The organism is Caedibacter taeniospiralis (assembly GCF_002803295.2).
GTDB lineage: Bacteria > Pseudomonadota > Gammaproteobacteria > Francisellales > Francisellaceae > Caedibacter > Caedibacter taeniospiralis.
In genome coordinates this window covers 1-45456 of sequence record NZ_PGGB02000010.1, presented here as the reverse complement: position 1 = coordinate 45456, position 45456 = coordinate 1, and the positions used below count along the sequence as shown (strand labels likewise).

The window sequence follows — 45456 nt, the reverse complement described above, 5'->3', positions numbered from 1 at the left end:
AACATGTCTGGTTTTATCGACGTAAATATAGTCACCTGTGATGATTTTCTCTAAACCAGAAATACCAATGGGAAGTTTTTGCATACGATCGATTCAGGCAATTTAAGATGGCAAAAGTATACCAGTTTGCTAAGACCAAAACTACTCGAGTCATTAGGCACCAGGGCTATTTTTTGAAAATAGGCGGGAACATGGTCATGACCAATGGGCTTGGACAGAATGTCCGCCCAGTTTTGCAAAGGTATGCAATACGCCATCATGGGCAAAGATATTATTGTCAGCACCGAAAATAGGCTTAGACAAAATTTCCGCCCAAACAAAAGAGACACGGTCATTCCCGCGAAGGCGGGAATCCAGCTTTCAAATAACCCTAACGACTTCGCGCAGGGTAACGGTGGGCGGAAAGATAGTCAGAGCCGAAAAATAGTAGTTAAAACACAATGTAAGTAGGGGCGAAATATTTTTCACCCCTACTAAGAAATTTAGCATGCTTTGAGATACAATTAGCCATCATTCAGCCACTGTAGTATGGAATGTAGTTTTATGAAATTTCAAATTAACCCTTCAATTTTGTCGGCGAATTTAGCCTATTTGGCTGATGATGTCAGAAAAGTGCTAAAAGCGGGTGCAAATAACATTCACTTTGATGTGATGGATAATCATTATGTGCCTAACCTTACCTTCGGTGCAATGCTGTTAAAAGCATTACGCAAGGATGGCATCAACACAGGTATGGATGTGCACTTAATGGTGGAGCCCGTGGATGCAATGATTGAGCAGTTTGCCGAAGCTGGGGCGAGCAGTATTGTGTTTCATCCTGAGGCGTCAAAACATGTCGATAGGAGTCTAAGTCTCATTAAATCCTATGGAATTCAAGCAGGTTTGGTACTTAATCCAGCAACCCCAGTGAGTGTATGTGAACATGTTGTTGATAAACTTGATCGCGTGTTGATAATGGGCGTCAATCCAGGCTTCGGTGGGCAAAGTTTTATTCCTGCGATGTATGGCAAAATCCGTGAAGTTTCTCAGTGGATCAAGCATCACAAAGAGGGCATTTTACTCGAAGTTGATGGTGGTGTTAACGTCGATAATATTGAACCAATTGCCAAGTGTGGAGCACGTGCTTTTGTCTCGGGCTCCGCAATTTTTGGTGCACAGGATTACCAGGTCATTATTGATCAGATGCGTGAAAAGCTCTTAGCTTGCTAAGGGGTGATTAAATAACTGAATAAAAAATTTATTTCTGTCGTCAAAATTTTCATTGACCCCCCAAATAATTGGCTCTAATATTCGCTTTTCCTGTCACTCTAAACTTAAGGCATGATCCCTATGACGGAAGTAAAAACACTGAGAAAAGACCTTAAATTACGTCATCTTGAGTTGATATCTTTAGGTGGAATTATTGGATCGGCCTTTTTTCTGGGAACAGGTTATATCATAGCTCAAGGAGGACCTGCCGTTTTAATCTCTTACGCCTTAGGAGGCTTAATTGTTTTCTTAGTGATGCTTTGCCTGTGTGAGTTGACGGTGGCAATGCCAAGCTCAAGTTCCTTTATCCAGTATGCCAACGACTATATTTCACCAACCTGGGCATGTGGCACGGGATGGTCCTATTGGTTAAACTGGGTCGCTTATATTCCTGCGGAGTGTACGGCAGCGGGTATGATCATGCACTATATTATACCCAGCGTTCCTGCTTTCACCTGGGCAATGCTCTTTGGTTTACTGATTACCCTCATCAATATTTCTAGGGTGCGCATTTTTGGTGAGATGGAGTTTTGGCTTGCGATTGTCAAAATTGCGGCAATTGTGATGTTTAGCGTACTGGCTATTTTTATCTTTTTCGGACTCTATAAAAGCGGTGGAAAAGTGCCAACGATTGGGACTGAATACCTTTTGGCTGATGGTGGCTTTTTCCCACATGGCAAGCTGGTGGTGATGAGCTTAATGGTAATATTGCTGGTGAATTTTCAGGGTTCAGAAATCGTGTGTCTTGCGGCAGCTGAGTCGACGGACACCGATGTGGCAATCCCTAGAGCCTCGCGAAATATTGCCATTCGCATTGTGTTACTTTATTTGATTCCCGTTTTGTTGTTGGTGTTAATCTTCCCCTGGAACAAAATGGACAGTGACACGTCAGTGTTTGTTTTAGCGCTACAGCAGTATGGTTTTCACTGGGTTGCAGGGGTCTTTACTTTTGTCATCTTAACTGCTGCTTTTTCCTGTGCAAATAGTGGTATGTATGCCACAGTGCGTGCGCTTTATGGGTTATCCAAACAAAAGATGGCGCCTAAAATATTCTCGCGACTAAATCGCCATCAGGTGCCGATGCCTGCGGCTATATTTACACTGGTTTGCATTTGGATATTTTTAATTTTGTCTTATTTCTTTTCCTCAAGTACGGCATTTTCTTACCTTTTGAGCATTTCAGGGTTTACTGGAGCCGTGTGTTGGATTTCTATTTGCTGGTCGCAGTACAATTTCAGAAAATACTGTAAGAAGAATAGGATTGAACCTAAGGGTAAGTTTATAACACCTTTCTATCCACTTGTGCCATTGCTGGGGATATGGCTGCAAGTTGCCTGTCTTTTGTTGCTGTTTTTCAACGAAGAACTAAGACCTGCTTTTTATTTTGGTGTGCCCGCGGTGCTATTGCCAATGGCAATTTATTGGCTTTATAAAAAGTCCAAAAACCCCATATCCTGTGCGAGATAGCTGGTGTAACTGTTTTTTTATTTTTTTGATAGAAAATTTTATTTACAGTGACCAAAGTTGCTGTTACTTTATGCGGGATTTTGGGCTACTTCCCAGATCGCTTTAAAGGTTTTGACAAAATCACAATAGGTGAAGATATTGTCAATACCGCTTTAAAAAAACAAATGCAATTATACGCCAGAATGCACATTGGTGTGTTTGTACGCTTAGAGGCATTGCAAGCGCAATCTTGCGATGTAGCCCCGTTAATATGGCAACCTGGACTTTAACGTCAAGTGTAAGGTGCCTTTCATAGAAGGAGAATTTCTATGGAAAACAATGTATTTTCATTTAATGCGCGTAACACTTTCCAACCCTACTTTAGCTATGACCATGATCAACAGTTATGTGTTCATTACGGGCAAAGTTTTACTCAGTCAATGCCTTTGGCGAAGATTGTAGATGAGGTAGCAAAACAAGGCGGCAATAAACCATGTGTGCTTAATTTTAAACACATTACCCAAGATAGAATGTTATGTCTGTATCAAAGCTTTGCTAAAGCAATTGAGGACTATCGCTATCAAGGAGCGTATCAATTAGCCTATCCGATTAAAGTAAATCCCAATGCCAGTGTTATGCGTGCACTCAAAGAATGTGCCGATCGACATGATTTAGTGTTTAATTTTGAAGTTGGTAGTAAATCAGAACTTTTGAGCGTGTTATCTCTGACAGCGCCACGCAATAGAATTATTTGCAATGGTTTTAAAGATAAAGCATTTTATCAACTGGCAAACCTGGCTGCAAAACTTGGCTTTGAGGTGATTATGGTACTTGAGCACATTGATGAGCTTCAAGTGATTAAGGAATTAAGCCAGGAAGCAGAAATTTATGTTGGTCTGGGATTTAGAACTAAACCATTTCATGATGATCTACACAGTGTAAAATTTGGCTTAAGTTTAAGAGATATTTATGATGCTAGCGGCGCACTCAAAGACTTGGCGCTAGCAGATCGGGTTGTTCTGCTACACGGTCATATTGGCTCACAGCTTAAGAGTCTACATCAGGTAGAAAGGCACATAAATATGATGGTTTGCCTGTATGGTAATTTGCTAAATGATTGCCCCAACTTGACTATGATTGACTTAGGGGGCGGATTGGGTATTGATTATGAGGAAACAGAGAATCCAAGATTCCAGCTATCCTATTATGCTGAAACGATTATCAAAAGCTTTAGCTATCATCTGGATTTATTGAAGTTACCTCATCCTGTGATCATGACAGAATCAGGGCGCGCAGTGACGGCTATGTCAAGTGTGCTCATTGTATCGCCGTTATATCAAACAGCAGAACGGAATATCACCGTGCAAACCAGTTATGACGAGTCATTGCAGGCTTGCTGGTTAAATGGGGAAATTAATTTGGCAGATTTGGTGGAAAGCACGAGTGTGAGCTATCTGGATGATCAAAAATCTTATAAATTATGGCTTAATTTCTCCCTGTTCCAATCACTGCCAGATCATTGGGGAATTGGTCAGCATTTCCCCTTATTGCCTGTCACCCATTATTCAGAAGAGAAAACTATTGATTGTCAGTTGTTTGATATTTCCTGCGATGCCGATGGGGTTTTCAAAGACAAGACAGGGGATGATTACGTGCGCATCCCATGCACTGAAATCAATGATCTGGCATTTATGTTTGTTGGCGCTTACCAGGATATGCTCAGTAGCAAACATAATATTATCGGACGTACAACGGCGGTTGAAATCGATCTTAGCACGGAGGATGATTGTGTAATCAGCGTTGAGCAGGCAGAAGACTATCACGCACTGTTATGCCACTATGGGCATAATCCGTTACAATTAATGTCGCAATTTCAGCGCTTAGCAGAATTTCATCTGGATGAGTCTTTGACAGCAGATGAACAGGGCTTGTTTTATGCTATGTTAAGTGGCAATCCTTATTTACAAATAGAAAGCACCCCTTGCAGTCAGTCGCTGCTGTTGAATCGCCGGGCAATTAAGCTTTTATGAAAGTAATTGTTTGGCTTTCGACTCATTTATTTGGATAAACGTAGGGGCGTATTGAATACGCCTCTTCTGAGTGACATACAATCAACGACAATTTTTTTATGGTATTTATTTTTGATTTGAACAATTAGCCGATAGATAATAGTGATCGATATAACTTTCCAAATCACAACAATCGCTTTCTTCAAGCGCCTGTTGTGTAACGAGAGATTGGGCGGTCTGATGGCTAAAGCCTGTGTAGCTGTCTTTGCTAAGCTCGACCTTCTGTAAGCCTTGTGTATTTTCGCGTGACAATTCAAGCACTGTTTGCGCATAATCTTTGCCAGCATGATCAATAAGTTGAGCTGAAAGCGTCTTGCCTGGATCGGTCAGTTTTTCAAATTGTTGCATTACCGCTTGAAAGTATTTATCTCCCATGGATTGGGCAGTATGGGCAATAAGCTCAAGCTGAAGAACCCCAAAATCTTTCAGTGATATATCCTTGCCTTGATTATCCTTAAGTTGAAGCCGAGGCTTGCGACCATGGGTCACAACTTTAGCAAAGTTTGCTTTATTTCGCATAATTTCACTTTGTTGATATTGCTTCTTAGGTTGCAACAAACAGGTGAGTAATAAGGCCTCAATAAAATGGGCGGTCGTCTCATCTATGCCTAAAGGATCAAAGGGGTTCACATCAACAACGCGCACCTCCAAGTAGGCAACTCCTCGATTTAACAAGGCGCAAGCAGGACGCTCGCAGCGTTTGGTAATTTGTTTTGGACGAATACTGCTGTAGTACTCATTCTCGATTTGTAGAATGCTGGTGCTAAGCTGTTGCCGTGAGCCGTTATCAGCATATAAGCCAATTTTTTCAAATGGCGGATAAGTGGTTTTGGTGGCGTTGATAAGATCATAAACATAGTCTTTAAGGCTTGCGTAAGAGATGTATAGATCTTTTTGCGCGGGACTTTGATATCCAAGACCACTCATGCGTAAACTGGTGGCATATTCAGCAATATAGAAATCATCATTAAGTGTTTTAAGATACTCAGGTGTTTGTTTAACTGAAGTTTTTGCGCAAATGGGTGAGCTTCCAAATAAGTAGGGGATGAGCCACATGAAGTCGAAATAGTGATTGATCGCCGAGAAATAAAGTGCATCTGAGCTAAGATTCTTTTCCTGGTTTAGTCTATTTATCAATTCGACATCATAAGAAAAATTATAATGTACCCCTGAAATTGCCTGCATGATTTTGCCATAGCGTTGTGCTAATCCCCTACGGTAGACCTCTTTCATTTTACCAGAGTTAGAGGTTCCGAAATGGGCAACCTTAATTTCATCTTCTGTTGCAGTTAACGGCATGCTGGTAGCAAGTAACAGCTCGTCTTTAGCAAGGTTTTGGCTGCAAAATCCTAAGATGTGAGTTAAACGTGAGAACGTGCTCGAAATATCATAGAACGGTTCAGTGATCAGTTCTACGAGACCTTCGGAAAAATCCACCGTGATATTGCTATTGGTAAGCTTTGAGCCAAGCGCTAAAGGATGATCAGATGTGGCAGGACGCCCTGAGTGTAAGATGCGCAAGCTTTCGCGTTCAATGCCGCGCTTATGTTGGTAATGCTGTAAATCGAAAGTCATCGTGCCATTGATTAAATGTGGGGTCCTCGCAGTTTACGAGAAAAGGTTGCTGCTGACCAGCAGGATTACAAATGAATCTTAGCCTCGCTTCATAATGTTGAAGAATTCTTCATTGGTTTGGGTTTTCTTTAAGCGTTCGGTGAGGAACTCCATGGCTTGTGTGTCTTCCATTTCATGTAGAATCTTACGCAAGATCCAGAGTTTTTGCAGCTCTTCCTGGGTGGTCAGTAATTCTTCGCGGCGCGTTCCAGAACGTGCAAAACTAATCGCAGGATAGACGCGTTTTTCAGCAATTTTGCGATCCAAATGAAGCTCCATATTACCCGTGCCTTTAAATTCTTCAAAGATCACCTCATCCATTTTGGATCCAGTTTCAACCAATGCGGTAGCGATAATAGTTAGACTACCACCTTCGGCGGTGTTACGTGCTGCCCCAAAGAAACGCTTTGGCTTTTGTAAGGCATTGGCTTCAACGCCTCCTGATAATACACGACCTGAAGCGGGGGAGACGGTGTTGTAAGCACGTGCCAGACGTGTAATCGAGTCTAATAGAATAACGACATCCTGTTTATGCTCAACCAGGCGTTTTGCCTTTTCAATCACAATTTCAGCCAACTGCACGTGGCGCGCAGCAGGTTCATCAAAGGTGCTGGCAACCACCTCACCACGAACAGAGCGCTGCATTTCAGTTACCTCTTCAGGGCGCTCATCAATCAAAAGGACAATCAGATAGCATTCAGGGTATTTTTTGGCGATTGAGGATGCAATATTTTGCATCATAATCGTTTTACCCGTTTTTGGAGGAGCGACGATCAGACCGCGTTGACCCTTGCCAAAAGGAGCTGCCAAGTCGATAATGCGGGCGGTAATATCTTCGCTTGAACCATTACCAAGCTCCATTGATAAACGCTCTTTAGCATATTCGGGAGTTAAGTTTTCAAATAATACTTTGGTGCGAGCAAGCTCTGGTGAGTCGAAGTTTACACTGTCGATATGCTTTACCGCGAAGTAGCGTTCATTGTCTTTAGGGGGGCGAATTTTACCGATGATGCTGTCTCCCGTGCGCAAATTAAGCTTGCGAATGAAAGTAGGGGAGACGTAAATATCATCAGGGGATGCAAAATAAGAGGTGTCAGATGAGCGCAAAAAACCATAGCCATCCTGTAAGACTTCAAGCACGCCGTCACCATAAATATCTTCGCCCTTATCGGCGTGTTCTTTTAAGATATTGAAAATGATTTCTTGTTTACGGGCACGCCCCGTGGCTTCAAGACCAAGTGAGTGCGAAAGCTCCATTAATTCAGGGATGGATCGGTTTTTTAAATCGGTTAAATTCATTGAAAATTCTCACGAATGTTGAAGAAGGGGAACCCCTTCGGGTTGGACAAAATGATTATTAATTAAATATGCTTATCAAGGATTTGGATAAGCTGAGATTTTTGCACGGCCCCTACTTTGGTTTCGACGTTTTCACCATCTTTAAATACCATTAAGGTTGGAATACCTCGCACCCCGAATTTAGCAGGGATTTCTGGATTATCGTCAACGTTAATTTTAACGACCTTAAGCTTTTGACCATAGTGTTCAGCCACTTGATCTAAAACAGGGGCAATCATCTTGCAAGGTCCGCACCATGGCGCCCAAAAATCTACAAGCACGGGTTGTGTGCTATCAAGGACGGCTGATTTAAATTCACTATCAGTGATGTTAATACATTGAGACATAATTAAATTCCTTCAGGGTCTATTAAAAGCAAAACTGGTCGCGATTCTAGCAGAAAAGCAGGATAAGGGGAACGTAAATCCCCGCGAAATTTTAATTTGAATTTGAAACAAGATGATTACATGATTTACGAGTGGTATAGCTGATATAAAGTGTCTAATTATTGAGGAGATATTTTGAATAAAAATAGCCACTGCAATGCGATATAGGTGCTTGCAACTTTATATTTTTTGGCTTTTAAATCTTCATAAGCCTTCGCGAAGGGGATTTTCAAAATTTTAATATCTTCAATGTCATTCATTATTCCGCCATAGTCACCAAATTGATCTGCATCGGCTTCCGCAGCATATAGATGAAGTACTTCCGCATATCCCCCAGGGCTTGGATAATACTTATAAATAAATTCCAGATTTTGAATGTCCAAACAGATTCCTGCCTCTTCCTTTGCTTCTCGAATACATGTTTCAGCTGCCGACTCATTTGGCTCAATTCTGCCTGCTACGGGCTCAATTAACCAATGATCGCCGTCCTCATCGGCAAGTGCCCCAATTCGGCACTGTTCGATGAGAATGACTGTTTTCTTCTTTAAATCGTATAAAAATAACACGCAACCTTGTTGTCCCTGGCACAGTAGCTCTCTTTCAATCACGGGACTGTTTCCTCCTTGATACAGGCTGTGTTTGCACTTTATTTGGTTAACCTTAAAAAAACCGTCATAGACCCTAATGTTTGAAATAATCTGAATTTTCATAAAAAACAATATGATTAGTTGCATAAGTTTAATATTATAGGGCTGGCATCAAAAAAAAATAGCTTCAGACTACTTAATTTGGCAAGTTTTATACCGTATGAAAAAGGACTTACAGGCAGCTGAGGCTTAGGTGGAAGATGAAAAATCAAGCATTAAGGTAGTTAGTATGTCAAACACAGCTGCGCGTTTAAGTAGAAAAGTTCTGGCAATTGTTTTAGCTGGCGGAGAGGGGAATAGATTAAAAGATTTAACAAAATGGCGGGCGAAGCCAGCTGTCCCATTTGGGGGGAAATATCGGATTATTGATTTTGCTTTATCTAACTGCATTAACTCAGATATACGTAAAGTGTTGGTATTGACACAATATAAGTCGCATTCGCTTATCAGGCACCTGCAAAGAGCGTGGGGGTTTTTACGTTATGAAGCAGGTGAGTTTGTAGAGATTCTGCCTGCTCAGCAAAGAGTGAACAAAGACTGGTATAAAGGTACCGCTGATGCACTTTATCAAAACATAGATATTATTGAAAGACGTTATACTGAATATATCCTCATTTTAGGCGGGTACCATATTTATAAAATGGATTATGAAAAAATGGTTCAGGCACATGTTGACTCAAATTCTGATATTACCGTCGGATGTATCGAAGTCCCACTAAAGGATGCAACCGCTTTTGGAGTGATGTCTGTGGATGAAAAGGGCTGTATTACTCAATTTATTGAGAAACCTGCTGATCCTCAAGCCCTTCCTGGCAAACCTGATATGGCTTTGGCATCCATGGGGATTTATGTTTTTTCCAAGCAATACTTAATTGATAAACTAATTGAAGATAATAATACCCCCACTTCCTCAAGGGATTTTGGCAAGGATATTATTCCTTCGAGTATTGGTAATTCAAAAATTTCAGCCTATCCATTTATCAATGAGCAAAATGGGAAACCAGCCTATTGGAGAGATGTAGGCACGGTCGAATCCTACTGGAAAACGAATATGGAACTTTGCTCTGTTGAACCTGAGCTAAATCTATACGATTATGATTGGCCGATATGGACATATCAGTCACAGTTGCCGCCTGCTAAATTTATTTTTGATGAAGAAAATCGCCGAGGGGTAGCGATTGATTCTTTGATTTCTTCAGGGTGTATTTTGTCTGGCTCAAAGGTGAAGCGCTCGGTCGTTTTTAGCGGGTGCAAGTTGCGTAGTTGCTCTTTTATTAAGGACAGTGTCATCCTCCCAAATGTTGAAATTGGACGATATTGCCGTATCACCAAAGCGGTTATTGATAAAGGTGTTAAAATCCCAGATGGTACTGTTATTGGGGAAAATCACGAAGAAGACGCCAAACGTTTCTTTGTTGATGACCATGGAATTACACTTGTCACAGCTGAAATGCTTGACCAGGGTGTTGAAAAGGGAGCACCAAATGTGGTTAATCAGCACGTTGTTTATGAAGTTTAAGGTTAAGACTAATGGCACTAAGTTAAGTAACAACTACCCCGTCTGACCACTTTGGAGTGGTCAGACGGGGTAGTCCTAAAAACAGCTTAACTTAGCGCCATTACTCTCTATCGTGGTCGTAAAATTGACATTTCTGCTTTGGAAAATAATTAACATGAAAGATAATAAGTTAAAGCTGGTTTTATGTTGGCATATGCACCAGCCACATTACAAAGATGGTTTGGATGGTGAATATCATTTACCGTGGGTGTATTTGCATGCCATAAAAGATTATACGGATATGGCTGCTTTTTTAGAGGAAAATCCAGATAGCCAGGTAGTGGTCAATTACACCCCTGTGCTGCTTGAACAGTTGGAAGAATATGCAGCTATGATGCGCCAGTGGCTAAAAACTGGAAAAGCAATGAATGATCCTTTGTTGAATCTGGTTTCTGGCGCCACGCCTATTCCAGATACTGCTGAGCAAAAATCTGGCATCATTGCCGTGTGTAGAAGGGCCAATGCTCCAACTATGATTGAAACGTTGCCAGATTTTAAAGCGCTACACGAAATTGCAAATTATTATTTAACACAAAACAGTCCGTCAAACCGAATCCATGAGTATCTCAATGGTCAGTTTTATATCGATATGCTCATTTGGTATCACATTGCATGGACTGGATCCAGTTTGCGAAAAACTGACGATAGAATTAAGCAATTAATGCGTAAGGGAAGGAATTTTTCAGCGGCAGATCAGCGTTTACTGGTTGAAATTATGGTCGATAGTATTGAACAAATTATCCCACGTTATAAACAATTGCAGGATCAAGGACAAATCGAAATATCAATGACTCCCTATGGTCATCCCATCTTTCCGCTGTTAATTGATTTTCGTGCTATGCAAGACTCACAACCTGACGCTCCTTTGCCTAAGTATGAAAAATATCCAGGAGGTTACGAACGTTCAAGCTGGCACATGGCGCACGGTATAGAAATTTTTAAGCAGCACTTTGATTGTGCTCCACGAGGAGTCTGGCTATCTGAGGGGGCGCTTAGCAGTGATGCTTTAAATTTACTTGATACTTTTAATATTCAATGGACCGCGACGGGTGAAAGTGTTTGGCGTAATTCCTGCAAAATTTCACACATAGAACCTGAGAGTGTGTCAAGTAAACAACTACTTTTCCAGCCCGTGAGTATTCAGGGAAAGGTTTGTCGCATTTTTTTTCGAGACGATGGGTTGTCCGATTTAATTGGTTTTCAGTATAAAAACTGGGATCCTGAAAATGCCGTCGATCATTTTATTCAGAACCTGGAAAATATTCGTACACAATTTGGAGATAGTGCATGCGAACATGTTGTTCCAGTGATTTTAGATGGTGAAAATGCCTGGGAGTATTATCCTGATAATGGCAGTCACCTTTTTACCCCTGTTATACAAAAAACTCTCAAATCATCCACACATAGCGATGACAACTTTCTCTGATGCACTGAAGCAATCACTTTCCGTGTTGGAGCTATCTCGCCTAAACGCAGGCAGCTGGGTTTATGGCTCCTTCTCGACATGGATTGGCTTGAAAGAGAAAAATCATGCCTGGGATTTATTGGTTGAAGCTAAATATGCTTATGACCAGGTTATTGCATCAGGCAAATTAGCGACAGAACAGATTAAACAGGTCACTAAGCAGCTCGCGATTTGTGAGGGTTCAGATTGGTTCTGGTGGTTTGGAGATTATAATCCATCTGAGAGTGTAAAGGACTTTGACAAACTATATCGACAGCATCTTAAAAAATTATATTACCTGCTCAACCTTGAACCATCTGCTCAACTGGAAATCCCGATTTCTCAAGGCAGCAAGGCTGCAGAAGGTTCAGGAACCATGCGATGTAATGCGTAAACTGGGCGCATTCGCGATTTATGGGTAAATCAGTTGTAGTTTAACTTGAACTGAATGCTATATTTATGTACAAATATCTTACAGACTCTGAAATATAAGTTTGACATTAACTCAAACCAAGAAATGTCAATGGGAAGTTTTTTCATGAGATTCAATCAAGCCATTCAAAATGACAAGAGTATAACAGCTTACCAAATTGAAAACTACACCGTTAAAAGCTGTTTTGCCAGAGGTGCTGGAAGCGCATATTGCATGAGGTTTGCCGCTAAGACCCAATGTGCATTTTCCACAACAGGTTTCTGTTGCAGCTGATAAACCTTAATAGCGTAATACAGCTCAAAATGCGTAAAAACATGCTTTTGTTCTTCACACAGCATATGGCTGTATTCCCCGATATCTAAGGAACTTTCAGGCAAAACATATAACCCACCCCAAATCCCGCTATCTGGTTTTTTTATCAGCAAAATTTCATCTTCATATTGATAAAGGTGAAACATGGATGATTTTATCTTCTTGATTGCTTTGACTTTTTTGAGTGGATATTTTTCCACACTGCGGTTTAGAAAGCCAAGACAGGTTTGCTGCAAGGGGCACAAATCGCACTTTGGTTTTGTACGCGTACAAAGCATGGCTCCCAAGTCCATTTGTGCTTGTGTATAGGCTTGCGTATTTTCTTTTGGCATCAGCTTATGCGCTAATTGCCATAGCTTTTTTTCAACCTTCGCTTCAGTCAACACTTCATCAATGGCAAAAAGTCGCGAGAATACCCGTTTAACATTGCCATCTAAAATAGGCGTCGCTTGATTAAACGCAATGGATAAAATCGCATGTGCAGTTGATTGACCAATGCCTGGCAATGTCAATAATTCATCAATCTTATCTGGCAAATTCCCATGATGTTTTTCCCAGATAAGCTTCGCTGCCTTATGTAAATTCCTAGCGCGCGCATAGTAACCTAACCCTGCCCATGCCTGCATTACCTGATCCTGATCAGCGTAAGCTAAAGATTCAATTTGAGGAAACCTCGCAATAAAATTTAAAAAATAGGGAATAACCGTCTTAACTTGCGTTTGTTGCAGCATAATTTCAGATAGCCACACAAAATAGGGATTAAACTCACCCTGCCATGGAAGGTTGTGCCGTCCATGAGTTGTATACCAATTAAATATGGCTTCTTGATAATCACGGATATCGAAGTGGATGGCAATATCACTCATATTTTACCAGCGAGTCAATATGGATATTTTTAGGCATTCTATCTCGACCTTTTAGTCCCTTAAGCTCAATCACAAACAGTGACCCCAAGACCGTTGCACCTGCTTTTTTCACCAGCTCAACACAGGCGTTTGCAGTTCCTCCTGTTGCCAGCAAATCATCGACCAACAGTACCTGATCATTGGCATGAAAAGCATCCTGATGCACCTCTAAGTGATCCATCCCATATTCCAGTTCGTATTCACAATCATAAACCGCTCGTGGCAACTTACCTCGCTTTCTAATAGGGACAAAACCGATACCTAAATGCTTGGCCAGTGCCACACCAAAAATAAACCCTCGGCTTTCAGGACCTGCAATCACCGTGGGTTTAAGTTTAAGCTGTTTAATACGCTTAGCCATCAGTTTTGCGGTGAGAGTCAAGCCAGCAGGGTCTGCCAGCAATGGGGTAACATCACGAAATAAAATTCCTGGCTTTGGAAAATCAGGTACCGCAACAATTAGTGATTCAAGCTTTTTAATACTCATTTACACAGAAAAACACCCAAGAAAAATTTCGTTTATGGTAGCATGGCGTCAGTAAACTTGTCATTCAAAATTGCCTTCGCTATACTCCACCCCAATTTTAAACTTTGGTTAAGACATGACGACTACTATTAAGCTTATCGTTGGACTTGGTAACATTGGCAGTCAATACCAGGACACACGCCATAATGCAGGAGAATGGTTTCTCCAAGGTGTTGCGGAAAAATATCATCTAGCGTTAGTAGCAGATCATAAATTCCATGGTGCCACAGCACAAACTCAAATGGGAACTGATAAACTCTGGCTTTTATATCCTCACACCTATGTGAATAAAAGTGGCTTAGCCGTTGCTAAGCTTGCGCAATTTTACAAACTCACACCAGATGAGATCCTGGTTGCGCACGATGAGCTGGATTTGCCTTGCGGGCAGGTGCGCCTCAAAAAGGGTGGTGGACACGGCGGACATAATGGCTTAAGAGATATTGATGCCTCTTTAGGTACACGTGATTATTATCGCCTTCGCATCGGCATTGATCACCCAGGAGATCGCCATAAAGTCGTGGGTTATGTATTAGGAAAACCATCGATCGAAGATAAAATTGCCATTGATCATGGCATTAAGCGTGCGCTTTGTTATCTGGACGATATAATACGGGGCAATCATCAAAGCGTGATGAATGAGCTTCATCAGAAATAAATACAAACAATATTTCATAAGGGTTTTATTATGGGTTTTAAATGTGGCATTGTTGGACTTCCTAACGTTGGAAAATCAACCCTATTTAATGCGTTGACAAAAGCAGGTATTCAGGCAGAAAATTACCCTTTTTGCACCATTGAGCCTAATGTTGGCATGGTATCAGTTCCTGATCCACGTTTAGATCAGCTCTCAGCAATCGTAAAACCACAACGAGTTTTACCTGCCACCATGGAGTTTGTTGATATTGCAGGTCTTGTTGCTGGAGCCTCTAAGGGCGAGGGATTAGGCAATAAGTTTTTAGCCAATATTCGTGAAACAGAAGCCATTGCCCATGTTGTCCGCTGCTTTCACAATAGCGATATTGTCCACGTCGCTGGCAAAGTTGATCCCATCGATGACATCCAAACCATTAACACTGAACTTCTTTTGGCCGATATTGAAAGCGTTGACAAAATTATTCAGCGTGTGCAAAAACTGGCTAAAAGTGCCAACAAAGAAGCCAAGCTGCAACTGGATCTTTACCAAAATTTAAAGACACATTTAGAGTCTGAAAAACCAGCTCGTAGTTTTCCGTTTAATGAGGATGAGCTCACATGGATCAAACAAACGCCACTACTAACTCACAAACCAACTCTTTATATCGCTAATGTCGATGAGTCAGGCTTTGAAAACAACCCTCTACTTGATAAAGTTATTGAGTTTGCTAAACAGGATAACGCTGATGTAGTCGCTGTCTGTGCTGCAATTGAGTCTGAAATTACTGAGCTTGAGGATAATGAAAAAATGGAATTTCTTTCCGATCTTGGTTTAGATGAACCTGGACTTAATCGTGTTATTCGCGCGGGCTACAAGCTTTTACAATTGCAAACCTATTTCACCGCGGGCGTCAAAGAGGTCCGCGCCTGGACAATTCCTGTAGGAGCCACGGCACCGCAAGCAGCAGGAAAAATTCACACAGATTTTGAACGCGGATTTATTCGCGCCGAAGTCATAGGCTTCCATGACTATATTCAATATAACGGAGAAAAGGGTGCCAAAGACGCAGGCAAAGCACGCCTTGAGGGCAAAGAATACATTGTGCATGACGGAGATGTAATTCATTTTAGATTTAATGTCTAATCCAATCCTGACTAATACGCCATTCTTCAAATAGATCAGGGTTTTACCTGAATTTCCGCCCATTTTAGAAGGGCGTATGCAATACGCCCCTACGCAATACGCCATCATGGGCGAAGATATAGTGTGCGACAAAACCCGATTTAGTGTAATTTCTCTTTTCTCAACTCGTAAAAAAAGTTACGCTTTTTACACCTACTTCTTAGATAACAATGCAATGATGACGAATATCAGAACGCTTCTTAAACAAACACTTTCTTACGGAATTATCACCCTGGCAGTTTTAACTTTATGTTATGTTTACCTGGACCGCCCTCTGGCGATTACGGCTTATCATGAGCTTCAGTATACAGCTGTCGTTAAACTCGCAAATTTTATCTCCACTGTTTTTGATCCTGATCACTGGCTTGTGCTATTTGTTATTCTATCGATTGTGTGTATCTGGCAAAAGTGGCGCCAGAAGCTAAACCCCCGCTTAGCTATCTGGGCGCTGAGTTTATTTCTTGCTCTTGGGGTGGCAACGGTTATTAAAGTCACCCTGGCACGCTATCGTCCTGAGCTCTTTCTGCAAGAAGGACTCTATGGTTTTCACTGGTTTTCACACAAGCGCTTATTTAACAGTTTTCCTTCAGGGCATGCTACACTGGCTTTTGCTGGATTACTGGGACTTACCGAGCTTATACAGAATAAGAAAATAACCATCCTGTGTATCGCTCTTGCGCTTGTCATTACCATTAGCCGAATATTAAGTACAGAGCATTATCTTGGTGATGTTTTGGGTGGTGTTTACATCGGTGTTTTTAGTTACCTGTGGGCAAACGCACTTGAGATGCAATTAAGTGACAAAAGCTCCAGAAAGGTTTAACTATCTTCACCCGCATGCATAGAAATTGGCTTAGAACAAATCTTCACCCAAACAAAATGGGCGCTGTTATTCCCGCGAAGGCGGAAGTCCAGCTTTGAAATGACTCCTGCAATCTCGCACAGGGTAGCGATGGGCGGGAATATGGTCCATGACCTAGAAATTCGACCTCTCCCACAAGGGGGAGGGGTGATGATGACTAACTATTAAGTGGCTTTAAAACAGCGTAGTTTTTTAAGATGTTGCTATGAAAACTTTGAGGAATTCGTGCCCAATCCAGAACTTGCACCAGGATGGGAATATTTGAAGTTTGTATTGCGTCTTTAAATGCCTGCAACATTAGCGCGTTCAAGGGAGCGAGATTTTTCGTCCTAATTACAAGATCCAAATCACTGCCATCGTGTGCTGAGCCGTCAACGCGACTGCCATAGACCCAAATCTCACAAGGCGTTTTGAGCGTTTTCACTGCAAGCGCTATCAGTAACTCTCTATCTTTATCCCTAAGAAGCATTTTGTGCCCTAAGCATTTTAATTAAACGTTTCACATCTTCGATAAACATGGGGATAAGTGGCAAAGTTTCCTCTGCTAAATCAAAGCCGTAATCATGCGCCGTGAGATTTCGGTTATCTCGATAGTTTAACCAGCGTTCAATTTCATCTGTACTTAATAGCCCATAGTTACCTGTGTATCTAAAAATATCTTTAAAAGTCAACTGATCCACAGCCTTTTTTGAGTGAAAGTAAGGAACCAGGGCTTTCTTCAATAACTTTCCGCACTGTTCAAGCAGTATTTCAAACTCTTTGATAATTGCCGAGAGATACAGATCATAGTGAACGCCTTCTGACTCGCTTTCCCCTAACAGGCGATAGGCTTCGATCAAAGTTGCATTGCATTTTTCTATAAATTGTACATCCAGCATCTTATTTACTCACGCAAGCTCGCATTGGCATGGGTTTTCAGCGAAGTGAGAATCTTTGCCATGACTTCACTCATCACTTCATCCGTCAAGGTTTTTGTGTTGTCCTGGAAAGTCAAATTCAACGCAATACTCTTTTTATTTTCAGGTAAATTATCACCTTGATAAACATCAAAAAGATCGACTTGATTCAATTGCTGCACATCGGCTTTGTTGACAGCATCAACCAAGCTTTGCGCGGTGGTATGGCGATCAACAGTCACAGCAATGTCTCTGGAAACCGATGGATATTTAGAAATTGCCATAAATTTCGCGATATGTTTGTTAGAGATTTTACTCGTCTGCAATTCAAACACAATCGGCGCTTTTCCTTTAATCTGCAACACGCTCATGACATTAGGATGCAGCGCGCCGATTACGCCCACCTTCTCTCCACTTTGATATATGTAGGCAGATTGTCCTGGATGCAGCCAGTCAATGTCTTCACACGGGATATAATGAATGGCATGTTTATTCAATTGCAATAAGGCTTCAACATCCGCCTTCACCGAATAAAAGTCACTGATCGACTTCTCCTGCCAGTTAAGAGGGTTAATACTGCCATAGGCAAGACCTGCAAAATGGGAATACTCATGCGCCAATTTTTCAGCAGGTTGAAAACACACCCCCTCCTCAAAAATACGAATACGTGACTGCTGGCGATTTAAATTGGTTTTAAATGTGCTGACTAAACTCGGAATTAAACCTTGACGCATAATAGACATATCCTGCGAAATCGGGTTTTGCAAAGAAAGTCCAGCCATGCCAAAAAACAGCTCATCAAGCTTAGGATCGATAAAACTATAGTTGATCACTTCATGGTAGCCACGATTTACCAGCGTGCTTTTAAGTGTCGCTAATGCGATCGTCTGCTCAGAGACATGCTGTGGCATCAATGACATTTGAGGTAGATTCATGGGTAAATTTTGATAGCCATAGATGCGCCCCACCTCTTCAATCAAATCTTCTTCGATTATCATATCAAAGCGATAACTGGGGGCGCTCACCTGCCAGATCACATCGCCATTGGCAGTCACTCGAGTAAGGCTCATCTTAAGTGCAGTAAGCACTGCTTCTACAAAGTCTGCTGAAAAGTTCATGCCTAAAATAGAATTTAACTTACTTAAACGAAGCGGTATCTCAAGCGCAATTTCATCATAATGATCAGCACAAACAATCTCACCAAGCTCACCACCTGCAATTTCAACGACTAATGCTGCTGCATAATCAATCGCATATTGACAGAGTTTGGGATCAACACCACGTTCAAATCTGTGTGACGAATCCGTATGTAAACCGTATTGACGAGCTTTGCCTGCAATGGCAACTGGCGCAAAATAGGCACTTTCCAAAAAAATATTGCGGGTTTCAGTAGTAACAGCCGAATTAAGCCCCCCTATAACTCCAGCAATTGCCAGAGCATGATGCGCATCAGCAATCACCAGCGTACCTGGTTTAAGCGTTATTTCGGTTTCATCAAGCAGGGTGATTTTTTCGTTGTCTTTTGCCATACGCGCATAAATACTGCTGCCCACTTTATCTGCATCAAAGGCGTGCATAGGTTGTCCTAATTCAAGCAATACATAATTAGTAATATCAACGATCGCTGAAATGGATCTCAGCCCTGAACGACGTAAACGTTCTTTCATCCACAGCGGGGTTTGCACTTTGGCATTGATGTTATAAATCGTTTGTCCAAAGTATCGTGGGCAGTTTTCAGGTGTTTCACTGATAACTTGTTTATCCGCTTTTTTAGTTGCTGTTAGCTTAATTTCTGTCAATGGCAAAAGTTTGGCTTCGGTCAATGCTGAAACTTCTCTGGCGATACCATATACACTTGAACAATCCGCGCGATTTGGCGTTAAATCTACTTCAATCACATGATCATCCAGCTGAAGATAGTCGCGAATATCCTCACCAACTCGAGCATCCTGAGGCAAATCCATCAGCCCCTCATTTTCTTCGCTAAGTCCTAACTCCTTTTGTGAGCACATCATGCCATAGGATTCCTGAGCTCGAAGGGTGCTTTTTTTAATTTTAAAGTCATAAGGTAAAGAGGCACCAATTTTGGCAACAGGTGCTTTCATTCCAGAGTACACATTGGGTGCACCACAGACGATCGTCAATAACTCGTCGTCACCGACATCCACTTGACATATATTCAATTTATCCGCATCAGGATGTTTATCAATTTTCTTGATTTCACCGACGACAACCCCGTTAAATTCAGGCGCCACTGCCTCAATTGAATCAACCTCTAAACCTGCTGCTGTTAATTTTTCGCTTAATACATCAATATCAAGTGTTTGATCCAGATAACTTTCCAACCAACGATGACTAAATTTCATTTGTTATTACCCTGTGTTTATTCCAATGGCGCTACCTTAAGCAGTCACTACCCCGCCTCGCAAGCTCGGCACCCCTTCACGAGTGAAGGGGAATTGTGGCATATGTGTAATTCCCCTTCGTTAGCGAAGGGGTGGCAGCCGCAGGCTGACGGGGTAGTTTCTCATTAAGACTGCTTAAGGTAGTGCCATTGGTGTTTATTCAATTCGCAAAAGTCCATAACTTTGGTTATTAAAATTGTTTCAAGAATCTTAAATCATTCTCAAAAAACAAACGCAAATCATTAATGCCATAGCGTAACATGGTCAAACGCTCAACACCCATTCCAAAGGCAAAGCCTCGATATTTTTCACTATCGATGCCGCCCGCCTTTAAGACATTGGGATGCACCATCCCGCAACCTAAAACCTCGAGCCATCCCGTTTGTTTGCACACTCGACAGCCGTGCCCCTCACACATCACACATTCCATATCCGCCTCAGCTGATGGTTCGGTAAAAGGAAAATAGGAGGGGCGAAAGCGCATTTTTAAATCTTTTTCAAAAAAAGCGTTTAGAAAGGCATTTAGCAAGCCTTTTAAATCCGCAAATGATGCCCTCTCATCAATCCACAAACCCTCGACCTGATGAAACATTGGGGTGTGCGTCATATCTGAATCACAACGATACACGCGTCCTGGCGCAATCATGCGAATCGGAGGCTCCTGTTTTTCCATTGTTCTTATCTGCACACCTGAGGTGTGCGTTCTTAAGACTGTATTTGGATTAAAGTAGAAGGTATCGTGCATGGCGCGTGCTGGATGATGATCAGGAATATTAAGTGCTGCAAAATTATGATAATCATCTTCCACTTCAGGTCCATGCTCAATGGCAAAACCCATCTTGCCAAAGAAAGTTTCAATGCGCTGCATACTGGTTGATATAGGGTGAAGCGTGCCTTGCGTTTGACCGATGGCAGATAGCGTGACATCTATTTTTTCCGCAGCAAGTTTGTGTGCAAGCTCGATGGCGCTTAGTACTTCTAAGCGCGCATTAATCGCCATCTGCAATTTGTTTTTTGCCTCATTAATGGCTTGTCCAAACTTTGGTTTCTCTTCGTTGGAGATACTGCCTAACTGCTTCATAATCTCAGTCAGTTCCCCTTTCTTACCCAAATACTGAACCCGAATATGGTCTAAATCCTGTCTGTTTTTTGTGTTTTCTACTTCGGATAATGCCTTTAAGCAGATTTCATCGACGATTTGCATGAATGTTACTCGCATTAAATAATGTCGGTCATTATATACCAACCCCAGACCAGTTTGCAGTATTTCTTTGGTTTGCCAGGAGTCTTGCCACAGGCGAAAAACTTCTTCGGTACTCGCTAATTACCCCATGTTTTTCAAGCATTTCCAAGTGCAATTTAGTGGGATAGCCTTTGTGTTTGGCAAACTGATACTGTGGGTATCTCTTATCAAGCGCCATCATTTGCCGATATCTATACACTTTTGCCAGGATGGATGCGGCACTGATTTCCTCAATTTTGCTATCTCCTTGAATGATCGCTTCACCCTCAAACGACCAGATTGGCAGATGATTTCCATCAACAAGGACGCGATCAAACGCCACTTCAAGTTGAGCTACCGCACGGTGCATGGCTAAAAGGCTTGCCTGCAAAATATTATATTGATCAATTTCACCGGCTGAGCATTCCGCAATCGCGTAGGCTTTGGCTTTTAGCGTGATTTCTTCGTATAAAAACTCACGTTTTTTCTCAGTTAATTTCTTTGAATCCGCGAGTCCCACAATGGGGTTTTCTGGATCCAGAATAACTGCAGCAGCGACGACTGAGCCCACAAGGGGTCCGCGTCCTGCTTCATCCACACCGACAATAATCATTGATTTTCCTTTGTGATCTGACTTAAAAAGCCTTGTAGAATATTGACTTCCTTTGATTCTAACTGAGTCCGCTGAAACATCCGCTTAAGCCTGTTCATCACATGCTCTGACCTGTCTGGATTTAAAAACCCCACCTCAAACATTTTATCCTCAAGCATCCTATACAAATTTTGAATTTCTTCAATTGAAGCTTTTTCATGCACTCGATTCTGTCTGGGCAGCATCAGTCCTGCTTCATATGCCTGGAAATGTTTAAAGAGCTCATAGCTTACAATCTGCACGGCTTGCGCCAGATTCAATGAAGTGTAGGATTCATTGCTTGGGATATATGCGTGATAATGACACATCAAAAGCTCATCGTTAAAAAGTCCCGTACGCTCACGACCAAATAATATGGCCACAGTCAAACCTTGATTGGCATACCGAAGGGCTTCTTTACTTGCGTTTTCAACACTTAACATCGGTAAACTCATGCGTCTTACTCTTGCGCTGGTGCCAATGACTAAATCCACCCCATTTAAAGCCTCTATCAGGGTTGGCACAATGTTGGCATTTTTAACAATCTCAGCTGCATGCGCGGCCGTTGCCAAAGCGTCTTCATCAGGCACATGTTTTGGATTGACTAAATAAAGTTCGGTTAGCGCCATATTTAACATGGCTCGTGCACTAGAGCCAATATTGCCAGGGTGCGACGTTTCAACGAGCACCATTCGGATTTTATTTAACATCTTAAATAGAAACTATCACCTTATATGTAAATGGGGTATTATACACAACTAATTTTTTAGTCGAGCAAAAAGCAGAAGGTATTTCAATGCATCCAATGATGAATGTTGCAGTTAAGGCGGCGCGTAAAGCGGGGCGTATGATTTTAAACGCAAATGAAAACATGCAAACTGTGAAAATTGAGACCAAGTCCCCTAATAATTACGTTACCAATATTGATATCGAGGTTGAAAAAACAATCGTTGATACATTAGAGCGTGCTTTTCCTGATCAATATTACATTACCGAAGAAGCAGGGGAATTTGGCAATGAAGATAGTGATCATACCTGGATTATTGACCCCATTGATGGGACAAATAACTTTATTCACGGCATTCCGCACCATTGTGTGTCTATTGCCATGCAGTTTCGTGGCAAAACAGAACTTGCTGTTATTTACAACCCATACCTGGATCAGCTTTTTACCGCAACTAAAGGCTCAGGGGCACAGTTAAACGGTCAGCGTATTCGTGTTGCTAATCGCAAGGAGTTTACGGGTTGCCTGTTTTCAGGCGCGCTAAAGTTTAGTAAGAAAGTATTTGCTCACACTTACCCAGAAGCCGTGCTTGATCTGCATAAGGAAATATCAGGACTGCGTTATTCAGGCTCTTTGGCTCTTGATATGTGTTATGTTGCCGCAGGATTTCTGGATGCTGTCTGGACATCTCGAGATGCTAAAATCTGGGATACCGCAGGGGCTGCCCTTGTGATTAAAGAAGCAGGTGGTATGCTTTGTGGCTTAGATGGTGGCGTTAATTTTCTTGAAGATGGTCGGTTAATCGGCGGCAATCCAAGAATTGTTTCCAAACTCACTAAGTTTTTAGCACCTCACCTGATCCCTTCTGAGCAAGGCTAACTTTTTCTAACAATCTGAAGTTACGTACTTTTACTGATTTTTTAACTACCCCGCCTGACCACTCCAGTAGTGGTCAGGCAAGCGAGGTGGGGGTAGTGCAGCAAAAGTGCGTAACTCCAGTAATAATGGATAATAACTCATGGAAAATCCACGCGCTATTGCTTGCCATATCATTCATCAGATCATGCAAAACAAAGACTCTTTGGCACATCTTGATACTCGCTTAAACGCCTATTCCTTAAGTGAGCAAAATCGCCGCTTAGTCTATGCCATATGTTATGGAGTTTTTCGCCATTTTTTCTATCTTAACCACCTTTTTGATCAATGGGCAAAAGGGAAAACCAAAGCACAGGTGCGTGTGCTGGCACTCATTGGAATATACCAGATTCTCTTTATGCGCAAGCCAATACATGCCGCGATTAATGAAACCGTTAATGCCTGTAATGAACTTAACCTTGGTAACACGAGAACATTTATTAATGCGCTTTTACGTAAGATTGCACATGAGCAGAACTTACCTGACATCGAGAGTTTCCAGGAGTTACCCGACTGGTTGTATGGAAAGTTAAAGAAGCACTACCCACTTGAGATCAATGCAATTACGCAAAATAGTAATCGTCAGCCTCCTATTTTTTTACGCTTGAATCAACAGAGAAGCCAGACTGAACTTAGTGGTGCTTTTAAACAAAAAAATATCCAGTATAGACTCACGGAGGTACCTTATTGCATTTGCTTGGCTGAAACACAAAACATCAGTGAGCTTCCGTTTTTTGCTGCAGGGTGCTTTAGTGTCCAGGATGCCTCAGCGCAGCTTGCGGCTCATATTTTACAGCCAAAACCCTCCGAAAAAATCCTTGACGCCTGTGCGGCTCCTGGTGGTAAAAGCACGCATTTATTGGAGCTTTGCCCTGAGATTGAGCTTAGCATTATGGATAATAATGCTAAGCGCTTTGAGCGCATCAAAGAAAACCTTATTCGTCTGAAACTGGATAAACTCAATATTCATTTGCTTATTCAAGATGCTACGGGGCAGTTAGACCCAGAACTTCAATTTGATAAGATTTTACTGGATGCGCCTTGTAGTGCTACGGGAGTGATACGCCGCAATCCTGATATTAAGGTATTACGCACTCCTGAAGAAGTAAAAGAAATTGCCAACCTTCAAGGACGAATACTTGACAATTTAGCCTCTCAGTTAAAACCAGATGGATTGTTACTGTACGCAACCTGTTCTATCTTGCCCGAAGAGAACGAAAAACAGATCACACAATTTCTAGATGCCCATCCATATTTTCAGGCACTTGATATTCCATTACTTGCAAAAACGATCAAGCAAAAATATGGTTACCAGATCCTGCCACAACCAAATGGCGGTGATGGTTTTTATTATTGCCTGTTACAAAAAACAGGTAAAATTTGAGTGAAAACCATTAGCATCTGAGTGAGTTTTTAGCTACGATAAAGTGAGTTTCTAAGGTAAGGAGAAAGCTAAAATGGAATCCAATCAAACAGATAACAACGATGCAGCACAAGACGCACTGTTAAGCGAAGCTGAGACCATGCTTAAGATGGGCGTGCCGATCTCTGTGGTTGCCAAGACATTACAGATTCCTGTCGAGAAAATTCGCCATTTAAAAAACGAATGCGGCAATAATAATGAATAGATAGCGAGAATCCGCTAGGATGTTGGCTAGTGTAATAAATGCAGCCTTATCCATGATCCCTGATGATGCTCACGCGCGTAAGCAAGCGTTAGACCCCCGTCGATCTTTTATCGTTCAAGCACCCGCTGGTTCTGGCAAAACAGAAACTCTGACACAGCGTTACTTAAACCTGTTGGCACATGCCGATGCACCTGAAGAAATTATCGCGCTAACCTTTACCAATAAAGCGGCCAATGAAATGCACCATCGAATTTATGAGGCGCTTATGGATGCAAAAAGCACGCGCGCCTCCGATGAGTCACATAAAAAACTGACCTTTGAGCTTGCACAAGCAGCACTCAAACAAAGTCAGATGAAACATTGGCAAATTCTCAATAACCCCAAGAGATTACGCATCACAACCATCGACGCCTTTTGTCAGCTCTTATCAAAACAGCTTGTTTTTGAAACGGGTGAAGCATTTAGCGCCGAAGTGACTGACTCGCCAGAGCTTTTGTATGAAAAAGCCATTGATCAACTCATTGCTGACACAACGGATACGAGTCCTTATTATCAGGATTTTTATCAACTGTTGCTTCATCTTGATAACAATATCAGTAATGTCAAACAACTATTTACCAATCTACTGTCAACTCGTGAACAGTGGCTACCGGTTTTATTGCAATCCGAACTCCTTTACCAAAAGGATACTAATACCAGGTCAACGATTGAATCAGGCTTTTTGGCGCTTTTTAGAGCATTATGCCAGAAAGCCACGCATCTGCTTTGTTTGGACCAAAAGACTTATAGTGAAAGGCTTGGGCAGATTATTGCATTTTGTGATCATCAAGACTCTAATCAGTCCACTGATGAAAATTTAATTCAATCGTTTGAGGATAACCGCAATCATCCTTATTTTTGGCAACGACTCATTCAGCTACTGTTTACAAGTGAGCTTCAGTTTCGAAAGACTTTTAATGCCAGACAGGGACTGCCCGCCAAAGACCCAACTGCCGAGGCACATAAAAAATGGCTCCTTACCTACATTGAACAGTTTAGCGATAAAGACAAGCTCAGGATTTATGCGGTTATTTCTGAGCTTGTACTCTATGAAAAGCTTATCTTTGATGATAACGAGTGGCAAATACTCAAGGCGATCACTCAAATCAGCTTGCGTTTAGTGCAATATCTTAAGCTTGTTTTCAAACAGCAGGGCTTGCTTGATTTTAATGAAGTATCACTCCAGGCTTTGTCGGCATTAGGTAATGAAGACAGTCCAACAGAGCTTATGCTTTATCTGGATCATCAGATCAGGCATTTACTCATTGATGAGTTCCAGGATACCTCAATTTTACAATTTAAATTACTGCAAATGCTAACTTTGGAATGGCAGTCTGACGATGGTAAAACACTGTTTGTTGTCGGAGACCCTATGCAATCTATTTACCGCTTTCGTCAAGCGGAAGTGAATCAGTTTTTAGAAGTTAAATCTCAAGGTATTAACCAAATTAAACCCAAATTTTTGCAACTTCATTGTAATTTTCGTTCGCAAAAAAGCATCGTTGATTGGGTGAATAAAAGCTTCAGTCAGATTTTTCCTGCTGAAGATGATATGAACTATGGAGGTATTAGTTATGCTTACGCAAGCACACTGTCTGAAACTGATAATCAAGAAGCAGTAAGTTTTTCACTCTTTAGTGACGCTCAAGACGAGGCGCATTATATCGCTCATAAGATTAAACATTATCTGCAAGAGCACTCCAAGCATCATATCGCTATCTTGGTGCGTACACGAACACAGCTTAAAACGATGATCCCCATTCTAAAAGCGCATCAAATCAGACTCGTTGAAAACGAGATTGAGCCTTTTTATCACCAGCCAATGGTTATGGATCTTGTCTCTCTTGCGGCGATTTTAACTAATCCTGAACAAGAGATTTACTGGATAAGCTTATTACAATCATCCTTATTTGGATTTAGTTTAAATGAATTGAATCGCATAAAAAGCTCGGATTATGCACTGCTTGCTGAACTACCCCGTCCGCTTTGCGTCCACCCCTTCACAAATGAAGGGGAATTTGATAGAAAGCCATCAAAAGATTCCCCTCTTGTAGAGGGGTGGCAGCCGCAGGCTGACGGGGTGTTTCTTAAACGTGTAAATTTGCAAAAGTGCGAAACTTCGGTTAAAAAAATATCCATGTGCGGGCGGGAGGATATTTCATTTTGCCAGCAACTCCTGACTTATCTTTGTCATCATCAGACTCATGCTCACCAACAAAAAGCCCATCATTTTTTACAGTGGCTAATGAATATGCCGTTTACCAGTTTGCGTGGATCATTAATTGACCGCTTAAGCATCTTATGGCAAAGGCTGGATGGAATGAATATTCATGGCGCGCAAAAAAGCCTGTACACCAGCTTTTTGGCTTTGCTAGATGGGCATTTAACTCCTGATAAGACTTCGATTGCCAATATGGATCGTTTAATTGATACCTTGAAACGAAAATATATCAGTATCCCCTCACAAGCCCAGGTTTCTATTATGACCATTCATAAGGCCAAGGGGCTTGAGTTTGATTTTGTGATTCTCCCGCAGCTGGATAAGGGCAGCAAAGGCGATGAAAACCCATTATTTCTACACGAAAGCGTGCGCTTAAATGATCACAAGATACATTTGTTATTGAGTCCTATCAAACACAGCTGGGATAAATCAGCCCCCGCCCTTTATCAAGTCATTCAAAATATGCAAAAGAAGCGTGCTGCCTATGAACAGCAGCGCCTTCTCTACGTAGCGGTCACACGCGCAAAATCAAAGCTTCTTCTTACCGCGATTACTGAAAATAACAGCGATCAGCTCACTGCTAAAAACAATAGTCTACTTGCATTACTTCAACCTTTAAACTTTCCCTGGAAGACTGCGCCACATGAAACTCAATCTCAGCAATTATTACAAGATAAGGTAGAAAGACTCGCCTGCTATAAACCCATCAAACAAGTGAGTCACTACTCCATTTCCTTGACAGACATCTTCCCTTCCATGATGTTGCAAGATGAGCTTAATCATCCTGATATGAATGAGTTGATAGTAAGTGAAGATCGCCAGATGGGATCAGTGCTTCACCAATTATTTAACTATCTATGCCGTAATCCTGATCACATCGGTGACTGGCAAGCATATTTCTCACTCTGTGCCCATGAATATGCGCTTTCAGGTACGCTTAAAATTAAAGCTCTAAACGACGCCAGGCTCGCTGTTGAATACACACAACAGCATTATCCCTGGATATTTTCTGCCACGGGCATGAGTGAACAAATGATGCTAAGTTTAAACTTTGGCAAACTGAAGAAAAATATTGCCGATAGAATCATTGTTGACAATAACCAGTACCATATTGTGGACTACAAATTTACATCACCTGCCTTCGGAGAGACATTAGAAGATTTTCTTAAAGTGCAAGAGACTCACTACAGCGAACAGCTAAAGACCTATCAAACCTTACTGGCAACACATCTTCAAATAAACAAGACACACATCAAGGTATCCTTGTATTTCCCATTGATCCCCTATATTCACCTCTTGTAAATCGATGATCTGGTTTTTAAAATGTCAGCCCAAGAGGTAGTATGGTGACAGAACGACCTGTACCTGTGTACGCAATGTGAATTTCCCTGGTGGGGGGGGGCAGAAAGTCGCCACCCTTTTGTGGCCACTCAATCAGCGAAATGCTGTCGCCGTTGAAGTAGTCACGAATGCCAATCCATTCAAGCTCCTCTGGATCACTTAACCGATACAAATCAAAGTGCTGCAAGATGGTGCCATTAATCGGATAAGTTTCAATCAGTGTGTAAGTAGGGCTTTTGACACTCCCTGTAAACCCAAAACCTTGTAAAATACCTTTGGTAAGTGTAGTTTTGCCAGCGCCTAGATCTCCATAAAGATAGATAACACCGCCTTTTTTGAGAGATTTGCTGATTTTTTTACCAAGTTCAAGCATCGCATGCTCATCTGCGATGATGAGCTGATTTTTAGTTTCGCTTTGGATCATAATATTTAGCCACTTCGCCAATTAACACAAGAGAGTCAAAGACCATGACATGGTCATTGCCGTCAGCATTATGTGCTACCTAATCAAAAGCTGCAACAGATTTATGAGTGGGAATCCTGCCAAGCCTATTATTTTTGGAGCAAATTTCAGCAAAACGCATTTGCTTTTTGGAGGGAAAGTTTGTAGACTTGGCGCGTTTGATTTTTAGGACTAAAGTGGCAGGTAAGCCTGTTTATTTAGACCTTACAAATAGAGTTGTTGATGTTTTAATGGCATTTAAGCGAGGTGAGATATATGCCAGCAGTACGTGTAAGAGAAACAGAGCCTTTCGATGTTGCGCTCCGCCGTTTTAAGCGTAGTTGTGAGAAAGCGGGAATTGTTTCTGAGCTTCGTAGCAGAGAATTTTATGAGAAGCCGACATGGGAGCGCAAACGCAAGAAAGCAGCAGCGGTTAAGCGCTCAATGAAGCAATCGCGTTCAGGTTCAGCAATGCCTCACCACTAGAACCAAAAAGATTGTTGCAAATCAGCCAGCCAGCTATGCTTCTGTGGTATAGTTGGCTGTTGCATTTATGGATGCCATATTTGCAGGTAACGATAATATCTCCGCCCACGACAGATGGTGCGGAGGGGCGTATTGTATACGCCCTTGCAAAAATGGGTGGAAATTCTGGTAAGACCTAATTTGCAGTAGTAGTTAAGTGTATGAAAAAATAAACTCACCAAATCAAAGTGTTAGGATTAATAAATGTCTGAAATACGTATACGTCTTGTTGAAGATATGAAGACCTCAATGAAGAACAAAGACAAAAATCGTCTATCGACTATTCGTATGGCGTTAGCTGCGTTTAAGCAGAAAGAGGTTGATGAGCGTGTCGAAGTAACAGAGGCAGATGTTATCGGCATTCTGACAAAAATGATCAAGCAAAGGAAGGATTCGGCTGAGCAATTTAAACGGGCAGGTCGAGATGAGCTTGCACAAAAAGAGCTGGAAGAAATAGAAATTTTACAGGTTTATTTACCAAAACCCTTATCAGAAGATGAAATTATTGGGATTATCCAACGCGCTATTTTAGAGGTGGGCGCGTCATCAGTTAAAGACATGGGTAAAATTATGGGTGCCATTAAAGCCGAACTAAACGGTAGGGCTGATATGGGGAAAGTTGGTTTAATCATCAAATCACAGTTATCCTAACAGGTCGTCATGAGGGGAAGTATTCCCGTAACTTTTGTGCGTCAGGTCGTGGCGTCCACAAATATTGTTGAAGTTGTTTCAAAATATGTGACGCTTAAAAAAACTGGCAAGAATTATATGGCGTGTTGCCCTTTTCATCATGAAAAAACGCCTTCATTCTCAGTAAATCCAGACAAACAAATGTACCACTGTTTCGGCTGCCATGTTTCGGGTGATGTCATTGATTTCCTGTCGGATTACAATAGTTTAACCTTTGTCGAAGCGATTGAAGAGCTGGCGTATATGCAAGGGCTTGAAGTCCCCTATGAGAACGCCAAGAGGGACTTATCGCAGGAGAAACTAACGAAATCGATATATGAAGCCTTGCAAATGGCAAATAAATATTACCAATGGTGTTTGCGTCATGATATCGACAAAGCAGCCGTTATTGATTATATAAAAGCGCGCGCCTTGGAAGCAAAAACGATCAAATATTTTCAGCTGGGTTATGCCCCAAATCAGTGGCAGGCGTTGTATGAGGTGTTGAGAAAACAGTTTTCACTGGAAGTTTTAGATCAGGCGGGTTTGGTTATTTGCAAAGACAAAACACGCGTATATGATCGCTTTCGTGAGCGTTTAATGTTTCCAATTCGTAATCGTAAAGGACTTGTGATTGGTTTTGGTGGGCGAGTATTACCCAATAAAGACGCAAATCCTAAATACTTAAATTCGCCAGAGACACCCGTATTTTTTAAAAGTCACGAGTTATATGGCTTATATGAGTTAAAACAGCAACACAAAAACCCTTCACATATCATGGTGGTTGAGGGGTATATGGATGTGATCGGTCTTTATCAACATGGATATACCATGGCTGTGGCTACTTTAGGAACTGCATTGTCTGAAACTCATATTAAAACCTTATTTCGTCACACCTCAGAGATTGTGTTGTGCTTTGATGGAGATAATGCAGGACAAAACGCGGCCTTGCGAGCATTTGAAATGGTATTGCCACTACTGAATGAACATAAGAAAGCACGTTTTCTATTGCTACCACAAGAACATGATCCAGATTCATATATCAAAGTGTTTGGCTTAGGAGGCTTTACAAAATCTTTGGAAACTGCGCTTAGTGCAGCAGATTTTTTTGTCCATAATTTAGTGACCAAATATGATTTAAGCAGCGCGGATAGCCTGGCTCAATTGATAGAGGAAACCAGACGCATTTTAAAGAACATGCCAGAAAGTGCCTACACTCTGATGATAATAGAGCAGCTTGCCAAGGCAATAGATATCTCATCATTGCAATTACAGCGAATGATAAAGCAAAAAGCGTCTACAGATAGGAATGCTTCATCAAAAATGCTACCAAAATGCGGGCAGTTGAATATAAATAAACTAAGCCTGGTCGAAAGAGCACTGGCGTACATGATGAATATGCCGCAAGAAGTGCATAAAGTAGTGTTGCAACAAGCTATAGAAATAGAGTTTGAGTGCGTCACCGAACAGCATTTTATTTTGCTTGATGCTTTGAATATAATCAGGCAAAATGACGGGCTGTCTTCTGCCTTGCTAGTGCAGATGCTGATTGAAAAGTATGAGTTGTTTAAAACCTATTTCTACCAGCTTTTACAACTGCAGATTGAGCTTGAAGCAGAACAACTTATTGATGAATTAATGGCAATGTTAGATAAGATAATGAAGCAGGCACGTCAAAATGAATTAGAACACCTGATAGCAAAAGCAAAAACATCTATCCTAACAGCGCCAGAGAAGCAGAGAATGCAGACAATTTTGCATAAAGTAGACAAGGTATGAAGGGGCTACGCGCTCATCGCGCATCATGTACGTGTGTATACCCATCGTAAAGCATTTGGCTGGGTTTATGGGGTAGTTAGTGCTTAAGGTAGTGCCATTAGTTTATGGGGAAGCAGTGAGTAATCAGTGTCACACTGACAACTCACACTGGGTGATGGGCGGAAATATAGTTACCGCCGAGTATTTGATCATGGTGTGATAAAATAAGCAAATATTGAGATAAATGTAAAAGTGAGATTTTAATGTCAGATCAAACAAAAGAACAGCAACTGTCGCGAATAAAAGAGTTATTAGCATTGGGGCGTGAGCAGGGTTATTTAACCTATGCGGATGTCAATGATTATTTGCCTGATGAGATCACTGATCCTGAGCGTATTGAAGAAGTAATTCAGATGATCAATGACGTTGGGGTAAAGGTATTTGAATCGGTGCCTGATGTGGAAGATTTGTTGTTATTGGAGGCTGAATCCGAAAGCACATCTGATGAGGATGCGGTTCAGGCATTATCCTCGGATGGGGATTTTGGACGAACAACAGACCCCGTTAGAATGTATATGCGTGAAATGGGTGCGGTAGATTTGTTGACACGCTCAGGAGAAATTGAAATTGCCAAGCGCATTGAGCAAGGCACAAAGGAAGTGTTAAACGCACTGTCTGAATACCCCTATGTCATTAAGTCTTTGCTGGGACGCTATCAGGATTTGACGGATGCAGCACGTGAAGAACACACGCAGCTTGATGATGAAGAAAGGGAAGAAATACCTTTGTACGAATTCATTAAATTCTCAGATCTCATTTCAGGTTTTAATGAAGACGATGAAGTTGATGCCTCAGGAACTGATGTTGGCTCAATGCTGGATAACCCAGAAGCCACTCTAGAGGATAATCCCCCAGAGGATACTGCTGAGGATGAAGAGGATGCAGGTAGTGCTTCAGTTGATACCGTAGAGGACACAGGTCCAGATCCTGAATTTGCTGCCCAAAAATTTGCAGAACTTGAGCTTAAGTTTAATTATCTTTTGGATCAGGACGTTGGCAGTAAGGCGTATGTTAATGCTTCAAGCGAAATATCAGTCTTGTTTTTAAGTATGCGATATACCAGTGCGCAATTGAATCGTATGATCAACTCCATTCGAGGTCTTGTGACAGAAATTCGTGGGCATGATCGCAAGATTATGCGTTTATGTGTTGAAAAGGGAAAAATGCCTAAACAATATTTTGTTTCTCACTTCCAGGGGAGAGAAACAGATATTAATTGGTTAGATGATTGTATTGAAAAGTATCCAGAGTTAGTGGATGTAGTTGAAGATGCTAAAGCCATTCAATTAAAGCTTGGGCTTATCGAAGATCGTGCGGATATGTCAATCCATGATCTAAGAGAGGCAAGTAAGCGTATTTCAGTTGGTGAAGCAAAAGCACGACGCGCAAAAAAGGAAATGATTGAGGCAAACTTGCGTTTGGTGATTTCGATTGCCAAAAAATACACCAACCGAGGTTTGCAATTTCTTGATTTGATTCAGGAGGGAAACATCGGGTTAATGAAGGCAGTTGACAAGTTTGAATATCGGCGCGGTTATAAGTTTTCAACCTATGCAACATGGTGGATTCGTCAGGCCATTACGCGCTCAATTGCTGATCAGGCGCGCACAATCCGAATTCCTGTGCATATGATTGAGACAATCAATAAGCTAAATCGTATCTCGCGCCAGATTCTTCAAGAAACGGGCAAGGAGGCAACTCCTGAAGAGTTGAGTCAACATATTGATATGTCTGAAGATAAGATTCGTAAAATCATGAAGATCGCTAAGGAACCCATTTCAATGGAAACTCCGATTGGTGACGATGAAGACTCTAATTTGGGCGACTTTATTGAAGATTCAGTTTCTGACTCTCCTGTGGATAGTGCAACAAGTGAAAGCTTAAAAGAAGTTACCAAAGGTATTCTGAGCACTTTGACTGAGCGTGAGGCAAAAGTTTTGCGGATGCGTTTTGGCATTGATATGAATACTGATCACACTTTGGAAGAGGTTGGTAAGCAGTTTGATGTAACACGTGAGCGTATTCGTCAGATTGAAGCCAAAGCATTGCGTAAATTAAGACATCCATCACGTTCAGAAACCCTAAAGAGTTTTTTATCTGAGTCCTGATGTCAGACTGAGTGGTTGGACTAAATAGAATGAGGTATAAAACATGGAAATTAAAGCAGTAAAGTGCAGTGGGTTATTGGTGATCTTAGTGTTGGGCTTAAGCGGATGTGCTAGTCGCTGTATTACCTTGCCTGCCAATACGGTATCGGCTGAGAGCTTTGGCTCAGGCTTTGGTCAATTAAAGGCAATGCAGCCAGTTGTAAAAACTTCAGCAGGTGACACATTGCAAGGACAAGTGTTGGTGCAGAATAAGAAATCTTCAACGCAAAAGTTTCAGTATCAAGTGCAATGGCTGGATAAAACTGGCTTTAATGTAGGGCAGCCTCAACCATGGACACCTGTTGAGCTTTATGGTGATCTGCAGAAGTTGATTAGCTTCAACGCTCCAGCACCTCAAGCTACAAGTTATAATATTTCTTTTTGCAGAGTCTAGGTGCTGCTAGTTTTCCCTCTAATAAAGAAAATAACCGTTATAGTTGCAATAATGTAACCAAGTAACACGACCAGCATACCCTTGTGGTAGCTGTTGCCATCATACAAGTAATCGGTTACAGGTGTGCTTTGGCTTGTGCGAATAATATAGCCGATGAGTGGCTGGAAGATAAAACCAGAAATAACGACTGCCATATTGTTAAAACCGATTGCTGTTGCGCGATGCTCGAGCTTGTTGTTGCGTGAAACAAGGGAAAAGCTTAGCGCTTGACCCGCGCATGCGGCACCCGCAATAAAAAATAACAAAATAAGCAAGAAGGCTTGATTGATTGGGACCAAAGTAATAAGGGCAAAAGAAATGACCCCAAGCATGCCACACACAACCAGTGTTTCTTTAAGTTTGTGGGCTTTATCTGCTAAAAATCCAAAGATTGGGCTGCCAATGGCGATGCCAATCCACATGAAGGTAATGACTGTCGCTGATGATGAAAAGGAAAGCTTAAAGTACTGCTCGACAAAGGGAATGCCATACAGCGAGGCGACTACCGACATCGGCATCCATAGTAAGCAGGCGTAAATGGCAATCATCCAGGTTTGTGATTTTTGGGCAACGCTTTTAAAAGCAACCCAAGAATTAGTCGCAGCTGTGTTGCTTAGATGTTTGTTGGGTAGCTTTAAATAAAAAATCATGGCGATGAATAGAATTAATCCCAAGCCACTGATGATCATCATTGTCGCACGCCAGCCAAAATGATTGATCAAAGGAATCAGCGGCAGTGCGCCACACATGGCACCCAAAGCCGCAAGCATTTGGGTGATTCCTGCAACTAAAGTGAAGTAGCGTTTGCTATAGACATGACTTGCAACAACAAGCACGCCAATAAAGGCAAAGGCTGAACCAAAGCCCATAAAAATACGTGCACAGGCGGCTAAATAAAAGTTAGGTGCAAGCGCGAATAAAAAGCCCCCGATGATACAAATAAGAAGCGGGAGCAAAATCACACTTCTAGCAGAAAAACGATCATAAAAAAGACCTGCGGGGATCTGCATTAAGGTATAAGTAATAAAGTAAGCCCCAGAGGTGACCCCTAGCCAAAAGACATCGATATTGAGACTTTTCATTAAGTCATAGGTCATGATGCCTGGGGAGACTTGAAGTGCCATTTCAAAAAATAAAAAAAGGGCCGCTAAAATAAACAAAAGTGTTGATTTAATCATATTGTTATCCTGTTGTTTGATTTACAAAAATAATAAAACTGTGGAGAAAAGCCTAATTTAAAGGTGATTATTTTGTGTTTGAAAACAAACGCTCAATGAGAAAACCTTAATTAGGCTTGCTACATCGACAGCAACAGGATAAAGGAAATAAACAACAGGCTCCACAAGCGTTTAAGCTGCTTTTTAACACAAATGAACGATTGTAAAAACGCATCTAATTAGGTACTTTTGCCGAAAATTTATCTCTAAGCAAACAGAGTACAGTGGAAAAAAGTAATTGCAAAGCATTTTTATAGTTTGATCCTAAAGGGACGAGATTTTTAAAATTTACCTTAGGGTATAAAATTACGCATTCCCACGCAGGAGCATGGGAATGAGGTCTTGGTTGAATTTATTCATTCTAGCTCCTTAAAGTTAGATGGTGGTTTGCTTTTAAGTTGAAATTGCTTATAATGCACGTACAACTTGAATGTGCACAAAAAGGAGAGGGCTATGCCACAAGCTGTAGTTAAACACAATGAGAGAATGTCGTTACGTATTAACATCGAGGAAAAGGGTTTGTTAATGAAGGCGGCAAGTTTGCTTCATGTCAATTTGACGGAATTTGTTTTAAAAAATTCCATATCAGCAGCTCATAGGGTGATTGAGGAGAATGAGAGAATTGAATTAAGTAAAAGGGATAGTATAGAAGTCATGAAACTGCTGGACGATCCTCAGAAACCCAATGCAAAAATGTTGAAAGCAGCATTTGATCTCCCTAAATATACAATAAAATGAGTATAAAGCCTATGGCATGGCATGAAGAAGCCATTGCAACAACTCATGATTGGCAATCATTTAATTGTGGTAATGGTGAGTTGAATGGTTTTTTTGTGAAATATGCAAGACAAAATCATGATAAGGGGGTGGCTAAAACGTATGTAGCCATTAATGATTATGATGGTAAAGTAATGGGATATTATACGTTAAGTCCCGCGTCTATTGCTTACAATGCAGCACCGCAAAAATTAACACAAGGCTTGGCTAGACACGAAATTCCCGTGTTTCGTTTAGCAAGACTGGCGGTTGATGTTAATTATCAGGGAGTTGGTTTAGGAGGGCAACTACTGCTATCTGCTGGAAAGCGTTGTATTTTTGTTGCTTCACAGGCAGGTGGGGTGGCAATGCTAATTGATGCAAAAGATGAAAAAGCAGCAAAATGGTACGAAACTTTTGGTGCGATAAGGTTATTAGATAAGCCTAACTCTTTGATATTACCATTTAGCACAATATATCAAGCGCTAAATTCTGTGGGAAAAATTTAGTATCTTGCTTGACTTCAAGTCTATTTAAGCTGGTTATAATCCGTTGACACATACTTCAAAACCCATTAACCTTTGCGCATATGAGACTAAGCTAGTACCATTTAATGTTAAAAGTAAGTAAGCTTGCTGATTATGGCGTGATGATCGTATTGAAATTTGCTCAGAATCCTGAGCGATTATACAGCGCAACTGAGCTGATAAGTATGACAGGACTTAATTTGCCAACGGTACGAAAAATAGTGAAGTTATTAAGCATAAGCGGAATTTTATTGGCAAGACGTGGTGCGGATGGTGGCTATGCTCTGGCAAAACACATTGGCTTTATATCGGTGCTTGACGTAGTTGAATCCATTGATGGACAGCTTGCGTTTACCGAGTGTTGTGCACAAAGTTTTAAATCATGCTCAGTGGGTAATTGCCAGATGGGGAGCTATTGGCATGCTATCAATAAAAAAGTCCGCGCTACGCTAAGCGAGTTTGCAATCGAAGATTTAATAAAAAAACCGTACAACGATAAAGAGATCATGCAACATGGCTGATGACAAAATAAATAAGATTCTTGAGCAGGAGTATAAGCATGGGTTTGTGACCAACATTGAACAAGAGTTGTTTCGTGTGGGACTGGATGAGGAGATTATCCGTCAAATTTCTAAGCGTAAAAATGAACCTGAGTTTATGCTAGGCTGGCGTTTAAAAGCCTATCATAAATGGCTGGAGATGAAGGAGCCAACCTGGGCACATGTCAAGTATGCACCAATTAATTACCAAAACCTTAGTTACTATGCAGCGCCAAAATCTAACGTAGACAGACCTAAAAGCCTTAATGAGGTGGATCCTGAGTTGATTGAGACCTATAACAAGTTGGGTATTCCCTTGCATGAGCAGGAAATGCTGGCAGGTATTGCGGTGGATGCGGTGTTTGATTCCGTATCCGTGGTGACTACATTCAAAGAGAAGTTGGCTGAAGCGGGCGTGATTTTCTGTCCTATTTCGGAAGCATTACAAAAATATCCAGAATTGGTGCAACAATATTTAGGCACGGTTGTGCCACAAACTGATAATTATTTTGCGGCACTAAATTCAGCCGTGTTTAGCGATGGCTCTTTTGTCTATATTCCCAAAGGGGTACGCTGTCCCATGGAGTTATCGACTTATTTTCGGATTAATGCTTCAAATACAGGGCAGTTTGAGCGCACACTGATTATTGCCGATGAGGGCAGCTATGTGAGCTACTTAGAGGGTTGCACGGCTCCCATGCGCGATGAAAATCAGCTGCATGCAGCTGTTGTTGAACTTATCGCACTCAAGGATGCCGAAATTAAATATTCCACCGTGCAGAATTGGTATCCAGGGGATAAAGAGGGCAAAGGGGGAATCTACAACTTTGTCACCAAGCGCGGGGCGTGCTTAGGCAGTCACGCTAAAATTTCATGGACGCAAGTGGAAACAGGTTCAGCCATTACCTGGAAATATCCATCGGTCATATTGCGAGGGGATAACAGTGTTGGTGAGTTTTACTCGGTGGCACTAACGCGCCATAGGCAACAAGCTGACACAGGAACCAAGATGATCCATATGGGTAAAAATACCAGAAGCACGATTATCTCAAAAGGCATCTCAGCTGGGCATGCACAAAATGCTTATCGCGGGCTGGTGCGAATGTTGCCAACGGCGGAAAATGCACGCAATTTCTCGCAATGTGATTCATTACTTATTGGACACAACTGTGGCGCTCATACCTACCCTTATATTGAAAATAAATCGAAAAGTGCACAAATTGAGCATGAGGCAACTACGTCCAAGATTTCCGATGAGCAGTTGTTTTACTGTCTCCAGCGTGGTATGTCAGCAGAAGATGCGGTGGCAATGATCGTCAATGGTTTTTGCAAAGAGGTATTTAAAAAGCTACCTTTGGAATTTGCGGTTGAAGCACAAAAACTGATGGAAGTCAGTTTAGAGGGTGCAATAGGGTAGGGGCGTATCACATATATCCAAGGATTGTAGGGGCGTATCAATATACGCTCAATATGCCAAAAAATAGAAAAATAGAAAAGCGAAGCAAAGAATATGTTATTAGAGATTAAAAATTTACATGCCAAGGTGGAAAATAAAGTCATTCTAAAGGGAATCAACCTCACGGTAAACCCTGGCGAGGTTCACGCCATTATGGGTCCTAATGGTGCCGGTAAAAGCACCTTAGGCAATGTGTTAGCAGGGAAGTCTGGCTATGAAGTCACTGAAGGCGAAGTATTGCTGGATGGACAGAATTTATTTGAGTTCGATGCTTCAGAGCGCGCTCATGCGGGGATGTTTTTAAGTTTTCAATACCCTGTGGAAATTCCAGGGGTGAGTAACACTCAGTTTTTAAAAAGTGCAGTCAATAGTTTACGCAAGGCCAAAGGACAGTCTGAGCTTGATGCAATGAGTTTTATGAAAAAATTACGTACTAATATGGATATTTTGCAAATGGATCAAAAATACATGAAGCGTGGAGTTAACGAAGGTTTCTCAGGAGGGGAAAAGAAACGCAACGAAATGCTGCAAATGATGATGCTTGAGCCGAAAGTATGTATTTTAGATGAAACGGACTCTGGTCTTGACATCGATGCTTTACAAGTCGTGTCAAAAGGCGCCAATCATATGCGCAACGGTCAACGTGGATTTATTATCATTACCCATTATCAGCGTTTGTTAAATTATATTGCTCCTGATTTTGTCCACGTGTTAGCCGATGGCAAAATGGTCAAGTCAGGTGGCAGAGAGCTTGCTCTTGAGCTTGAAGATAAAGGTTACGCGTGGATTAATGAATAAGGAGCAGAAAATGCTGCAATTAGAGCACCCATTTGCACAATTGGCTTTTTTAGATAGTGCTGGAATCAAAAACAGGCAAGATTTATGGCAGGCATTTGTCCAAGAAGGTTTTCCAACAAAAAAGACTGAAAGCTGGCGTTATACTGACCTTGATGCCCTATATAAGAAGCATGGTATTAAGACGGTTAAACTGCAAGCCAATATTGATGCGCGAAGTGTTCTTAGTCTTGTAAATTTAAACATGGATGCACATAATATTGTTTTTGTCGATGGAGTTCTGCTACATTGCGATCAGGTGGAGGGACTTACAGTCAAAGGGGGACTTTCATCGCAAGAGATCACCATAGCAGGCTCAAAAAATGCGTTGAGTTTATTAAACGCATCATCAACGTTGGCAGGAACTGTTATTGAGCTCAAAGAAAATATAAAGTTAGCTAAGCCTATTCTCATGACTTATCTTTATACGAAAGATAGCAGCTCAAAGTTGGTAAATTATCATAACAGCATCATTGTGCAGAAATCTTCTGCTTGCACGATTGCTGAACATCATATCATGCTAGGTGAAGAATTTTCAGCAGCAAATATCGTGACTGATGTGACGCTTCAGGATTTTGCGCAGTGTACGTATGATGTGCTGGCGAATATGAGTCTTCAGAAGTTACTCATTACACATAAACTAAGCATTTCAATTGGGTGCTGTGCGCAATATGAGACTTTCCAGCTTGGCGCGTATGCTGCATTAAATCGTGTTGAATTTGAGATTGATCTAATGCAGGAAGGGGCGAGCTTTGACGCTAAGGGCATATACACCCTAGCAGCATCTGCCAAAGCAGATTATCGTTTTAATGTTAAACATTTAGCCTCCAACACGCAAAGTGATATTTTGTTTCGAGGGGTTGTCGGAGACAAAGCCTCAGCCACTTTTAACGCGAAAGCGTATGTTGCTCATGGTTTGTATGGCGTTAAGGCGTTGCAGAATAACCGCAACATCCAATTAAGCAATACGGCAGAAATTAATACCAAACCTGAGCTTGAGATTTATTCGGATGATGTGATTTGCAACCATGGTGCGACAATTGGGCAGCTGGATCAGCAGGCTTTGTTTTATCTCGAGTCCAGAGGTATTCCGAAAGCGCAAGCAATGAGTCTCTTAATCTCAGGTTTTGCCAAAGCGCTTATTATGCTGTTAAAACGGGATGAAACAACGCTTGCAAGTTATATAGCAAGCTTGGAGGCGCATATTAAGGATTTGCTCCATTGAAAGCCATTGTACGGGTGGAGCGTATAGGGTGAAGCGGCAGACTCAGCTAGTTAAATCCACCATTTGGTGTGTAGCCTGGAATCATGCTGAGGCGTTCATCAAGCGAGCTTTGACTGCTTCCCCCTAAACCTTTCAATTCAAATTGAACGATAAAGGCATTGGTCAAAGGTCCCGTGATATTATTTGGATCATTTGGGTTACTGGATGAGTTGACATAACGTTGTGCCAGGAATCTCACCGCCCAACTGCAGGCATCGTATTGAATACCTGCAAACATGTTGGTGGTGTGTCTGGAGTTAAAGGCATAGCTCCAAAGACCTGTGACTGACCAGTGCGGGGAGAGCTTCCATATGCTTGAAAAGCTGATCTGTGATAGCGAATCAGGAAGTGTGTTTGCCTGAATTTGCGCGGGGGTAAGGGCTGCGTAGTTATTTTTAATATTCTGGTAACCGATATTAAATACATGATCAGTGTCGGGCATATATTGAATCTGATAGGTCTGTGAGTCAACATTATTATTTTGCGGGTTATAGGTCCCCGAGGTCATCAGCTGCCAATTGGGTAGAAAGCGATAGTTTAAGAAGGCAGCAACATCCGAAAAATTGCTATTATAAAATGGCACATATGAGTTGGCACAGTCTGCATCGGTCCCTGAGCAAAGAGAAACCTTGCGGTCGGTAAAATAAGCCATTTGACCAATGCCAGCACTAAGCACACTCACTCCTGTTGCCTGATCATTAACCGATGTCTCTAACGCATAGGAGAGTTGATTGGCATTATTAATGCGATCAATTCCCGTGAAGGTGTTAGTTTGGAACAAAGAGGCATAGCTGAAGTTACTTAAAGAGGTATCAAATAGGGGAATATTACTTTGGTTTTGATAAGGAATATAAGTGTAAAACAGTCTTGGTGATAGGATTTGTGTGTATTCATGGTTATTGAAGCCGAACTTGCGATCAAAATACAAACCCGTATCGAGATTAATGATGGGTAAGCTTCGTGTGATATTTTGCTGTGGATATTGATTTTGACTAAAGTTGGTTGCACCAGTAAAAGCAACAGCGCTTCGATTTTGCAATGTGTAGGCAGTTTCTGACAAAGTCACCGAAGGGGTGAAAAACCCCCAGGTTTTTTGCAAGGGAAAGTTGAGCTTAGGGGAGCTGTAGTAGCGCTGACCTTGTACTTGTGAAATGCTGTTTAAACCAGGCTTATAGAAGTAAGTAAACTGGTTGTCCCAGTTTAAATCCAGATGGGGTAAAAGACCTGGATAGGCAGCATTAGCATTGATTTGCGGTAGCATTGAATAGGGGCGGTTAGCAAGATACATGGTGTCATCAATGACATCATAGGACTGTACGGTGGTATTCATATTCCAATGTGGGTCGCTGTAACGCAATGAGGCCTGACGATTGAGCAGGGTTTGTGTCGATAAGCCCATGTCGTCACTGTCAAAATCATTATAAAAATCTTTATCACCGATATATTGATAATTAAGGTAGCTTGACCAGTTTTGATCATACTTACCATTATCAGTGAACGAGAGTGCTTTACGATCTATGCCTGCTCTACGATCATGTGGCATATATTCGAGATCTAGCTCACCACTTTGTGTTGTCGTGAGATAGCGAAAGTTGCCATCAAGCAAAACACCACGGTGATTGTATATCGTTGGGGTCAGCAAAAGGTCATAGTTAGGTGCCATATTCCAATAAAATGGTGTGGATAAAAAATAGCCTGAATTGCTGTTATAGCCTGCAGTTGGGTATAAGAAGCCAGTGCGTCTTCTATTATCGATTGGAAAGGTCATATAAGGCCAGTATAAAATCGGGACATCTTTCACATAGAATAACGCATTATATGCCGTGCCTATACCCGATTCACGATCCAGATCAATCGTTGTGGCATTTAGCATCCAGGTATTGTCATAAGGACTATCTGTGGCATAAGTTGCGTGTTTAAGTGAGTAGCTGGTCTTACTGTTTTGAATGATCTTATCCGCATGCCCATGAGCGAAGCCTGTGAAGTTGTTTTCTTGACTGCACACTTCATCAGCAGTGAGATTTGCCATAGAGCCACCTGGCTTTTGGCGCACACGCATTAAATAATAGGTGTCATCCAAGGTGGCTGTATTGCTACTAATATTTGCTTGACCTTGTGAGCCTATGGCAAGTTGTCCAGGTTGGCTTAAATTCACGTTGCCCATCAAGTCAATTTGATCAATCTTTTTGTCTTTATTTTGCGTTAATATTGCTTTATCTGCGCTTAGGTATTGATTGCCTTTTTTTACCTCAACGGCGCCTTCAGCGGTAATCGTCCCACTTTGAGCATACTGATACTGCTGGGCATTGACTTTTGCCTCGTTAGATGGTGTTTTTTCAACTGGGGGTTGATAGTAATAACCGCCGCAAATATTATTGGGGTTATTGGAGAGTACCCAACCTAAGGCATCGGCGATAATTTGTTTTTTTTCCTTGGGAAGTACACCCTTTTTAAACAAGTCGGCATTATTACTGTTAATTTCAACACATTTCCAACTGTTGCCATCAGCTGTACATTGCCATGATCTTTGCAGGGGGTTATCAATGGTGATTTTGCTCAATCCAGCCCCAGGGATTGCACAAAGCATTGCCATAGGCAAAATTTTTCTATGTAAGGTGATTAATGATTTCATTAAATAAATATTATCCTTTTGCTTATTTGCTAGGAATTCCAGGTTTCGCCAAACCAAAACTACTGCTATTCTATCGCTTTGTTGTTAGATTTCTAGGAAAAAGTCGTGCAATCCAGATTTTTACAGATTACCGAGTGGTTATCAGTGCTTTTCCCCATAGATAAACCTGCTCTGGTTCCAATCGTTGGAGATGCGAGTTTTCGCCAATATTATCGTGTTTGCGTTGGCACTAAAAGCTATGTGGTCATGGATGCGCCATTAGATCGCGAAAAACCCGATGTTTTTTTTAGAGTTGCGCGCTTATTGCGCTATTTTGGGCTTAATGCACCTCAGTGTTATGCCTATGATCAAGAAAGCGGTTTTCTACTTTTGGACGATTTTGGTGACACGCAAGTTTATCATGCGATATATCAACAAAAAGATCTGTCTTTGTACCAGGATGTGTTAGCACTCATTCCGAAGTTTTGGCAAGTAGAGAAAATGCTTTTCCCCAATTATGAAGAAAGTAAATTTGCGAGCGAGCTTGATGTAATGAAGCTTTGGTTTTGGCAGTGGCTGGGTTTGGATGCCGATACATTGCAGAAACTTGAAACATCATACAAAGAGCTGCAAAAAACTCTGGTAGATAACGCAATGGCGCAGCCTAACGTATTTGTATTTCGTGATTTTCACAGTAAGAACATCATGTATCAGTCGAATTCGTTGGGTTTGATTGACTTTCAAGATGCGGTTAATGGACCCATTACTTACGATCTGGTGTCGATTTTGCGAGATTGTTATTTAACTTTGCCAGAGACGTTTGTGAAAAAGGAAGTGGACAACTTTTATATTCTGGCGAAGTCTGAAGGTTACCTTGACGAAACGGTGACAAAAGTACTTTTTACACAATGGTTTGATTTAATGGGGTTGCAGCGGCACTTGAAATGCCTAGGAATATTTACCCGTCAAGATTTGCAGAATAAGCGCAAAAATTACTTAGCTTACTTGCCACGAGTGATGCACTATATCGATAATGTTTTGACGAAATATGAAGAATTACACTTTTTCAAAGAGGTATGGCAAAGGAATATTATTCCTCCATATCAGGCAAAACTTGCTTTATTAAGAAGGGAGACCACAGAAAATGAATATGGAAGCATTCAGTAAGTTTTATCCATTGTGGTGTGGGTGATTTGCCAGAGCTGACACAACACATATGTCGTATGAAGCGACATTCCTTGCTCCCACGCTCCTGCGTGGGAACAAGGAAGTACAATCGTCCACAAATTTGGAATTCGCCCGAAGTAATCTGCATTTGACATCGTGAGCGCCTTTTGGGCGCAGACTTAAATCAAGGATAGTTTTAACGCTCACGAGCTGTTATACTTTTGCGATCTTAAATGGCTTGATTCAATCCCATGAAAAAACTTCCGATTGGTATTTCTGGTTTGGCAGAAATCATCACCAGCGATTATATCTATGTTGATAAAACAAAACATGTTTATCGTTTGACTGAGAACGGTAAATACTACTTCCTCTCGCGTCCCAGACGCTTTGGTAAATCTCTTTTAATCGACACGATTAAACAGGCA

At 41.5% G+C, this 45456-nt stretch carries 42 protein-coding genes; 27 read left to right on the top strand and 15 right to left on the bottom strand.

Annotated elements, in window-relative coordinates; all coding sequences use genetic code 11:
• The first annotated feature begins 543 nt into the window (after window positions 1-543).
• From rpe to CU053_RS05140, 4 genes are all read left to right on the top strand, one after another.
• A complete protein-coding gene (gene rpe, locus CU053_RS05155) occupies window positions 544-1209 on the top strand; it encodes a ribulose-phosphate 3-epimerase (protein WP_100550873.1) in 666 nt (221 codons plus the stop codon).
• 120 nt (window positions 1210-1329) lie between these two features.
• Window positions 1330-2715: an amino acid permease gene (locus CU053_RS05150; protein WP_199244219.1), complete on the top strand. Its 1386-nt coding sequence runs from the start codon at window positions 1330-1332 to the stop codon at window positions 2713-2715.
• Between the two features lie 47 nt (window positions 2716-2762).
• Window positions 2763-2984 (top strand): hypothetical protein, encoded by a 222-nt coding sequence (locus CU053_RS05145; protein WP_100550872.1) that lies wholly within the window; start codon window positions 2763-2765, stop codon window positions 2982-2984.
• Window positions 2985-3023: 39 nt separating this feature from the next.
• Window positions 3024-4724, top strand: a complete 1701-nt coding sequence (locus CU053_RS05140) for a type III PLP-dependent enzyme domain-containing protein (RefSeq protein ID WP_100550871.1) — start codon at window positions 3024-3026, stop codon at window positions 4722-4724.
• A 105-nt stretch (window positions 4725-4829) separates the two neighbouring features.
• Here the strand turns inward: CU053_RS05140 and gshA are convergent, their stop codons facing one another.
• The 4 genes from gshA to CU053_RS05120 all read right to left on the bottom strand — a co-directional run bounded on the left by gshA (window position 4830) and on the right by CU053_RS05120 (window position 8811).
• The gene (gshA, locus tag CU053_RS05135) at window positions 4830-6338 is read right to left on the bottom strand and encodes a glutamate--cysteine ligase (protein WP_100550870.1); all 1509 of its coding nucleotides are present in this window, start codon (window positions 6336-6338) and stop codon (window positions 4830-4832) included.
• Between the two features lie 78 nt (window positions 6339-6416).
• Window positions 6417-7676 carry a transcription termination factor Rho gene (gene rho / locus CU053_RS05130; RefSeq protein WP_100550869.1) on the bottom strand — a complete coding sequence of 420 codons (1260 nt, stop codon included), beginning with the start codon at window positions 7674-7676 and terminating at the stop codon, window positions 6417-6419.
• A 62-nt stretch (window positions 7677-7738) separates the two neighbouring features.
• Window positions 7739-8062, bottom strand: a complete 324-nt coding sequence (trxA, locus tag CU053_RS05125; protein ID WP_100550868.1) for a thioredoxin — start codon at window positions 8060-8062, stop codon at window positions 7739-7741.
• 158 nt (window positions 8063-8220) lie between these two features.
• A complete protein-coding gene (locus CU053_RS05120; protein ID WP_100550867.1) occupies window positions 8221-8811 on the bottom strand; it encodes an NUDIX domain-containing protein in 591 nt (196 codons plus the stop codon).
• A 166-nt stretch (window positions 8812-8977) separates the two neighbouring features.
• Here CU053_RS05120 and glgC point away from each other — a divergent pair, with 166 nt between their 5' ends.
• The 3 genes from glgC to CU053_RS06600 all read left to right on the top strand — a co-directional run bounded on the left by glgC (window position 8978) and on the right by CU053_RS06600 (window position 12144).
• Window positions 8978-10267, top strand: a complete 1290-nt coding sequence (gene glgC, locus CU053_RS05115) for a glucose-1-phosphate adenylyltransferase (RefSeq protein WP_199244218.1) — start codon at window positions 8978-8980, stop codon at window positions 10265-10267.
• A gap of 154 nt (window positions 10268-10421) precedes the next feature.
• Window positions 10422-11732: a glycoside hydrolase family 57 protein gene (locus CU053_RS05110; protein ID WP_325063833.1), complete on the top strand. Its 1311-nt coding sequence runs from the start codon at window positions 10422-10424 to the stop codon at window positions 11730-11732.
• Window positions 11716-12144 (top strand): hypothetical protein, encoded by a 429-nt coding sequence (locus tag CU053_RS06600; RefSeq protein WP_325063832.1) that lies wholly within the window; start codon window positions 11716-11718, stop codon window positions 12142-12144. Before CU053_RS05110 ends, CU053_RS06600 begins: the two co-directional genes overlap by 17 nt.
• A 203-nt stretch (window positions 12145-12347) precedes the next feature.
• Here CU053_RS06600 and mutY read toward each other — a convergent pair whose 3' ends face one another.
• Complete coding sequence (gene mutY, locus CU053_RS05105) at window positions 12348-13361, bottom strand: A/G-specific adenine glycosylase (protein WP_100550866.1); 1014 nt, start codon at window positions 13359-13361, stop codon at window positions 12348-12350.
• Entirely contained in the window at window positions 13354-13887 is a 534-nt protein-coding gene (locus CU053_RS05100; RefSeq protein ID WP_100550865.1) for an adenine phosphoribosyltransferase, read from the bottom strand. The genes mutY and CU053_RS05100 overlap by 8 nt, the downstream gene beginning before the upstream one ends.
• A 115-nt stretch (window positions 13888-14002) precedes the next feature.
• Between CU053_RS05100 and pth the strand changes: the two genes are divergently transcribed.
• The 3 genes from pth (at window position 14003) to CU053_RS05085 (ending at window position 16565) form a co-directional block, all read left to right on the top strand.
• Window positions 14003-14581: an aminoacyl-tRNA hydrolase gene (pth, locus tag CU053_RS05095; RefSeq protein WP_100550864.1), complete on the top strand. Its 579-nt coding sequence runs from the start codon at window positions 14003-14005 to the stop codon at window positions 14579-14581.
• A 30-nt stretch (window positions 14582-14611) separates the two neighbouring features.
• On the top strand, window positions 14612-15703 hold the full coding sequence (gene ychF / locus CU053_RS05090; protein ID WP_100550863.1) for a redox-regulated ATPase YchF: 1092 nt from the start codon (window positions 14612-14614) through the stop codon (window positions 15701-15703).
• A gap of 76 nt (window positions 15704-15779) precedes the next feature.
• The gene (locus CU053_RS05085) at window positions 15780-16565 is read left to right on the top strand and encodes a phosphatase PAP2 family protein (protein ID WP_100550862.1); all 786 of its coding nucleotides are present in this window, start codon (window positions 15780-15782) and stop codon (window positions 16563-16565) included.
• Window positions 16566-16761: 196 nt separating this feature from the next.
• On the opposite strand, the gene CU053_RS05080 is transcribed toward CU053_RS05085, so the two are convergent.
• The 6 genes from CU053_RS05080 to CU053_RS05055 all read right to left on the bottom strand — a co-directional run bounded on the left by CU053_RS05080 (window position 16762) and on the right by CU053_RS05055 (window position 22468).
• Entirely contained in the window at window positions 16762-17073 is a 312-nt protein-coding gene (locus tag CU053_RS05080; RefSeq protein ID WP_100550861.1) for a nucleotidyltransferase family protein, read from the bottom strand.
• Entirely contained in the window at window positions 17063-17482 is a 420-nt protein-coding gene (locus tag CU053_RS05075; RefSeq protein ID WP_100550860.1) for a nucleotidyltransferase substrate binding protein, read from the bottom strand. Before CU053_RS05075 ends, CU053_RS05080 begins: the two co-directional genes overlap by 11 nt.
• 5 nt (window positions 17483-17487) lie before the next feature.
• Window positions 17488-19866, bottom strand: a complete 2379-nt coding sequence (pheT, locus tag CU053_RS05070) for a phenylalanine--tRNA ligase subunit beta (protein ID WP_100550859.1) — start codon at window positions 19864-19866, stop codon at window positions 17488-17490.
• 229 nt (window positions 19867-20095) lie between these two features.
• Window positions 20096-21109: a phenylalanine--tRNA ligase subunit alpha gene (gene pheS, locus CU053_RS05065; protein ID WP_100550858.1), complete on the bottom strand. Its 1014-nt coding sequence runs from the start codon at window positions 21107-21109 to the stop codon at window positions 20096-20098.
• A 31-nt stretch (window positions 21110-21140) separates the two neighbouring features.
• Window positions 21141-21740: a ribonuclease HII gene (rnhB, locus tag CU053_RS05060; RefSeq protein WP_100550857.1), complete on the bottom strand. Its 600-nt coding sequence runs from the start codon at window positions 21738-21740 to the stop codon at window positions 21141-21143.
• Window positions 21737-22468: an RNA methyltransferase gene (locus CU053_RS05055; RefSeq protein WP_100550856.1), complete on the bottom strand. Its 732-nt coding sequence runs from the start codon at window positions 22466-22468 to the stop codon at window positions 21737-21739. Before CU053_RS05055 ends, rnhB begins: the two co-directional genes overlap by 4 nt.
• 95 nt (window positions 22469-22563) lie before the next feature.
• Between CU053_RS05055 and CU053_RS05050 the strand changes: the two genes are divergently transcribed.
• The 4 genes from CU053_RS05050 to CU053_RS05035 all read left to right on the top strand — a co-directional run bounded on the left by CU053_RS05050 (window position 22564) and on the right by CU053_RS05035 (window position 28587).
• Window positions 22564-23361: an inositol monophosphatase family protein gene (locus CU053_RS05050; RefSeq protein WP_158107018.1), complete on the top strand. Its 798-nt coding sequence runs from the start codon at window positions 22564-22566 to the stop codon at window positions 23359-23361.
• 139 nt (window positions 23362-23500) lie between these two features.
• Window positions 23501-24781, top strand: a complete 1281-nt coding sequence (rsmB, locus tag CU053_RS05045) for a 16S rRNA (cytosine(967)-C(5))-methyltransferase RsmB (RefSeq protein ID WP_100550854.1) — start codon at window positions 23501-23503, stop codon at window positions 24779-24781.
• 73 nt (window positions 24782-24854) lie between these two features.
• Window positions 24855-25025, top strand: a complete 171-nt coding sequence (locus tag CU053_RS05040; RefSeq protein WP_158107017.1) for a hypothetical protein — start codon at window positions 24855-24857, stop codon at window positions 25023-25025.
• Between the two features lie 22 nt (window positions 25026-25047).
• A complete protein-coding gene (locus tag CU053_RS05035; protein ID WP_158107016.1) occupies window positions 25048-28587 on the top strand; it encodes a UvrD-helicase domain-containing protein in 3540 nt (1179 codons plus the stop codon).
• Between the two features lie 16 nt (window positions 28588-28603).
• Here CU053_RS05035 and tsaE read toward each other — a convergent pair whose 3' ends face one another.
• Window positions 28604-29050: a tRNA (adenosine(37)-N6)-threonylcarbamoyltransferase complex ATPase subunit type 1 TsaE gene (tsaE, locus tag CU053_RS05030; protein WP_100550852.1), complete on the bottom strand. Its 447-nt coding sequence runs from the start codon at window positions 29048-29050 to the stop codon at window positions 28604-28606.
• Window positions 29051-29344: 294 nt separating this feature from the next.
• Here tsaE and rpsU point away from each other — a divergent pair, with 294 nt between their 5' ends.
• The 5 genes from rpsU to CU053_RS05005 all read left to right on the top strand — a co-directional run bounded on the left by rpsU (window position 29345) and on the right by CU053_RS05005 (window position 34621).
• Window positions 29345-29554, top strand: coding sequence for a 30S ribosomal protein S21 (gene rpsU, locus CU053_RS05025; RefSeq protein WP_100550851.1), 210 nt, complete (start codon window positions 29345-29347; stop codon window positions 29552-29554).
• A 243-nt stretch (window positions 29555-29797) separates the two neighbouring features.
• Entirely contained in the window at window positions 29798-30244 is a 447-nt protein-coding gene (locus tag CU053_RS05020; protein ID WP_100550850.1) for a GatB/YqeY domain-containing protein, read from the top strand.
• A gap of 9 nt (window positions 30245-30253) precedes the next feature.
• Window positions 30254-32041 carry a DNA primase gene (gene dnaG / locus CU053_RS05015; RefSeq protein ID WP_100550849.1) on the top strand — a complete coding sequence of 596 codons (1788 nt, stop codon included), beginning with the start codon at window positions 30254-30256 and terminating at the stop codon, window positions 32039-32041.
• 242 nt (window positions 32042-32283) lie between these two features.
• On the top strand, window positions 32284-34188 hold the full coding sequence (rpoD, locus tag CU053_RS05010; protein ID WP_100550848.1) for an RNA polymerase sigma factor RpoD: 1905 nt from the start codon (window positions 32284-32286) through the stop codon (window positions 34186-34188).
• Window positions 34189-34231: 43 nt separating this feature from the next.
• Window positions 34232-34621 (top strand): YcfL family protein, encoded by a 390-nt coding sequence (locus tag CU053_RS05005; RefSeq protein ID WP_100550847.1) that lies wholly within the window; start codon window positions 34232-34234, stop codon window positions 34619-34621.
• Here CU053_RS05005 and CU053_RS05000 read toward each other — a convergent pair.
• Window positions 34618-35838, bottom strand: a complete 1221-nt coding sequence (locus CU053_RS05000) for an MFS transporter (protein ID WP_100550846.1) — start codon at window positions 35836-35838, stop codon at window positions 34618-34620. The genes CU053_RS05005 and CU053_RS05000 overlap by 4 nt on opposite strands.
• A gap of 492 nt (window positions 35839-36330) precedes the next feature.
• Here CU053_RS05000 and CU053_RS04995 point away from each other — a divergent pair, with 492 nt between their 5' ends.
• From CU053_RS04995 to sufD, 6 genes are all read left to right on the top strand, one after another.
• Window positions 36331-36615, top strand: a complete 285-nt coding sequence (locus CU053_RS04995; protein WP_100550845.1) for a type II toxin-antitoxin system TacA family antitoxin — start codon at window positions 36331-36333, stop codon at window positions 36613-36615.
• Window positions 36612-37142 (top strand): GNAT family N-acetyltransferase, encoded by a 531-nt coding sequence (locus tag CU053_RS04990; protein ID WP_100550844.1) that lies wholly within the window; start codon window positions 36612-36614, stop codon window positions 37140-37142. Before CU053_RS04995 ends, CU053_RS04990 begins: the two co-directional genes overlap by 4 nt.
• Window positions 37143-37246: 104 nt before the next feature.
• On the top strand, window positions 37247-37681 hold the full coding sequence (locus CU053_RS04985; RefSeq protein WP_100550843.1) for an SUF system Fe-S cluster assembly regulator: 435 nt from the start codon (window positions 37247-37249) through the stop codon (window positions 37679-37681).
• Window positions 37674-39116, top strand: a complete 1443-nt coding sequence (gene sufB, locus CU053_RS04980; protein WP_100550842.1) for a Fe-S cluster assembly protein SufB — start codon at window positions 37674-37676, stop codon at window positions 39114-39116. The genes CU053_RS04985 and sufB overlap by 8 nt, the downstream gene beginning before the upstream one ends.
• 93 nt (window positions 39117-39209) lie before the next feature.
• A complete protein-coding gene (gene sufC / locus CU053_RS04975) occupies window positions 39210-39953 on the top strand; it encodes a Fe-S cluster assembly ATPase SufC (protein ID WP_100550841.1) in 744 nt (247 codons plus the stop codon).
• Window positions 39954-39963: 10 nt separating this feature from the next.
• Window positions 39964-41214, top strand: coding sequence for a Fe-S cluster assembly protein SufD (gene sufD / locus CU053_RS04970; RefSeq protein ID WP_158107015.1), 1251 nt, complete (start codon window positions 39964-39966; stop codon window positions 41212-41214).
• Between the two features lie 46 nt (window positions 41215-41260).
• Here the strand turns inward: sufD and CU053_RS04965 are convergent, their stop codons facing one another.
• The gene (locus tag CU053_RS04965; protein ID WP_100550839.1) at window positions 41261-43885 is read right to left on the bottom strand and encodes an LPS-assembly protein LptD; all 2625 of its coding nucleotides are present in this window, start codon (window positions 43883-43885) and stop codon (window positions 41261-41263) included.
• A 105-nt stretch (window positions 43886-43990) separates the two neighbouring features.
• Here CU053_RS04965 and CU053_RS04960 point away from each other — a divergent pair, with 105 nt between their 5' ends.
• The gene (locus tag CU053_RS04960) at window positions 43991-45031 is read left to right on the top strand and encodes an aminoglycoside phosphotransferase family protein (RefSeq protein WP_100550838.1); all 1041 of its coding nucleotides are present in this window, start codon (window positions 43991-43993) and stop codon (window positions 45029-45031) included.
• Window positions 45032-45282: 251 nt separating this feature from the next.
• On the top strand, window positions 45283-45456 hold a 174-nt coding region (locus tag CU053_RS04955; protein WP_158107014.1), incomplete at its 3' end, for an AAA family ATPase.

Excerpts from the sequence above, each read along its gene's own strand:
- dnaG (WP_100550849.1), top strand. The coding sequence starts at position 30,254 with ATGAGGGGAAGTATTCCCGTAACTTTTGTGCGTCAGGTCGTGGCGTCC.
- CU053_RS05040 (WP_158107017.1), top strand. The coding sequence starts at position 24,855 with ATGGAATCCAATCAAACAGATAACAACGATGCAGCACAAGACGCACTG.
- rpoD (WP_100550848.1), top strand. The coding sequence starts at position 32,284 with ATGTCAGATCAAACAAAAGAACAGCAACTGTCGCGAATAAAAGAGTTA.
- tsaE (WP_100550852.1), bottom strand. The coding sequence starts at position 29,050 with ATGATCCAAAGCGAAACTAAAAATCAGCTCATCATCGCAGATGAGCAT.
- CU053_RS05020 (WP_100550850.1), top strand. The coding sequence starts at position 29,798 with ATGTCTGAAATACGTATACGTCTTGTTGAAGATATGAAGACCTCAATG.
- CU053_RS05055 (WP_100550856.1), bottom strand. The coding sequence starts at position 22,468 with ATGTTAAATAAAATCCGAATGGTGCTCGTTGAAACGTCGCACCCTGGC.
- CU053_RS04965 (WP_100550839.1), bottom strand. The coding sequence starts at position 43,885 with ATGAAATCATTAATCACCTTACATAGAAAAATTTTGCCTATGGCAATG.
- CU053_RS04985 (WP_100550843.1), top strand. The coding sequence starts at position 37,247 with ATGTTAAAAGTAAGTAAGCTTGCTGATTATGGCGTGATGATCGTATTG.
- trxA (WP_100550868.1), bottom strand. The coding sequence starts at position 8,062 with ATGTCTCAATGTATTAACATCACTGATAGTGAATTTAAATCAGCCGTC.
- pth (WP_100550864.1), top strand. The coding sequence starts at position 14,003 with ATGACGACTACTATTAAGCTTATCGTTGGACTTGGTAACATTGGCAGT.
- rpe (WP_100550873.1), top strand. The coding sequence starts at position 544 with ATGAAATTTCAAATTAACCCTTCAATTTTGTCGGCGAATTTAGCCTAT.
- CU053_RS05050 (WP_158107018.1), top strand. The coding sequence starts at position 22,564 with ATGATGAATGTTGCAGTTAAGGCGGCGCGTAAAGCGGGGCGTATGATT.
- CU053_RS05085 (WP_100550862.1), top strand. The coding sequence starts at position 15,780 with ATGCAATACGCCCCTACGCAATACGCCATCATGGGCGAAGATATAGTG.
- CU053_RS05120 (WP_100550867.1), bottom strand. The coding sequence starts at position 8,811 with ATGAAAATTCAGATTATTTCAAACATTAGGGTCTATGACGGTTTTTTT.
- CU053_RS05100 (WP_100550865.1), bottom strand. The coding sequence starts at position 13,887 with ATGAGTATTAAAAAGCTTGAATCACTAATTGTTGCGGTACCTGATTTT.
- CU053_RS05080 (WP_100550861.1), bottom strand. The coding sequence starts at position 17,073 with ATGCTTCTTAGGGATAAAGATAGAGAGTTACTGATAGCGCTTGCAGTG.
- sufD (WP_158107015.1), top strand. The coding sequence starts at position 39,964 with ATGCTGCAATTAGAGCACCCATTTGCACAATTGGCTTTTTTAGATAGT.
- CU053_RS05075 (WP_100550860.1), bottom strand. The coding sequence starts at position 17,482 with ATGCTGGATGTACAATTTATAGAAAAATGCAATGCAACTTTGATCGAA.
- sufC (WP_100550841.1), top strand. The coding sequence starts at position 39,210 with ATGTTATTAGAGATTAAAAATTTACATGCCAAGGTGGAAAATAAAGTC.
- CU053_RS05000 (WP_100550846.1), bottom strand. The coding sequence starts at position 35,838 with ATGATTAAATCAACACTTTTGTTTATTTTAGCGGCCCTTTTTTTATTT.
- sufB (WP_100550842.1), top strand. The coding sequence starts at position 37,674 with ATGGCTGATGACAAAATAAATAAGATTCTTGAGCAGGAGTATAAGCAT.
- pheS (WP_100550858.1), bottom strand. The coding sequence starts at position 21,109 with ATGCAAATCGTCGATGAAATCTGCTTAAAGGCATTATCCGAAGTAGAA.
- CU053_RS05150 (WP_199244219.1), top strand. The coding sequence starts at position 1,330 with ATGACGGAAGTAAAAACACTGAGAAAAGACCTTAAATTACGTCATCTT.
- CU053_RS06600 (WP_325063832.1), top strand. The coding sequence starts at position 11,716 with ATGACAACTTTCTCTGATGCACTGAAGCAATCACTTTCCGTGTTGGAG.
- rsmB (WP_100550854.1), top strand. The coding sequence starts at position 23,501 with ATGGAAAATCCACGCGCTATTGCTTGCCATATCATTCATCAGATCATG.
- rho (WP_100550869.1), bottom strand. The coding sequence starts at position 7,676 with ATGAATTTAACCGATTTAAAAAACCGATCCATCCCTGAATTAATGGAG.
- rpsU (WP_100550851.1), top strand. The coding sequence starts at position 29,345 with ATGCCAGCAGTACGTGTAAGAGAAACAGAGCCTTTCGATGTTGCGCTC.
- mutY (WP_100550866.1), bottom strand. The coding sequence starts at position 13,361 with ATGAGTGATATTGCCATCCACTTCGATATCCGTGATTATCAAGAAGCC.
- ychF (WP_100550863.1), top strand. The coding sequence starts at position 14,612 with ATGGGTTTTAAATGTGGCATTGTTGGACTTCCTAACGTTGGAAAATCA.
- CU053_RS04990 (WP_100550844.1), top strand. The coding sequence starts at position 36,612 with ATGAGTATAAAGCCTATGGCATGGCATGAAGAAGCCATTGCAACAACT.
- rnhB (WP_100550857.1), bottom strand. The coding sequence starts at position 21,740 with ATGATTATTGTCGGTGTGGATGAAGCAGGACGCGGACCCCTTGTGGGC.
- glgC (WP_199244218.1), top strand. The coding sequence starts at position 8,978 with ATGTCAAACACAGCTGCGCGTTTAAGTAGAAAAGTTCTGGCAATTGTT.
- pheT (WP_100550859.1), bottom strand. The coding sequence starts at position 19,866 with ATGAAATTTAGTCATCGTTGGTTGGAAAGTTATCTGGATCAAACACTT.
- CU053_RS04995 (WP_100550845.1), top strand. The coding sequence starts at position 36,331 with ATGCCACAAGCTGTAGTTAAACACAATGAGAGAATGTCGTTACGTATT.
- CU053_RS05110 (WP_325063833.1), top strand. The coding sequence starts at position 10,422 with ATGAAAGATAATAAGTTAAAGCTGGTTTTATGTTGGCATATGCACCAG.
- CU053_RS05005 (WP_100550847.1), top strand. The coding sequence starts at position 34,232 with ATGGAAATTAAAGCAGTAAAGTGCAGTGGGTTATTGGTGATCTTAGTG.
- CU053_RS05140 (WP_100550871.1), top strand. The coding sequence starts at position 3,024 with ATGGAAAACAATGTATTTTCATTTAATGCGCGTAACACTTTCCAACCC.
- gshA (WP_100550870.1), bottom strand. The coding sequence starts at position 6,338 with ATGACTTTCGATTTACAGCATTACCAACATAAGCGCGGCATTGAACGC.